Source organism: Thalassotalea loyana (assembly GCF_030161435.1).
Lineage (GTDB): Bacteria > Pseudomonadota > Gammaproteobacteria > Enterobacterales > Alteromonadaceae > Thalassotalea_G > Thalassotalea_G loyana.
Map to the genome: position 1 here is coordinate 1,095,759 of NZ_BSSV01000001.1, position 57,671 is coordinate 1,153,429.

General features: G+C 40.0%; 53 protein-coding genes and 1 other RNA gene (2 of these 54 cut by a window edge). 43 read left to right on the forward strand and 11 right to left on the reverse strand.

Annotation, left to right across the window (positions count from 1 at the left end):
* The 4 genes in view from QQK05_RS04820 to pspF are tightly spaced (each overlapping or abutting the next) and all read right to left on the reverse strand, a layout consistent with a single transcriptional unit that may run on beyond the window.
* Positions 1 to 612, reverse strand: partial view of an ABC transporter permease subunit gene (locus tag QQK05_RS04820; protein ID WP_284296336.1) — the 5' portion only. It extends 282 nt beyond the left edge of the window; only the first 612 of its 894 coding nucleotides appear in the window; it begins with the start codon at positions 610 to 612; its stop codon lies beyond the left edge, outside the window.
* Positions 602 to 1,630: an ABC transporter permease gene (locus QQK05_RS04825; RefSeq protein WP_284296337.1), complete on the reverse strand. Its 1,029-nt coding sequence runs from the start codon at positions 1,628 to 1,630 to the stop codon at positions 602 to 604. Before QQK05_RS04825 ends, QQK05_RS04820 begins: the two co-directional genes overlap by 11 nt.
* Positions 1,630 to 3,276 carry an ABC transporter substrate-binding protein gene (locus tag QQK05_RS04830; RefSeq protein WP_284296338.1) on the reverse strand — a complete coding sequence of 549 codons (1,647 nt, stop codon included), beginning with the start codon at positions 3,274 to 3,276 and terminating at the stop codon, positions 1,630 to 1,632. The genes QQK05_RS04825 and QQK05_RS04830 overlap by 1 nt, the downstream gene beginning before the upstream one ends.
* Positions 3,263 to 4,360, reverse strand: a complete 1,098-nt coding sequence (gene pspF, locus QQK05_RS04835; protein WP_284296339.1) for a phage shock protein operon transcriptional activator — start codon at positions 4,358 to 4,360, stop codon at positions 3,263 to 3,265. Before pspF ends, QQK05_RS04830 begins: the two co-directional genes overlap by 14 nt.
* Before the next feature lie 195 nt (positions 4,361 to 4,555).
* On the opposite strand from pspF, the gene pspA reads away from it, so the two are divergent.
* The 12 genes from pspA (at position 4,556) to ffs (ending at position 15,038) form a co-directional block, all read left to right on the forward strand.
* Positions 4,556 to 5,224: a phage shock protein PspA gene (gene pspA, locus QQK05_RS04840; protein WP_284296340.1), complete on the forward strand. Its 669-nt coding sequence runs from the start codon at positions 4,556 to 4,558 to the stop codon at positions 5,222 to 5,224.
* Between the two features lie 25 nt (positions 5,225 to 5,249).
* Positions 5,250 to 5,483, forward strand: coding sequence for an envelope stress response membrane protein PspB (gene pspB / locus QQK05_RS04845; protein ID WP_284296341.1), 234 nt, complete (start codon positions 5,250 to 5,252; stop codon positions 5,481 to 5,483).
* Positions 5,473 to 5,919 carry an envelope stress response membrane protein PspC gene (pspC, locus tag QQK05_RS04850; protein ID WP_284296342.1) on the forward strand — a complete coding sequence of 149 codons (447 nt, stop codon included), beginning with the start codon at positions 5,473 to 5,475 and terminating at the stop codon, positions 5,917 to 5,919. Before pspB ends, pspC begins: the two co-directional genes overlap by 11 nt.
* A 237-nt stretch (positions 5,920 to 6,156) precedes the next feature.
* Positions 6,157 to 7,605: a YcjX family GTP-binding protein gene (locus QQK05_RS04855; RefSeq protein WP_284296343.1), complete on the forward strand. Its 1,449-nt coding sequence runs from the start codon at positions 6,157 to 6,159 to the stop codon at positions 7,603 to 7,605.
* The gene (locus QQK05_RS04860; RefSeq protein ID WP_284296344.1) at positions 7,602 to 8,639 is read left to right on the forward strand and encodes a YcjF family protein; all 1,038 of its coding nucleotides are present in this window, start codon (positions 7,602 to 7,604) and stop codon (positions 8,637 to 8,639) included. The genes QQK05_RS04855 and QQK05_RS04860 overlap by 4 nt, the downstream gene beginning before the upstream one ends.
* 184 nt (positions 8,640 to 8,823) lie before the next feature.
* Positions 8,824 to 9,636, forward strand: coding sequence for a phenylalanine 4-monooxygenase (gene phhA, locus QQK05_RS04865; RefSeq protein WP_284296345.1), 813 nt, complete (start codon positions 8,824 to 8,826; stop codon positions 9,634 to 9,636).
* A 9-nt stretch (positions 9,637 to 9,645) separates the two neighbouring features.
* Positions 9,646 to 9,984, forward strand: a complete 339-nt coding sequence (locus QQK05_RS04870; RefSeq protein ID WP_284296346.1) for a 4a-hydroxytetrahydrobiopterin dehydratase — start codon at positions 9,646 to 9,648, stop codon at positions 9,982 to 9,984.
* A gap of 110 nt (positions 9,985 to 10,094) precedes the next feature.
* Entirely contained in the window at positions 10,095 to 11,648 is a 1,554-nt protein-coding gene (gene tyrR, locus QQK05_RS04875; RefSeq protein ID WP_284296347.1) for a transcriptional regulator TyrR, read from the forward strand.
* Between the two features lie 169 nt (positions 11,649 to 11,817).
* Positions 11,818 to 12,810, forward strand: coding sequence for a fumarylacetoacetate hydrolase family protein (locus tag QQK05_RS04880; protein WP_284296348.1), 993 nt, complete (start codon positions 11,818 to 11,820; stop codon positions 12,808 to 12,810).
* Positions 12,810 to 13,448 carry a maleylacetoacetate isomerase gene (maiA, locus tag QQK05_RS04885; RefSeq protein WP_284296349.1) on the forward strand — a complete coding sequence of 213 codons (639 nt, stop codon included), beginning with the start codon at positions 12,810 to 12,812 and terminating at the stop codon, positions 13,446 to 13,448. The genes QQK05_RS04880 and maiA overlap by 1 nt, the downstream gene beginning before the upstream one ends.
* A gap of 483 nt (positions 13,449 to 13,931) precedes the next feature.
* A complete protein-coding gene (locus QQK05_RS04890; RefSeq protein WP_284296350.1) occupies positions 13,932 to 14,819 on the forward strand; it encodes a DUF3014 domain-containing protein in 888 nt (295 codons plus the stop codon).
* A 121-nt stretch (positions 14,820 to 14,940) separates the two neighbouring features.
* Positions 14,941 to 15,038: signal recognition particle sRNA small type (gene ffs / locus QQK05_RS04895), an RNA gene on the forward strand.
* A gap of 37 nt (positions 15,039 to 15,075) precedes the next feature.
* Here ffs and QQK05_RS04900 read toward each other — a convergent pair.
* Entirely contained in the window at positions 15,076 to 15,351 is a 276-nt protein-coding gene (locus QQK05_RS04900) for a late competence development ComFB family protein (RefSeq protein WP_284296351.1), read from the reverse strand.
* 169 nt (positions 15,352 to 15,520) lie between these two features.
* Between QQK05_RS04900 and QQK05_RS04905 the strand changes: the two genes are divergently transcribed.
* A complete protein-coding gene (locus tag QQK05_RS04905; protein WP_284296352.1) occupies positions 15,521 to 16,606 on the forward strand; it encodes a tryptophan 2,3-dioxygenase family protein in 1,086 nt (361 codons plus the stop codon).
* Here the strand turns inward: QQK05_RS04905 and QQK05_RS04910 are convergent.
* Together QQK05_RS04910 and QQK05_RS04915 are read right to left on the reverse strand one after the other, a co-directional pair.
* Entirely contained in the window at positions 16,596 to 17,186 is a 591-nt protein-coding gene (locus QQK05_RS04910; protein ID WP_284296353.1) for a primosomal replication protein, read from the reverse strand. The two genes, QQK05_RS04905 and QQK05_RS04910, sit on opposite strands and share 11 nt — an antisense overlap.
* A gap of 5 nt (positions 17,187 to 17,191) precedes the next feature.
* Entirely contained in the window at positions 17,192 to 17,953 is a 762-nt protein-coding gene (locus QQK05_RS04915) for a TSUP family transporter (protein ID WP_284296354.1), read from the reverse strand.
* Between the two features lie 522 nt (positions 17,954 to 18,475).
* On the opposite strand from QQK05_RS04915, the gene QQK05_RS04920 reads away from it, so the two are divergent.
* From QQK05_RS04920 to QQK05_RS04935, 4 genes are all read left to right on the forward strand, one after another.
* Positions 18,476 to 21,340, forward strand: a complete 2,865-nt coding sequence (locus QQK05_RS04920) for a TonB-dependent receptor domain-containing protein (RefSeq protein ID WP_284296355.1) — start codon at positions 18,476 to 18,478, stop codon at positions 21,338 to 21,340.
* Positions 21,341 to 21,502: 162 nt separating this feature from the next.
* Positions 21,503 to 23,332 (forward strand): 2OG-Fe(II) oxygenase family protein, encoded by a 1,830-nt coding sequence (locus QQK05_RS04925; RefSeq protein WP_284296356.1) that lies wholly within the window; start codon positions 21,503 to 21,505, stop codon positions 23,330 to 23,332.
* Complete coding sequence (locus QQK05_RS04930; protein ID WP_284296357.1) at positions 23,329 to 24,219, forward strand: class I SAM-dependent methyltransferase; 891 nt, start codon at positions 23,329 to 23,331, stop codon at positions 24,217 to 24,219. The genes QQK05_RS04925 and QQK05_RS04930 overlap by 4 nt, the downstream gene beginning before the upstream one ends.
* The gene (locus QQK05_RS04935) at positions 24,212 to 25,375 is read left to right on the forward strand and encodes an aspartyl/asparaginyl beta-hydroxylase domain-containing protein (protein ID WP_284296358.1); all 1,164 of its coding nucleotides are present in this window, start codon (positions 24,212 to 24,214) and stop codon (positions 25,373 to 25,375) included. The genes QQK05_RS04930 and QQK05_RS04935 overlap by 8 nt, the downstream gene beginning before the upstream one ends.
* On the opposite strand, the gene QQK05_RS04940 is transcribed toward QQK05_RS04935, so the two are convergent.
* Complete coding sequence (locus QQK05_RS04940; RefSeq protein ID WP_284296359.1) at positions 25,372 to 27,207, reverse strand: tetratricopeptide repeat-containing sulfotransferase family protein; 1,836 nt, start codon at positions 27,205 to 27,207, stop codon at positions 25,372 to 25,374. The two genes, QQK05_RS04935 and QQK05_RS04940, sit on opposite strands and share 4 nt — an antisense overlap.
* Before the next feature lie 107 nt (positions 27,208 to 27,314).
* On the opposite strand from QQK05_RS04940, the gene QQK05_RS04945 reads away from it, so the two are divergent.
* From QQK05_RS04945 to QQK05_RS04980, 8 genes are all read left to right on the forward strand, one after another.
* Positions 27,315 to 28,031: a 2OG-Fe(II) oxygenase gene (locus tag QQK05_RS04945; protein WP_284296360.1), complete on the forward strand. Its 717-nt coding sequence runs from the start codon at positions 27,315 to 27,317 to the stop codon at positions 28,029 to 28,031.
* Positions 28,032 to 28,048: 17 nt separating this feature from the next.
* Complete coding sequence (locus QQK05_RS04950; RefSeq protein WP_284296361.1) at positions 28,049 to 28,738, forward strand: 2OG-Fe(II) oxygenase; 690 nt, start codon at positions 28,049 to 28,051, stop codon at positions 28,736 to 28,738.
* A 368-nt stretch (positions 28,739 to 29,106) separates the two neighbouring features.
* A complete protein-coding gene (locus QQK05_RS04955) occupies positions 29,107 to 29,886 on the forward strand; it encodes a DUF3450 domain-containing protein (RefSeq protein ID WP_284296362.1) in 780 nt (259 codons plus the stop codon).
* A complete protein-coding gene (locus QQK05_RS04960; protein ID WP_284296363.1) occupies positions 29,886 to 31,235 on the forward strand; it encodes a MotA/TolQ/ExbB proton channel family protein in 1,350 nt (449 codons plus the stop codon). Before QQK05_RS04955 ends, QQK05_RS04960 begins: the two co-directional genes overlap by 1 nt.
* A complete protein-coding gene (locus QQK05_RS04965) occupies positions 31,235 to 31,759 on the forward strand; it encodes a MotA/TolQ/ExbB proton channel family protein (RefSeq protein WP_284296364.1) in 525 nt (174 codons plus the stop codon). The genes QQK05_RS04960 and QQK05_RS04965 overlap by 1 nt, the downstream gene beginning before the upstream one ends.
* Positions 31,760 to 31,771: 12 nt before the next feature.
* Positions 31,772 to 32,173, forward strand: coding sequence for an ExbD/TolR family protein (locus tag QQK05_RS04970; RefSeq protein ID WP_284296365.1), 402 nt, complete (start codon positions 31,772 to 31,774; stop codon positions 32,171 to 32,173).
* A gap of 2 nt (positions 32,174 to 32,175) precedes the next feature.
* A complete protein-coding gene (locus QQK05_RS04975; RefSeq protein ID WP_284296367.1) occupies positions 32,176 to 32,793 on the forward strand; it encodes an energy transducer TonB in 618 nt (205 codons plus the stop codon).
* 2 nt (positions 32,794 to 32,795) lie between these two features.
* The gene (locus QQK05_RS04980; RefSeq protein WP_284296368.1) at positions 32,796 to 34,064 is read left to right on the forward strand and encodes a tetratricopeptide repeat protein; all 1,269 of its coding nucleotides are present in this window, start codon (positions 32,796 to 32,798) and stop codon (positions 34,062 to 34,064) included.
* Between the two features lie 63 nt (positions 34,065 to 34,127).
* On the opposite strand, the gene QQK05_RS04985 is transcribed toward QQK05_RS04980, so the two are convergent.
* Complete coding sequence (locus tag QQK05_RS04985; RefSeq protein WP_284296370.1) at positions 34,128 to 35,084, reverse strand: tRNA-dihydrouridine synthase; 957 nt, start codon at positions 35,082 to 35,084, stop codon at positions 34,128 to 34,130.
* Between the two features lie 136 nt (positions 35,085 to 35,220).
* On the opposite strand from QQK05_RS04985, the gene QQK05_RS04990 reads away from it, so the two are divergent.
* From QQK05_RS04990 to QQK05_RS05030, 9 genes are all read left to right on the forward strand, one after another.
* The gene (locus tag QQK05_RS04990) at positions 35,221 to 35,676 is read left to right on the forward strand and encodes an HvfA family oxazolone/thioamide-modified RiPP metallophore (protein ID WP_284296372.1); all 456 of its coding nucleotides are present in this window, start codon (positions 35,221 to 35,223) and stop codon (positions 35,674 to 35,676) included.
* 161 nt (positions 35,677 to 35,837) lie between these two features.
* A complete protein-coding gene (locus QQK05_RS04995; protein ID WP_284296373.1) occupies positions 35,838 to 35,960 on the forward strand; it encodes a hypothetical protein in 123 nt (40 codons plus the stop codon).
* 10 nt (positions 35,961 to 35,970) lie between these two features.
* Positions 35,971 to 36,354 carry a response regulator gene (locus QQK05_RS05000; RefSeq protein ID WP_284296375.1) on the forward strand — a complete coding sequence of 128 codons (384 nt, stop codon included), beginning with the start codon at positions 35,971 to 35,973 and terminating at the stop codon, positions 36,352 to 36,354.
* Positions 36,355 to 36,408: 54 nt separating this feature from the next.
* Entirely contained in the window at positions 36,409 to 36,954 is a 546-nt protein-coding gene (apt, locus tag QQK05_RS05005; RefSeq protein ID WP_284296377.1) for an adenine phosphoribosyltransferase, read from the forward strand.
* Between the two features lie 8 nt (positions 36,955 to 36,962).
* A complete protein-coding gene (gene dnaX / locus QQK05_RS05010; RefSeq protein ID WP_284296378.1) occupies positions 36,963 to 39,134 on the forward strand; it encodes a DNA polymerase III subunit gamma/tau in 2,172 nt (723 codons plus the stop codon).
* Positions 39,135 to 39,190: 56 nt separating this feature from the next.
* On the forward strand, positions 39,191 to 39,517 hold the full coding sequence (locus QQK05_RS05015; RefSeq protein ID WP_193023743.1) for a YbaB/EbfC family nucleoid-associated protein: 327 nt from the start codon (positions 39,191 to 39,193) through the stop codon (positions 39,515 to 39,517).
* A 191-nt stretch (positions 39,518 to 39,708) separates the two neighbouring features.
* Positions 39,709 to 40,392: a translesion DNA synthesis-associated protein ImuA gene (imuA, locus tag QQK05_RS05020; protein WP_284296383.1), complete on the forward strand. Its 684-nt coding sequence runs from the start codon at positions 39,709 to 39,711 to the stop codon at positions 40,390 to 40,392.
* Positions 40,393 to 40,397: 5 nt separating this feature from the next.
* Positions 40,398 to 41,801 carry a Y-family DNA polymerase gene (locus tag QQK05_RS05025; protein ID WP_284296385.1) on the forward strand — a complete coding sequence of 468 codons (1,404 nt, stop codon included), beginning with the start codon at positions 40,398 to 40,400 and terminating at the stop codon, positions 41,799 to 41,801.
* A gap of 9 nt (positions 41,802 to 41,810) precedes the next feature.
* A complete protein-coding gene (locus QQK05_RS05030; RefSeq protein WP_284296386.1) occupies positions 41,811 to 44,891 on the forward strand; it encodes an error-prone DNA polymerase in 3,081 nt (1,026 codons plus the stop codon).
* 20 nt (positions 44,892 to 44,911) lie between these two features.
* Here QQK05_RS05030 and QQK05_RS05035 read toward each other — a convergent pair whose 3' ends face one another.
* Together QQK05_RS05035 and QQK05_RS05040 are read right to left on the reverse strand one after the other, a co-directional pair.
* The gene (locus QQK05_RS05035) at positions 44,912 to 46,720 is read right to left on the reverse strand and encodes a phospholipase D-like domain-containing protein (RefSeq protein WP_284296387.1); all 1,809 of its coding nucleotides are present in this window, start codon (positions 46,718 to 46,720) and stop codon (positions 44,912 to 44,914) included.
* Positions 46,721 to 46,949: 229 nt separating this feature from the next.
* Complete coding sequence (locus tag QQK05_RS05040; protein WP_284296389.1) at positions 46,950 to 47,729, reverse strand: hypothetical protein; 780 nt, start codon at positions 47,727 to 47,729, stop codon at positions 46,950 to 46,952.
* Between the two features lie 389 nt (positions 47,730 to 48,118).
* Between QQK05_RS05040 and QQK05_RS05045 the strand changes: the two genes are divergently transcribed.
* The 9 genes from QQK05_RS05045 to QQK05_RS05085 form a co-directional block, all read left to right on the forward strand.
* Entirely contained in the window at positions 48,119 to 48,457 is a 339-nt protein-coding gene (locus QQK05_RS05045) for a hypothetical protein (protein ID WP_284296390.1), read from the forward strand.
* A 23-nt stretch (positions 48,458 to 48,480) separates the two neighbouring features.
* A complete protein-coding gene (locus QQK05_RS05050) occupies positions 48,481 to 48,786 on the forward strand; it encodes a hypothetical protein (RefSeq protein ID WP_284296391.1) in 306 nt (101 codons plus the stop codon).
* Positions 48,787 to 48,813: 27 nt separating this feature from the next.
* Complete coding sequence (locus tag QQK05_RS05055) at positions 48,814 to 49,272, forward strand: hypothetical protein (RefSeq protein WP_284296393.1); 459 nt, start codon at positions 48,814 to 48,816, stop codon at positions 49,270 to 49,272.
* 15 nt (positions 49,273 to 49,287) lie between these two features.
* Positions 49,288 to 49,854 (forward strand): HdeD family acid-resistance protein, encoded by a 567-nt coding sequence (locus QQK05_RS05060; RefSeq protein WP_284296395.1) that lies wholly within the window; start codon positions 49,288 to 49,290, stop codon positions 49,852 to 49,854.
* A gap of 15 nt (positions 49,855 to 49,869) precedes the next feature.
* Complete coding sequence (locus QQK05_RS05065; protein ID WP_284296396.1) at positions 49,870 to 50,181, forward strand: DUF3302 domain-containing protein; 312 nt, start codon at positions 49,870 to 49,872, stop codon at positions 50,179 to 50,181.
* 3 nt (positions 50,182 to 50,184) lie between these two features.
* Positions 50,185 to 51,123, forward strand: coding sequence for an HlyD family secretion protein (locus QQK05_RS05070; protein ID WP_284296397.1), 939 nt, complete (start codon positions 50,185 to 50,187; stop codon positions 51,121 to 51,123).
* 16 nt (positions 51,124 to 51,139) lie between these two features.
* Positions 51,140 to 52,567: an efflux transporter outer membrane subunit gene (locus tag QQK05_RS05075; RefSeq protein ID WP_284296399.1), complete on the forward strand. Its 1,428-nt coding sequence runs from the start codon at positions 51,140 to 51,142 to the stop codon at positions 52,565 to 52,567.
* Positions 52,568 to 52,838: 271 nt separating this feature from the next.
* Complete coding sequence (locus tag QQK05_RS05080; RefSeq protein WP_284296400.1) at positions 52,839 to 56,069, forward strand: VPS10 domain-containing protein; 3,231 nt, start codon at positions 52,839 to 52,841, stop codon at positions 56,067 to 56,069.
* Positions 56,070 to 56,130: 61 nt separating this feature from the next.
* A protein-coding gene (locus tag QQK05_RS05085; protein ID WP_284296401.1) for a WD40/YVTN/BNR-like repeat-containing protein crosses the window boundary here: on the forward strand, positions 56,131 to 57,671 show its 5' end (the start). It continues 1,693 nt past the right edge of the window; only the first 1,541 of its 3,234 coding nucleotides appear in the window; it begins with the start codon at positions 56,131 to 56,133; the stop codon falls past the right edge of the window.

Here is a 57,671-nt window from a genome sequence, read left to right on the forward strand (position 1 = left end):
AAGTATTCTAAAATTATTTGCACCATCTAACTTAGATGCCAAGACATAGTCTTTCTTATATTCTTCTTTTATTGCGTTACGGGTAACGTGAACAAACTGTGGAATGAGCACCATAACAATTGCCCAAAGGGTATTCTCAATACCTGGGCCAAGTAATGCGACGATGATGATGGCGAGCAAAAGAGATGGAATCGACAAAACTACATCAAGGATATGGTTTAATACACTCGACTTAACGCCTTTGGTTAAGGCTGAAAAAGACCCAATAACGACGCCAATAACTAATGAAAGGACGACGACAACGAAACTGAGACCAAAGGTGAGCGATGCACCATGCAGCAGTCTAGATAAAATATCTCGGCCTAATTGATCGGTTCCTAAAAGGAAACTAACATCGCCATTTTTGTCCCAAGAAGGAGGCATTAATAGACTGTCAATGTGACTTTCAGTCGGCGAATAGGGAGCCAACAATGGAGAGAAAATAGCAATCAAGACAAGTATTAAAAAACTGACAAAAGCGACGTTTACGATAGATTGCTTTCGAAACTCTAGCCAAAACTGAACAACGGGTGATGGAAACTCTTCTTCTTGGTAAATCTTATCACGAGCCATGCTTTTTACCTCGTGCTAGTGGGTTTAACGCTGCATATAAAAAGTCGATAAAAATATGCACAACGAAGATGAAACTTGAAAGAATAAGCAGCCCTACCTGAATCGCCGTATAATCACGCTGATAGATGCTTTCTATCAACCATCTGCCAATCCCCGGCCAACTGAATATAACCTCGGTAATCATCGCTATAGTAATTAAGTTGGCAAATTGAAGACCTATATGTCTCACAATCATGATAAGTGCATTTCGAATAGCATGTGAATAAACAACTTGGCTAAAGCTCAAGCCCTTTGCTTTCGCCGCTCGAATATAAGGTGTCTCAAGTACTTCTAACATTGCTGTTCTAGCTAACCTGATAAACATTGTTGCTGGTGCGAGCGCGATAACGGCTGCAGGTAATATTAAATGACTAGTCGCATCCGAAAAGGCTTGCCACTTATAGGCGCTGTCACTTAGTAATATATCGATAATTAAAATGCCATATTGGCTTTCTATTTCATATACAGGGCTGAGTTGACCTGCCGTCGGGAACCAACCTAACTCGATTGATAAGAATTGTATGGCCATTAAGCCGACCCAGAATACAGGCAAGGAGTAACCAACCATGGCTATCGATAGGATAACGTTGTCCGTATTCTTACGGTGTCTAATTGCACCGATAAACCCAAGTGGAATACCGATAATCATCGCAATAAACAATGCGACTAGACTCAGTTCTATCGTTGCCGGAATCAGACTAATGATAGTGTCTGCAAGTGGTAATCCCGTTACCATGGATACGCCATAGTCACCACTGAATATTTTTCCAACGTAAGTAAAATATTGAGAAACAATACCACTGTCTTTGCCGTAACTAGCAGCCAGTTCTTCAAGACGCTCTTGATTTGCCGTAACTTCACCACTTATATTGATAAGCGAATCGCCTGGGAACATAAATGACAAGCTAAACGACAAAACAGTCAACAGAAAAATGGTAAAAACAAATAGGTTTAATCGACGAAGGGTAAAAATCAGCATTATTTGTCACCCGAATCGTTTTTATGCACTCGGCTCAGGTTAATACCACCAAACGAATCTAGACTTTTGCCGGTAATATAATTTGCTTTTGCTTGATATCGCTTTGAGTGAGCGATAGGCAATAATGGAATTTCTTCTTTAACTATCGCCATTGCTTGTCTGTAGAATGCTTTGCGCTGCACTGGGTTTGTCGTCAATAATGCGTCACTTAAGATATCGTCAAAATCTTGGTTACACCAAAATGCTCGGTTAGATCCTGTTTCTGCAGAAGCACAACTTAATAATGGTGAGAAGAAGTTATCTGGATCTGGGTGATCAGCAGACCAACCAAGTAACACGCTTTGATGTTCACCTCTGGATAACTTACGTAAAAAAGTAACCCACTCATAGCTGACAATATTGACGCGAATGCCAATCTGCTGTAAATCAGATTGAATTAACTTAGCCATGGTTAATGCATCGGGGTTATATGCCCTTTGAACAGGCATAGCCCATACATCAATAGTTAAACCTTCAGTATACCCCGCTTCAATTAATAGTGCTCTCGCCAGGTCAGGATTATAATGATGTTCGGTTAATGATGTGTCATAAGCCCAAGATGTTTGTGGCAATACGGATTTTGCTTGCTCTGCACGCCCGAAGTATACAGCGTCAATAATAGCTTTCTTGTTAACTGCATGAGCGACGGCTTTTCTTACAAGTTTGTTGTCAAAAGGAGGTTTTGCTGTATTAAATCCTAAATATGCTACATTTAGTGAAGTTACAGACTCTAGAGTGACATCTGGAAATTCTTCAATTTTCTTGTGTGCAATTGGGTACGCAACGATATCACACTCGCCTGCCAATAACTTCGCCAAACGACCAGAGTTGTTGGTTGTTATGTCAAACACAACCTGCTTAGCATCATTAGTTTTTTGCCAATAATCCTCATGCTTATAGTAGCGAATAATTGAACCTGTACGATACTCCTGAAACTTATAAGGACCGGTGCCGATAGGCAATTGATCTATTAGCTTTTCGTCACCTGTTTTGCTCAATTGGTCGGCATATTCTTTTGATAGAATGACAGCATAGGTTGACGCCATATGTGCGAGAAATGAAGCATCTTGATAATTTAAACTGATACGTACCGTATGCTCATTTATTTTTTCTATTTTGTTTACTAAACCAGCAAAGTTAACGTTTTGAAAGTATGGAAAAGTGCCTGCCGCGGCTTGGTAATATATATTGTTAGGATCGAGAATACGATTAAAGCTAAATAAAACGTCATCGGCATTTAAGTTACGGGTAGGTGTAAAATAACCCGTTTGGTGGAATTTAATATCTTTACGTAAGTAAAAGGTAACCTTTTTCCCGTCACGAGTGACGTGCCAAGATTTAGCAATTGAAGGAATTATTGAATTATCATCACTATTAAAAGCAATGAGTCGGTTATATAGCTGGTTCGCAACTGCATCTACTGTTGTACCTGAAGTTACTGTCTGAGGGTTGAAGCTTTCAGGGCTCCCTTCAGAGCAATAAATGATACTTTTTTCACGCAACGATTCGTCTTCGTCGTTATTACAACCAGACAGTAAAAGTGTCGTAGCGGCGATAGCCCCAGTTAAACAATATTGAAACTTGAATAACGCTCTAATCTTCTTCATTCATATTACCATCGAGTAAGTTGTATTTTTTCAAATACCCTCGAAGTTGATGATAAGTTAACTCAAGTGCTTCTGCTGTTTTTTTCTGATTAAATTGATTAGCAGCCAACGCTGAGTTAATCAACTGAATTTCATGCTCTTGAGATAGTTTTTTCAATGATACTGGAAACTTATAATCTTGTGGAGCACTTTGTGTAACTTGGGTAACCGGTGCCTCTGGTTGAGTGGTCGGTTGAACGTTTTGTGCCGACTCCTGCGATTGGCTAACTCGGTCATGCGTTTTCACCCGAGAAGTTGGGCGATAAGGCGATTCAAACGGATCAATCACTAACTCATGTACTGGCAAATGAGGATTGTTACAACGGTAAACACTGCGTTCAACAACATTTTTTAATTCACGAATATTACCTGGCCAGTCGTATTCAAGCATCATTTTGCGTGCTTTTTCAGTAAAACCGCTAAATAATTCAAATTCCAGTTCTCGTGCCATATTGATTGCAAAATGTTCGGCTAATACCATAATGTCGTCTGGACGCTCTCTTAGCGGAGGTAGCGTGATTACATCAAAAGCGAGCCTATCGAGTAAATCAGCACGAAACTCACCTTTGTCCGCTAAAGTCGGTAAATCTTCGTTAGTCGCAGCAATTAATCGACAATCTGTTTTCAAGGTTCTTGAACCGCCAACGCGTTCAAATTCGCCGTATTCAACAACGCGTAACAACTTTTCTTGGATGAGACCTGATGTGTTAGCAATTTCATCAAGAAATAACGTTCCAAGATGAGCGCGTTCAAATCGACCTTCATGTCGTTTGTTGGCACCAGTAAAAGCGCCACTCTCGTAACCGAACAGCTCACTTTCTAGTAAATTTTCATTTAATGCAGCACAATTGAGCTTTAAATAGTTTTGCTCCCAACGTTTAGATAGGTAGTGTAAACGGGCTGCAATAAGCTCTTTACCAGTCCCTCGTTCCCCAATGATTAATACAGGTTTGCTCAACGGAGCAATTTGAGAAATTTGCTCTAATACTTCGAGAAAACTATTTGATTGACCAATTAAATTATCTTGTTGTTGAAAACGTGCCATCCTAGAACCTAATTATTGGTTTTTTTAACTAACAGTTAGTCTATTTGATTAATCAGATATAATGAAGAGTTTTTTAAAATAAAGTTAAAATTCTTTTAAAACAGTAATTTAGGGTTGGTTTTTAATGTTGGCGCAGAATCTGTATGTAAGTTGGCAAGCGTAAAATTAACAGATTGAAAAGTAGAGGAAGTCATTATGGGTATTTTTTCACGTTTTACTGACATCATTAATGCTAATATCAATAACTTATTAGATAAAGCAGAAGATCCGGCGAAAATGGTGCGTCTTATTATCCAAGAAATGGAAGACACACTTGTAGAAGTAAGATCTTCATCAGCAAAAACACTTGCTGACAAAAAAGACTTACAACGTCAAATTACAAGATTCCAGCGCGATGCCGAGCAATGGCAAGAAAAAGCTGAGTTAGCGTTAAGCAAAGAAAGAGACGATTTAGCACGTGCAGCGCTAGTTGAAAAGAACAAGTGTAATGAAGCTGCGCAAGCGATGAGTGAAGAGCTAGAACATGTTGATGAGCACATGGCGAAATTGCAAGATGAAATCACACAATTGCAAGAGAAATTAGCTGATGCAAAAGCTCGTCAAAAAGCAATTATTATGCGAGAAAAGACTGCTAGTTCACGCTTGAAAGTGAAAAGCAAGATCGACAGCGATAAAGTGAATGATGCATTAAGCCGATTTGATCGCTATGAGCGCAAAATTGATGATATTGAAGCACAAGTTGAATCTTATGATCTAGGTGCCAAGTCATTAGCTGATGAAATTGCGGATTTAGAGTCAGCCGAACAAGTTGACGATGAATTAGCAGAATTAAAAGCTAAAATGAAAAAGTCTGACAAGTCTTAATTAACACTTACATAAGGAGAACAACATGGAAGAGATCATCATGGCCCCGGTTATCATCTTTATGGTTATAGTGGCACCAATTTGGTTGATACTACATTACCGAAGCAAACGTCAGATGAGCCAGGGATTAAGCGAGGAAGAATATCAGCAGTTACAAGATTTATCTGAAATGGCTGATAGTATGGCAGAACGCATCCATACGCTAGAAGCGATATTAGATGCTGAAACCCCTGAATGGAGAAACAAACATGGCAAGTAAACGCAAAGGTGAACTATTTCGTGACCCTAAAAACGGTAAGATAGCTGGTGTTTGTGCAGGGATTGCAGATTACTTTGGCTGGGAAACTTGGTTAGTGCGTATCTTTGCAGTTTCAGGAGTCTTATTAGGTGCAGGTTGGATTATTCTTATTTACATTGCTGGTTGGTTTATTTTAGATAAGAAGCCGGCTCAGCTTGTAAATAAATTTGAAACAAACAATGCGGCAAATGCAAATACAGTTGAGCAGCCTACAGATGACATTTTAGATGAGTCAATTAAAGTGAAAACTCGTATTTGGCAAGCAGGTGAACCACCAAGACAAGCGTTTTACGATATTCGTAAGAAGTATAGAAAGCTTGAAGGACAGCTGAGAACCATTGAAGAGTATGTTACTTCACCACAATTTACAGTAAGCCGAGAAATCAATAAGCTGTAATTAAAAAAAGCTATAAAAGAAAGCGACTTAGGTCGCTTTCTTTTTTTCTAACCGGGCCTTACCTACTATCTTCGAGGCCAAAAACTAGCTAGTATTGGAGGCATAATTCATTCAGGATTGTTAAGGGTAAATCGAACTTGTGTTTTATTTTCAGCTTCACCAATGAGTCAGAAAGGTGGTAGGTTGATTAGTCAGAAAATCATGTTTGATAACGATTAACAGATCCTAGTTTTGCAAATGAAATTTGAAGTAATGAATAAAGCATCGATAGAAAAAAATTTGTTAAAGCTCAAAGGAAAAGCAGATGAGCTATTGCATCGTTCATTTGACCAACAAGTGAATGTTGCCGTGACCGGTTTAAGTCGTTCAGGTAAAACAGCGTTTATCACCTCTTTGGTTAATCAACTTATTAGTGAGAACCATCAATCTGAGCTTGCATTCTTTAGCCCAATCGCGCAACAAAGGTTTATTGCAGCCAAGCGTGTACCTCAACAGCATAATTTAGTGCCTCGATTTACTTATGACGAAGGAATCGATAGTTTGAGTCATACACCACCGTCTTGGCCTGAGCCAACGAAAACGATTAGTGAGTTGAGACTTGCCGTTCGCTATCAACCCAATAACTCTTTGTTAAAACTAGCGACAGATGTCGTTACCATGTATATCGACTTTACTGATTATCCAGGAGAGTGGTTATTAGATCTGCCGATGTTGAATCAGACTTATGAAGAATGGTCTGAACAAACGATGAGTTTGTTAACAAAAGAGCCTCGATTGTCCGCTGCTAGTGGGTTTATTGATGAAGTAAATGCGCTTGATCCATTTGCTCCTATGGACGAACAAAAACTAGCTGAATTAGCAACTCAGTACACAGACTTGTTACATACCTTTAGAAATGAGCTGGGCTTATCAGTTATCCAGCCTGGCCGATTTATTCTTCCTGGCGATTTAGCCGGTGCGCCTATACTTCAATTCTTTCCTTTTACTCGATTTGACGCAATTGATAAAAATGATTATCAAAATGCCGATAATGAGACAGTCATTGGCACGCTTCGAGCTCGCTTTACTGAATACAAAGCAAATGTCGTGAAAAAGTTTTATAAAAAATATTTTGTAAATTTTGATCGTCAAATTGTCTTGTGTGACAGCTTAACTGCATTAAATCATGGCAAAGCAAGTTTTGATGACTTGCAACTAGCGATTTCAATGATTTTGGAGAGTTTTGATTATGGGAAATCGAGCTTGCTGAAGCGGCTGTTCTCTCCAAAAATAGATAAACTATTATTTGCTGCCACCAAGGCAGATCACGTAACACCAGATCAACACGGTAATCTCGTTAAATTGCTCAATAAGATGGTCTATAAAAAGCGACATGAGTTGCATTATCAGTCGGTAGACGTGAAAACGCTAGCGCTCGCGTCCGTGCGGACAACGGCCGTAGGTAAAAGTAAATACCAAAACAAGGATATTAATGTCCTCAAAGGTAAACGTGCTGACGACGATAAAGTCATTACTGTTTTTCCCGGTAGTGTGCCAAGTGAAATACCTAACCAAGAACATTGGCAAAATAATCAATACAATTTTATTGAGTTTGCCCCATATACGCCGTTACAAGAACATCAAGCTTTACCGCATATCCGAATGGACCAAGCACTTGAGTTTTTGTTAGGAGACAAAATGCGATGAATACTGAAAAAGAGCAGTTTCAACAACAAATACTTTTCGACGAGCAGAGTGTCGAGGCTGGTACTGATAATTTGCCTGAGTCAACGCCTAAAGCTGACACAGTATTTTTTGACAACAACGACTGGCAGGCCACAGAGCAAGATCTTCAAGAAATTGAGCAACAGATTGAGAAAAGAAGCGAAACCAGCTGGGGGATGCGAATTGGTCTCTCGGTGCTTATGTTAATTGTTGGTATCGAGGCTTTTGAATTTTTTAGTACGGGGTTTATTGATTCGCCAATTATCACTGGACTTTATGCCATTTTATTTGGCGTGATTACAGCCACAGTTGGCACTTCGTTTATAAAAGAGTTGACGGGTCTATCTCAGCTCAAGAAACAATTGAAAGTGCAACAGAAAGTAGTTGATATTAATCAAGGCTATCTGGAAGGACAGGCAGTAGATGTTTGTAAAAAGATCGCATCAAAACTCCCTTGTGATATAGCATTGCCATCAGAAGATGCATGGTTAAGCAAGGAGTATAAACACTTATCTGATGCAGAAATCATTCAGTTGTTTAACAAACAGGTGATGAGCGCCGTTGATCAAAAAGCGATGAATGAAATAGCAAAACACTCTAGTGAAACAATGATGATGGTTGCTATTAGTCCTATTGCTTTTATTGATATGTTGATCGTTTTTTGGCGCAACGTGTCCATGGTTGATCGTGTTGCAGGTCTTTATGGAATCAAACTTGGTTATTGGAGTCGTATCAAGTTAATTAGGGAAGTGTTGAAAAACATGATTTTTGCAGGTGCGACAGAGATTATTGCTGATGTGGGGGCTGAGATGATTGGCGCTGACTTACTCAGTAAACTGTCTGGTCGAGCTGCACAAGGTCTTGCGTCTGGCATGTTAACGGCAAGACTTGGTATTCGGACGGTTCACTTGTGTCGCCCATTACCATTTAATCAAGATACGCCAAGCATTAATTCAGTTCGTCAGATCCTTGTCAGTAATTTAAAACAGCTTGTTTTGAATAAAGATAAGTCGTGATAGTTGCCTGTTGTAAAAGTCGGTTGTATTAAATAATTTACAATAATTTTATCTGATTAAAATTTAACCTAGACTATAAGGGTGATCTTATTTGGAGCCTTAGCATAAGATTAAGGGAACTAAAGTGGAACACCACACAAGTTATTAGCTACGAGCTAATACAATAATTATACAAGGTTACAACATGTCAAAGGCGACTAAATATGTTTCTAAAGCTGCCGACGAAAATGGTTTTATCCATTGGACAGATGAAGAAAACAGTATTTGGCAGGCATTAATTAAACGTCAGCTTCCATTAATGGAAGGGCGTGCCTGTGATGAGTTTATTCTCGGATTAGAAAAGTTAAATTTACCGTTAGATCGAGTACCTCAGTTAGCAGAAGTAAACGAAGTGTTACTCGCTACTACAGGTTGGCGATGTGAGCAGGTTCCTGCGTTAATTGGGTTTGAAAAGTTCTTCCAGCTGTTGTCTGAAAAGAAATTCCCGGTTGCGACATTTATCCGCAGTAAAGAAGAATTTGATTACTTACAAGAACCTGACATTTTCCATGAGTTGTTTGGTCATTGCGCAATGCTTACTAATCCTGCATTTGCAAAGTTTACTCAAGCATATGGAGAAATAGGACTAGCAGCGAGCAAAGAAGATAGAGTTTTCCTTGCTCGTCTATATTGGTTTACTGTCGAGTTTGGTTTAATGAAAACTAACGACGGCTTGCGCATATACGGTGGCGGTATTTTATCTTCACCAGGTGAAACAAAGTATGCGTTAGAAGAGGGTACAGCTGAACGTCGCTTCTTAACCAATGAGGAACAGGTTGTTGATGTATTACGTACACCATATCGCATCGATATTATGCAACCAATTTACTTCATGATAGAAAAAATGAGTGATTTAGATGCAATACGCAATCTAGATCTGATGGCGTTAGTAGAACAGGCCAAAGCGTTGGGTTTACATAAACCTAAATTTCCACCAAAAGAAAAAATCGCAAGTTAAGGAAATAGAATGACTTCAACTTTATCGACCCAGCAATGTGAAGCATGTCACGTAGATGCTCCTAAAGTAACAGACGAAGAACTCTCACAATTTATGTCACAATTACCTGACTGGGTACCAGAGGTACGTGATGGTGTAATGATGTTAGAACGCGTTTATAAATTTAAAAACTACAAACTAGCGTGGGCATTTGCTAATAAAGTATCTGAACTTGCAGAAGAAGAGTTTCATCACCCAGCAATTTTGCTTGAGTGGGGCAAGGTTACCGTAACTTGGTGGACTCATGCGATTCGTGGTTTACACAAAAATGACTTTATTTGTGCTGCGAAAACGGACTCACTTTTATAGTTTTGTGAAACTTGAAATGTAATTTTACAAAGCCTCCTTCAAAGGGGGCTTTTTTATTGCGTACAAAATAGTTTACAATAGTGTTTTTGATTGTCTGGGTCTTAAAATAAATGCGCTTAAAAATAACTTGTGAAGATAGATTAGGCATTGCACAGCAAGTGCTTGGAGTCTTTGTCGAACACAATATTAATATAAAAGGGATTGATACTGCGACTGTCGCGGGTCCCATTTTTGTTCACATACCTGATTTAGAATTTTCCGAATTGCAAAGCTTTATGCCTCAACTTCGCTTGATCGAAGGCGTTGTGGATGTTCAAACAACACCTTTTATGCCCTCTGAGTTAGAGCGTAATGAATTGTCTACCCTGGTGAAAACATTCCCGGACCCTTTCATTTCAATTGATGCGCGAGGCAGCATAAGAATTTTAAATGATGTTGCAAAAAATCTACTTAATGCCAAAGAGCAAACAGTGATCGGTGAGGGCGTTGGCCAATTTGTCAAAGGATTTAACTTCGCAAAATGGCTTGAGAGTGATGAAGTTTTAGCGCAAACAAGACGTTTGAAGTTAAGTGACGAAGACTTCGTTGCAGATATATTGCCGATACATGTAGATGACAGTGAAGGAAATTCAGTACTTGCGGGCGCTGTTTTGATTTTAAAGTCGGAAGCACGACTTGGGCAGCAAATGAATGCATTTAAGCAATCAACGGAAAATAGCTTTACCGGTATCCAAGCGACGAGCGGCAGCATGAGAAAAGTTGTACGTGAAGCAAAGCGTATGGCGGTATTGGATTCTACAATGTTGATCAGTGGCGAAACGGGTACAGGTAAAGAGCTATTGGCACGTTCATGTCATCAAGCTAGTGAGCGTAGCGACCATCCTTTCATGACACTTAATTGTGCTGCATTACCAGACGAAGCAGCAGAAACTGAGTTATTTGGTATTGGAGCGTCATCGACGGAACAGGCCAAGAAGGGATTATTTGAGCAAGCTAATGGCGGAACGCTTTTCCTTGATGAAGTTGGAGAAATGTCGGCCAAGCTACAAACGAAGTTACTGCGTGTTATCCAAGATGGCAGCTTTCGTCGAGTAGATGATGAAACTGAAATTAAGGTTGACGTGCGCATCATTAGTTCAACCAATAAAGATCTGCTTAACATGGTCTCTTGTGGCGAGTTTCGTGAAGATTTGTACTATCGAATTAATGTCCTTGGTCTCAATGTACCGTCGTTGAGAGAGCGAAGAAGCGATATTATCCCGCTGGCGGAACATTTCATCGCAAAGGCAAGTTATAACATTGGTCGCTTAAACGTTCGATTGTCTGATGATTGTCGAGAGTTTATTGAACACTATCCATGGCCGGGCAATGTTCGTCAGCTGGAAAATGTATTGATTCGTGCGGTATCTTTAATGGAAGGTGAGCTCGTACAAACGCAATACCTTGAATTACCAGCGTACACGAGAGAATACGGTTACCTCGAGCAGGAGTTTGAGGGAACGCTCGATGGTGCGGTGAAGAATTTTGAAGCCGATTTATTGAGAAAACTTTACCCTGCGTACCCAAGCACACGCCAGTTAGCCAAGAAACTTGGGTTAAGTCATACCGCGATTGCAAACAAGTTACGTGAATATGGCATCAACAAAAAGACGGTGAAAATTTAGCATTATTCCTCGTATTTTCCTCGTCCTTGTATGGGTGTAAAGAATTAATAACACAATTTCTGTGCTTTACACCCAAACGAATCTCTTCGCTGTACTAGTATTTGTTTTAATAAGTCGTAGAATCAGCTTCAACTATTCTCATAAATAAAAAGAATTATTAGGACAGAGCATGAAATTAGCCTCGTTAAAAAATAATACCCGTGATGGTCAATTAGTCGTTGTTAGTAAAGATTTAACAAAAGCTGTTGCTGTACCTGAAATCGCTGCAACGATGCAGGTAGCGATTGATGATTGGGAAAACATTTCTCCTAAGTTAGATACTGTTTATCAAGCATTAAACGCTGGTGATGTTGAAGGTCAGATGAACTTTGAACAGGCATCGTGTGAGTCGCCTTTACCAAGAGCATATCAATGGGCCGACGGTAGTGCTTACGTGAACCACGTTGAATTGGTTCGCAAAGCACGTAATGCTGAAATGCCAGAAACGTTTTGGACGGATCCGTTAATGTATCAAGGTGGTTCTGACTCTTTTATTGGCCCAAGAGATAATATCGAAGTTATTTCTGAAGATTACGGAATTGACTTTGAATCAGAAGTTGCAGTGATTACATCTGATGTGCCAATGGGGGCAACACCTGAGCAAGCACAAGAACACATTAAATTATTGATGCTTGTTAACGATGTATCGTTACGTAACTTAATTCCTGGTGAGTTAGCAAAAGGCTTCGGTTTTTTCTGTAGTAAGCCATCAAGCGCCTTCTCACCGGTTGCCGTGACACCGGACGAATTAGGTAAATCATGGGACGGTAAGAAGTTGCACCTACCATTAACTACACATCTTAATGACGAGTTATTTGGTGAGCCAAACTGTGGCGTTGATATGACATTTGATTTCCCAACAATCGTTGCTCACGCCGCAAAAACTCGCCCGTTAGGTGCTGGCTGTGTTGTTGGTTCTGGGACAATTTCTAACTATGACCGTTCAGCTGGTTCTAGTTGTTTAGCAGAAAAACGTATGCTTGAAATCATCGCTGATGGCAAGCCGTCAACTTCATTCATGAAGTTTGGCGACCGTGTTCGAATTGAAATGTTTAACGACAGTGGTGATTCTATCTTTGGTTCAATTGACCAAGTGGTTGTAGAGTATCCTGGAGCTAAATAATGAAGCTTTATGGCTATTGGCGATCATCAGCGGCATATCGCGTTAGAATTGCACTGAATTTGTTAGGCCTTGACTGTGAGCTACTATCTGTTCATTTAGTTAAAAATGGTGGTGAGCAGCACTTAGAGGAATACAAGCAGAAAAATCCGCATGAATTAGTGCCTTGTCTTATTGACGGAGATGTCTGTTTAAATCAGTCGTTAGCAATTATTGACTACTTGTCAGCGAAAGCGACAAATGTCTCATTGTTACCGGCTGATCTTGTGAAACAGTCTCTAGTCAAAGCGTTTTCTTATGACGTAGCTTGTGAAATTCACCCATTGAACAATCTGCGAGTACAGCAATATTTAGTGAATGAATTAAAGGTATCTGATGAACATAAAATGCAATGGGTTCATGACTGGATGCATACAGGTTTCGCTGCATTAGAAGTAAAGCTTCAATCGCATGCCGGTAAATACTGTTTTGGTGATGAAGTTACATTGGCAGATTTGTGTTTAATTCCTCAAGTCTACAATGCATTGCGCTTTAATGTAGACATGGCTAAATACCCATTGATAATGGCAATATACGAGCAATGTAATACGCATCCTGCCTTTATCGAAGCACAACCTGAGAATCAGGCCGACGCTCAATAGTGACAACCGAGTACGGAAAAATGCCAGCTTTAGCTGGCATTTTTATTTTTCATTGATAAAAAATAATCTGAACTATTTCACAATCAACTAATCTTTTACATAGTAATAACTAAGAATAATTCGTTGTATTAATAAAAATGTAAAACAATATGTGTTCCATTGAATATCATTATGTTAATCAATATATTGTTATACAAAGTGAATAATGATTTGTGCTCTGAGCGAGAACAAAAAAGCATGAACCCAAGGTACTGAGTGAAAAGAATGGTTATTGCCTCGTTGAATGTAGCTATTCAACATAAAAAACGACTAAACTCATACTTTGAGGGTATGTCAAAGACAAGGTAAGGCGGCTGATTTAACCAATGTAGAGATAACTATATTGTTACAAATCTTACGTACTCTCTCCTTTGACATAGCGCTAAGATAGCTAAAGCATTATTTCAATGGGTATTAATAATTCATCCTTTAGTGGTAGGACAAATGAGCGAAACAACAAATACTGAAAACTCAACTCCTTGGCTTGTGATCTCTGTGATTTTAGTAGTGATCATTGCTGGTGTTGGGTATTGGTTATTATCGCAAGAAGAGCAACCAGAAACCGCGACAGTTATTGAGCAACCTGTCGTTGAACCTGAAGTAGAGGTAGTACAGCCTGAGCCAGTAGAAAAGGTCTCACCCGAAGCGTTGCCAGAAATGCCTGATATTATGGATGTGCCTGAAACAGAACTAGAGCCAGTTGAAGAACAAAGCCCTTTACCTCGACTTGATGAAAGTGATGAATACTTAAAGTCTGCATTGCCTGAATTAACTTGGCGCAAGGAATTACTCAAACTCGTTATTACAGATGATTTAATTCGTCGACTTGTTGTGTTTACCGATAATTTTGCACAAGGAACGCTAGCCTATGAACACACGCCATTTGTAGAGCCTAATGTTAGTTTTTCTGCGAAAGAACAACTCAATGAAAATGGTATATCTACGGGGAAGTGGCAGTGGGACGACAGCACAGCGCGTCGTTTTACACTTTACATTGATTTGCTACGCTCAATCGATAGCGAGTCGTTTGCTGAATTATACCTTGAAATGAAACCGTTGATTAATCAAGCATACAGTGAGTTAGGCTATCCTGATCAGGATTTTACGGATGTTCTGCAAGAAGCTATTGTTCGTGTGTTAGATATGGAATTGCCCGAACAAGAAATGACACTCGTTCGCCCAAGTGTAATGTATGAATTTGAGAATGAGACGTTGGAGTCGTTGCCTGAGTCAGATAAGTTACTCTTGAGAATAGGGCGTGAGAACCTATTAGTACTCAAGTCTGTGTTATTAGAGTTTAGTGACAAGATCGCTAAAGCTGAAGCGCAATAGAATTTCGGATATAGGTTTGGTTAAATAATCATCGAACAAACGTTTGATACAAACTATTACTTGCAACACTCATTGGGATTAGTAATAATCCCTCGCGCCTTACGGCACATTATGGTGACCCTTTTGGTTCCCTCGCAATGATACTCTGTGAACTCGGCCAGGTCCGGAAGGAAGCAACCGCAGCAGACGACTCATGTGCCGAGGTGTTAGCTGAGAGGGTCGCCACCCAATCCCTCTCAATATTTAAGCCAGTCAACTAGCTTTCAACACCTTTACCTTGTGAATGCATAAATTCAAGCGCTTTTTTGATAGCGATATCTACTTTGTTTTCCATTTCAAATCGATCTGATGCAGGTAAATAGAAAGCCATATCTACTTCATGGCGAATATAACGTGCTGGTAATTGATTTAACACGACACATGTTAGATCCGCGATAAAATCTTGATCATATTTTTCTTCAACTTTAAGTTGAGAAAATTGCTGAATCACTAATTTTTCATAGTAGTTATGGATATCATCAGAAATCTTCATTCTTATTCCTTATGCTTAATACGCTAACGTCTTGCCAAGTATAGCTTATATTTTCAAACACTTGGCAAGCAATTATTGGTGTTTATTTTAGAATAATCGCAAATTTAGTTAGCATCACCAATAAAAAGTAAGCTATAACTGATGCGGGGAAATTATAACGAAAATAAAAATGAATAAACCTATTGAACCGTGTTATTACGGAGACTACTTAAAACTCGAACAATTTTTGGATGCGCAAAAACCTGTCAGTGGGAAATATGGGGAAGAAGCACATGATGAAACGCTTTTTATCATCGTGCATCAGGCTTATGAATTGTGGTTTAAGCAAATCCTTCATGAGCTGTATTCAGTTATCCATTTATTTAAACAAGAGTCTGTTTCAGAACGTGATTTATCGACGGTGGTTCACCGTTTGAAACGCGTGGTCAAAATACAACATTTAATCAATGACCAAATCGATATAATTGAAACCATGACACCACAAGATTTTTTAGATTTTAGGAATTATCTTGTGCCTGCTTCAGGGTTCCAAAGTATTCAATTTAAAGTATTGGAAATAAGCCTTGGGTTGAAGTCAAAGCAGCGTATTGATTTTGATAAACAGTCTTTTTACAACCGATTAACCGATGAACACCGCAAATTTTTAGAAGAGTTAGAGGGACAGGATAGCTTATTTGAAGTCGTTGAAAAATGGCTAGAGCGCCTGCCTTTTTTAAATTTTGGAAAATTTAATTTTTGGCAACAATATCAAAAAGCGACTAACGAGATGCTTGATCAAGAAAAGCACATTATTGAAAATAATACCTTGTTGTCAGAAATAGAAGTGAGGCACCAACTTAAAGAACATGCTAATACGCGGCTAAACTTTGAGGCCCTATTGGACGAAAAAGAATATCAAAAGGCAATAGAAGCAGGACGCGTAAGATTAAGTCAAAAAGCGACCCTCTCTGCGCTATTTATTTCCATGTATCGTGAAGAGCCTTTGATGAACTTACCCTTTCAATTTATCACGCTATTGACTGAAGTCGACGAAGCACTAACGCTTTGGCGTTATAAGCATATGATGATGGTCCAGCGAATGTTGGGAACGAAAATTGGTACGGGGGGCTCGTCGGGTCATGACTATTTAAAAAGGACAACAGAGAGTAATAGGATCTTTACTGATTTCTATAATTTAGCAACCTTTCTGCTGCCTAAACAAGCGATGCCAGAACTTCCTGAATCAATAAAAAAGGCACTCGGTTTTAGCTATTAGGCTTTTCGATAAGCTCTATTTGCCGTTCCACTTGAGATATTGCCTTTCTGCATCTGCCTAAACGCTGGTGCAAGGCTAATATCTCTTCACTCAGCTTATTATTATCGTTGCTTGCCAGCATGCGTTCGTCAATCATCGCTTTTAAGCGTCTCTCAAACTCGTGATATTCAGCAAGTGTTTGATACAGCTGATGTGAACTGACCATTACTTTCTTTGCCGCTTTTTTCGCAAAATGCTGACGGCGGGCATCAACCTTGATACGTGCTTCATGGTGTATCTCGCTATTAGCGCCTAATGCGGTCGATAGCGCATTAATCTGATGTTCAATTGTCTCTAATATATCGTTAGCTAATCCTTTGCTACCGTGCTCTATCATTACGGCTACAGCATTGAGTTTAGATTCTGTTTCAAGCACGTAAGGTACGTACTTGTTGCTATAAGTTGAAAATAAATCTGCTGAGAATAAGCGACGCTCACTAACGTATTTATGTGCAGCAGTATTATCATTAATTTTGTCTAACCGTATCGCTTTTGCTTTCAAATCATCAATGATTGGCTTTAATCGGTCTGCTAGGGTCATTTGAGTTACCAGGCCTTGTAGGCTAAATATATAGACATAATAATGACCACAGTCAGAAAGATTGGTTTGATAAATTTACTTCCATATTTTATTGCTGAATGTGCGCCAACCCATGAACCTAGCATGATGAACAAGCCCATGGTGATCCCAACGACAAAGTCAACTTGCGCTAAGTAAATGAAGGTGATTAACGAGCAAAAATTACTAACAAAATTAGTTGAACGGGCTAAGCCACTACTAAGCAGAATATTTAGCTTATATAAAGCTGTGCTTGATACTGTCCAAAATGCACCTGTTCCAGGGCCCGCTACACCATCGTAAAACCCGAGCGTTAATCCCTGTAACGTTTGCTTTTTATGTAGTGCTTTATCTTTTCTAGGTAAGTTACCCTCAGAACTAATCATCTGCTTACTGAATAATGTATAAATAGCAATGAGAAAAACGATCAAGGGTAGGAGTTTTTCAAGCCATTGCGTATTGATAAAGCTAACGACGATAGTACCAATAACCGCGCCAATTGCCGTAAACATTATTGATCGCCACCAAAAAATTGGGTCGAAAAGTCGTTTCCGATAAAACGTGATTGACGCAGTTAATGAGCCAAAAGAAGCCGCTAGTTTATTGGTTCCCAGAGCAACATGCGGTGGAAGGCCTGTTGCCAATAATGTTGGGATAGTAAGAAGCCCGCCACCTCCTGCGATAGCGTCAATGAATCCAGCAATAAATCCCACTGCGGACAATAACCCGAGTAGTTCAATATCAATCATACAAGGCAGGTGAATATTAATGTGGCGATACTTTACCACAATGCTAGCTTAATGAAATTAAATAAAATTATAAAAAATTCATCGATTAAAATTAAATTTACGTCACATTTTCTTTACAAAATAACATATGTAAACCACATGTTAATAGGTGTTTATGTGACTATAACTACGATGGTTTACGTAGGTTGGGTCGTGATGTTAGTTGTTGTTTTTATTGGTTATTTATGGCTGGTTTGGACACTTGATTTAGAGGGAGTTAAAGCCAAGTAAATGTCAGTTAAATATGACAACTTATTCATTTTGTTTGTTTTTTATTCTGTAATAGGCCAGAACGGGCGAATTATCCATCGAATTATTGTAAAAATTATTAAGTAAACGTAAAGATCTTGGTTGACCAATCGATTCAAATGCGTTTACTATCCTATGCGACAGATCAGGTCTTACTGACCGATATAAGAAAAAAGACAACATAGTCTTGAATTTAAAACACTAGTATCACGGAAGTGATCCAGGGAGTACATAATGTATCAAAGTAATAAGCTTAGTAGAGCTGTAAAGCTTGCTATTGCGGCTGGTGCAACAGCTACAGCAATGGCAGCACCAACTTACGCATTTGCAGATGAAGCAAACGCTGAAGAAAGCGTAGAGCGTATTCAAGTTACAGGTTCTCGTATCAAGCGCCAAGAACTTACAGCTGTAACACCTATTATCGAAGTTGACGCACAAGAATTCGCAATTTCTGGTAACTTAAATGTTGAGCAAAAGCTTGCTGAATTACCTTCAACGCTTCCAGCGTTTGGTCCTAGCTCAAACAACCCAGGTGACGGTACTGCAACAGTTAACTTACGTGGTTTAGGTACTGCACGTACGTTAGTTATGGTAAACGGTCGTCGTTGGGTTCCTGCTGGTCAAGACGGTGTTGTTGACTTAAACACTATCCCAGCTTCATTAATTGAAAACGTTGAAATCATCACTGGTGGTGCATCTGCGGTATACGGCTCAGACGCATTAGGTGGTGTTGTTAACTTCACAATGAAAGACGATTTCGAAGGCGTTGAATTTTCAACTCTTTACGACGTAACTGATCACAACGACGCTGAAAAGTTCAACCTAGATATGACAATGGGTGGCAACTTCGCAGATGACCGTGGTAACGCTGTACTTTACTTAGGTTACTCAAAGCGTGAAGCTTTATACCAAGGCGACCGTTCTTTCTCTAACGTTGCGTTAACTGAAAGTGGCAACGAATTAGTTCCAGGTGGTTCTTCTGGTGTTCCAGGTACACGTATTTTCGCTGGTAACGTAATCAAAGACGACGGTACTGTTGTAGGTACATTCGGTCCTAACGGTGACGGTCAAGCATGGGTTGAGCCTTCAAGCCGTTTCAACTACGCACCTGATAACTTCTTACAGTTACCTCAAGAGCGTTACTCTGCAAGTGCTTTCTCTCACTTCTACATCAACGATGAGCACCGTATTTACTCAGAAGTTTCTTTCATCCGTAACTACGTTCCTCAAGAATTAGCACCAACTCCAGCATTTACAACTGTTGAAGTTAACCCTAACTCTGCGTTCTTCGATGCAGCAACTCAACAAGCATTCTTAAACGCTACTGTTACAAACAACAACGGTACGCCAGATGATGATTCTGATGACTTCGAAGAGTCTGCATTAAACGCAAACGGCAACTACGATGTATTCATCGGTCGTCGTATGGTAGAGAATGGTTCACGTCAATCTTTAGATACTCGTGACGCATTCCGCATCATGGTTGGTATCGACGGTTACATCAATGACGACTGGTCATACGATGTTTACTACAGCCGCGCGATGTTAGACCAAACTAACTTATTAAACAATGACGTTGCTGCTTCACGTTTCCGTCAAGCTGTTTTAACTAACGACGCAGGTACAGAGTGTCAAGATACTTCAGGTGGTTGTGTACCAATCAATATCTGGGGTGCTGGTAACATTTCTCAAGAAGCGATCGACTTCGTTAACGTTGGTGCTGCTAACGTAACAAGCATCACTCAAGAAGTATTCATGGCTAACGTTGCTGGTACAACGACATGGCAATTACCAAGTGCAGACGAAGCTGTTGGCTTAGTATTTGGTTACGAGAAGCGTCAAGACGAATCTTCTTTCCGTCCAGACGAGTTCTTAGCTGGTGGTGACGTATTAGGTTTCAACGCTGGTGAAGCAACTGTAGGTCAATACTCTTCAGACGAGATCTTCATGGAAATTAACGTTCCATTAGTATCTGGTGCTGAGTGGGCTGAAGACTTAACATTCTGGGGTGCTGCACGTTTCGCAGATTACTCTAACATCGGTAACGTTGAATCATTCGCAACAGCATTAAACTGGACTCCGTCAGACATGATCTCTGCACGTATTGGTTTCCAACAAGCTGTTCGTGCTCCAAACGTATCTGAGTTATTCCAAGGTTCTGCAAACGGCTTCCCAGGTGCGGTGGATCCGTGTTCTGCAGGCGGTTTCGAAGCTGGTGTAACTGACGTAGCACTTTGTGAAGCAACTGGTGTTCCAGCTGGTTTAGTAGGTGTATTCGAGCAAGCTAACTCACAAATCGAAGGTTCTTTCGGTGGTAATGAGAACTTATCTGAAGAGTCTTCAGACACGTTCACAGTGGGTGTTGTTGTTCAACCAATGGAAGGCTTAGACTTCACTATCGATTACTTCTCAATCGAAATTGAAGATGCAATCGCTTCTTACGGTGTTAACAACACATTAGACGTATGTTACAACATCGCTAAAGACATCAATGACGAAACTTGTCAAAACATCCAACGTCGTGCAGACGGTAACGTTTCTTTAGTTAAGTCATTAAACGCTAACATTGGTTTAATCGAAACAGCTGGTGTTGACTTCAACATCACTTACAACACTGATTTCGACAACGGTTCTAGCTTAAACATCCAGTTCCGTTCAACTTGGTTAGACAAGTTCAACACTACACCAATCGCTGCGATTCCAGAAAACGTTAACGAGTGTGCTGGTTACTTCGGTAACACATGTGGTACACCACGTGCTGAGTTCCAATCTAATACTCGTATTAACTGGACTAAAGACGACTTAACATTATCTGCATTAATCCGTCACATTGGTTCAACTGAAGATGACCAAATCATGACTGGTGCTCAAACAGCTGCTGATTTAGTTGTTCCTGAGTTAGACACTAAGTTCTACTTAGACGTATCTGCAAGCTACAACGTTTCAGATGCATTCAAAGTAACTGGTGGTGTTAAGAACATCTTAGATGAAGAACCACAAGCGTTAGGTGATTCACAACAGCAAGCTAACACTTTCCCTGAGTTATACGATGCAATCGGTCCACGTTTATTCGTGAGCGCGACTTACACGTTTAACTAATAGAAAGTTAAATAGTTATCGAAATGGCCAACATTAGTTGGCCATTTTTTTTGCCAAATATTTGATATTTATCATGTCGAAATAGTCTCGAAAGTGTTATTTTAAATCTGATAATTTGTTTCAATCGTGTGAACGATAAGACGCTCTAACAATAAAACTAGAATGACTAACTCGCTACAATACCAAGTAAACCAGCTTGCCAGCTTACTAAATCAAAAAAATTATACTCAAGTAATCGTTGAGGTTGATAAAGCGCTAATTGCTTACCCAAAGGCTGATGTCTTATTTCACCTAAAAGCGCTTGCGCTTAAGAATATAGGTGACTATGAAGCTGCAGTCGTGTGTTTTGATGAGTGTTTGCGTTTGAATTCACGTCAGCCGGAAGTGTTGAATAATCTTGGTAATACCTACAAATTATTGGCTGTATTTGATAGGGCTATAGCATGTTACTCAAATGCGATTAAGCTTAACCGAAATTTTATTGACGCAAGACGAAACATTATTCTTGCATACCAACAAGCAAGCGATTTTGAAACTGCGCTCTCGGTTGCTGATGAGACTTTAGTCGATTTTCCAAATGATGTATCGGTGTTGACATCCAAGGCCAATATTCTCAAAACGTTAGACCGTTACCAAGAAGCCATCCACGGTTATCAGCTCGCACTGCAAATTAAGCCAAACTATACAAATGCATTGCATAACTTAGGATTAGCATATAAGTCAATTGAAGAACACCAATCTGCTATCGCTTGTTTTACTCAGGCCATACAATCATCGCCCAACGTAGCAGAAATTGATTTTAGTCTGGCGAATACTTATTTCGAACTGAACCAATATCAATTGGCAGAACAGTGCTATTGGTCTGCCATCAATAAGAAGCCAAATTATGTTGAAGTACATACAACTCTGAACGAATTTTATTGGCAACTAGGGAAACATCAGGAGTTTTGCCGAAGTTATCAAATGGTGTTAGCCAAGTATCCTAATTTACCAGAACTTACCTCAGCATATGTTTCACAACTATTTTCAGCAGGTGCTGATCAACAAGCTAAAGCGGTGCTTGAACAGACGCCAGATGTATTAAAACACTATCAGCTATTAGCGTTGTCGGCGAAAGTAGCGATTGTGGATGAACGTTACGATGATGTAACAGGTTTATATGGTAAATCTTTAGCGCTTAAATTTGATGTTGATAACGCGCTTGATTACGTTGAGTTCTTAATAAAGCAAGAACGTTATCATGATGCGTTATTGATAATTGAGGATATCGAGAAAGTTGAGCCATATCATCAGTTAAATATTGGATTTAAGTCCTTATGTTGGCGATTGCTCGATGATAAACGTTACGACTGGTTGTGCGACTACCAGCGCTTTGTTAAGCCATTTTTACTTCCTGTGCCAGCAGGTTATAAAGATCTAGACGAGTTTCTTATGGAACTGGAAAAGGCATTGTTGTCGATGCACGATAAAGTACACGAGCCGCTCAAACAAACGTTAAAAAATGGTACGCAAACACCCGGGCGATTACTGCATAAACCCGTGAAAGTGATCCAAGAGCTTAAACAGTCTTTAGAGCAAATTGTAAAACAGTACATCGAAGAGTTGCCAGACGATAATTTACATCCGCTATTAAAACGAAAGTCAAACCAATTTAAATTTAGTGGCTCTTGGTCTGTGAAATTAAAGCCTAATGGATTTCACGTTAATCATGTTCATCCTGACGGATGGCTAAGTTCAGCCTTCTACATCAAAGTCCCTGATTTTAGTGAGCATGAACAAGCAAACGAGCATGCTGGAGCAATTAAATTTGGTGAATCGGGAATAGGGTTGGGGCAACGTGAAGTCGTCGAACGAATAATTCAGCCGAAGGCAGGCCAGCTCGTATTATTCCCATCATATATGTGGCACGGCACCTATGGATTTAGTGGTGACGATGATATTTATCGAATGACATCGCCGTTTGATGTTGTTCCAGTAGTAGGTAAGGTATGAGTAACGCACAGTCGTGGACCCATTATTGGCAGCAAGGCCATGTAGAGAGTTGTATAGATAATCAATCCTCGGATAACAACGAACTGAAGCGTGCCTGGCAAACCTTCAGTGCCTTAATTACGCCTGAGGCATGTGTAGTTGACCTAGCAACGGGCAATGGTAGTGTTCTTAAGAAACTGGCGGAATTTAAACCGCATGCTGAATATGTAGGTGTTGATTATGCCACGGTTGATCCGCAGTGGGCTATTAATGTAAAAAATGTCAATTTTATCAGCGATACCTCGATTGATGCGTTACCGTTCTCAAATGAAAGTGTGGACATAGTTACGAGTCAGTTTGGCTTTGAATATGGGATGAACGCTAACGCTATCAAAGAGTTAATCAGGGTGTTAAAACCTCGGGGTTACTTCCAACTGATAATTCACCATGAACAGAGTGAAATTGTCCTACCAGCAAAACGCAGGCATCACGAAATAGATCTTGTATTAGCTCCAAACTCATTGGTTGAAGCGATAGAGAGATATTTAGGTGGGCTTATTGATGCCCCTGCGCTGGAAAGCACAGGTAAGACATTTTTAGAGAAAAACCAATCTACCTTATCCCAGTCTATCTCTGGTCAGTGTTTTAGTGTCATCAACAAGGCTGTTGAGCTTCAGTCGAATAATGATCTTTCGAGTGCAGTTCAGTTAGTTGCAAGATTAAAGGACAGCTTAGTTAAAGAACTTGCTCGGTTAAGCCATTTGATAACTGTTGCTCAATCAGAACAAAAGATAGATTGGTTGGCGGAGCAGCTTAATAAAGGTCAGATAAAGGTTGAGATAGCGCAGTTGGAAACGAATGAGCAACAAATTTTAGCTTGGGTTGTAAAAGGCCAAAAACATGAGTAAAAACGATACCTTAGATCGCGCAGATAAATATTTTGAGCAAGGTATTTATGATAAAGCGTTAGTGAATTTAAGAAGTTACTGTCAATCGGCGCCAGATGATATTGAACAATGGTTTCGCTTAGCGATAAGTGAAGAACAGCTTGGTACCAAAGAGGGGACAGAAAGTGCTTATCAACACTGTCTAAATCTCAATGTAAATTATGTAAGACTCTACTTATTTGCTGGTATGTTTTTTTTGAATACCCAGCGTCAGCAAAAGGGCTTAGCATTATTATCACTCGGGTTTGATATCGACCCATCAATGATTTATTGGTTCCAAAATGAAACTTTGGATGATCAAGTGCGTGGTAGGTCATATTACGCTGGACTTGCATTGAGGAACCATTTTACAAAATTATCGAGCATTAAGCTTTCAGATAAAGGAAATTGCCGAGGCGCTATTTGGCCTCAAACTCATAATGAACCATGGCAATACAAGAACGCTAATCAAAAACCTCATTTGTTTTATTTGCCAGCGTTGAAAGCACAGCCTTTTTGGCCAAATAGTAACTTTAATTGGACCGATGAATTTTTAAGTCGGTTTGATGAGCTACAGGGTGAGTTTTCTGAAATTATTGAAGATATCGAAGCGTCTGGCGAACCTTATGTCGATAAAAACTTTGCTGATAAAAGTTTTGAGAAACTTGCAGGCTCTAAAAACTGGACGGCGTTGCACTTATTTAAAAATGGTGTAGAAGATACGTCTTTGACGTCTAGAATGCCAATTTTAAATAAACTATTAATGAAGATAGATTTATACGGATTAGATGATAAACCCTACGAAGTATTTTTCTCATTACTTAAAGCCGGCCAACATATCGTACCTCATTATGGTTTATCTAATCATAGTTTGACGGTACATGTTCCCTTTGTTGTGGGAGATTCAGGTAAGCTCACGGTAGACCATATTGCTAGAGAATGGCAAAAAGGAGAATCACTTGTTTTCGATGATTCTTTTGAACACGAAGCCATTAACACATCAAACCAAGACCGTGTTGTATTAATCTTTTCTATATGGCATCCAGACCTAACACAAGATGAGCGAACAGCTATTCAAGCGAGCTTTAATGCAAGACAAGATTGGCTGAATAGTCGCTCTCAGTTGATAAAAAATTAATACTTATCGGACAGCTGCGTATACGTTTGGCTAAAGACTTTCATTTCCTCATTATAGTGGGCTGAAAAGCCGATCTTACTTTTGTTGATAGGCTTTCTCACTTGCGTTTCACTAAACGTATAACTTGCGACATTCTCCTTGTGAAAGTTGAGGTATTCGTCTTTCCAGTTTAAGCCAAGGGCCTCGAACATTGCAGAAAAGGTGTTATTCGGTGTCGAAGCTAAGTCTTGATAGCTGATATCAATGACTTGATCAGGGAAGCTTCTTGACCAATGGTCCATAAGGCTGTTGGCATAGGCAATAGCATGAGCGATATTCACCAAGTCGCATGAGTAATTATGCTGTTGGTTAAAAAACTGAGAATATATAGACAGTGCTAAATCTTGAGGGGCACGTCTCATTTGTATTACTTTAGCATTTGGAAAGGTCGATAAAATCGCACCCACATACCTAAAATTATGAGGCATTTTGTCTACGCTAATTTTTGAAGGTAATTTATTAAATGCCTTGTAAAACTCACCGTGTTTTTTTGCATTGTCTACAAGCCACTGATTTAATGAGTCAGGTGATAAGTTTTCATCATAAAGTTTATTCTCAAACAGCGTTGCAACCGCATTGCTTTCACCACAACTTGAGGCTTCAGCCATTTGACTTAATACACGGTTTACTAATGTTGTTCCTGAGCGTGGCATGCCGACAATAAAGAAGTGCTCGGTTTGCTCACTGTGCAATGGGCAAGGCGGATAATTAATCGACTTGATATGATCAAACGTCTTTATTTGGGTGTTAGGATTGTATACATTATTTTCTGCCTTAAACCGCTCAGCTTGTAACTTATTGGCTTTATCAAATGTATTGAAGGCTGCTTGAAACTGTTCGTCTTTTTGTTGGGCTTTTGCAAGAGTATACAAATTATGTTGTAAGTCATAACTATAGACGCTCGTGTCTTGTGTATAGGCTTTAAGCGACTCGATACATTGTTGATTCTCTTTGTTATCACCTAAGTCTTGAATGACTTGCCATGCAAATTCTGCCTCAGGTTTTAATTGAATGCCTTGGTATGCTGCTTTTAACGCGGCAGGCTTATTATTTTCGAGGCGGCAAACTTTGCACTCAATTTCAAATCGAGTAATAGATTGGTCGTTGAGAGAAATAGCAATGTCTAGATGTCGACGGGCATTTTTTAATTGCTTTGCCATCAAAAACAAATCAGCAAATTTAAGCTGAATCATACTGTTGTTTGGTGCCTGATCAACGATCGCTTGAAAGGCGGTAATAGCCTCATCGTATTTATCTAGTTTCGCTGCGCAAATTGACAACACCTGAAGAACAGCCTGTTCGGTTGGAAATTGTTGATACAGTGATTTAGCAATCGTGTAGCCATCAAGCCACTGTTCTAATTGGATGTATGCGTTACAACGAATTATTCTACCTTGTGGCGTTGATTCAGGGGTGACATTGAGACAAAGTTCGCTTAACCCTAACTGGAATGCGATTTGGCCTAAATGTGTTTTTACCTTGTCATCCGTAGGGGATAGCTTGACAGTATTTGCTAAGGCCACCTTTGCAGCGTCAATGTCTTTATCTGCGATTAATGTAAGCAGGTAGTTAAAATTAATGTCAAATGCCTGCGGCTCAGACATTAATGCTTTCTTAAATAATGACTTAGCATCTTTATAGTTGCCTTGTTGATGACTTAACGTAGCAAGGCCATATAGTGCATCAACATTATCTTCTGAATCGAGAATCTGTTGGTATAAGGCTGATGCTTTTGCTAGCTGACCTTGTTGATGTGCTAATTCAGCTTGAACAAGAATTTGAGACGAAGACATAGATAAGAATACAGACGTTTTGATTAATTTTTTTAGATGATACTATAAGCCAACTATATTATTAACGATTTATGATTTAAATCGCTTTCAACGCTAAAAATAACAATATGACGTCTTTATCTCTTCAACAATCAATGCCTCCGGTTTCACTTATAGAGTCATTCAAAGCAAATGGGTTTGTTAAAGTAAAACAAGCGTTATCGGATGAATCTGCAAGTGTTATTCATCAACATATACAAGCGCAATCGTTGTGGAACCTAGTTTTTGATGCAAATGGAAAACATCAAGACCTTAATAACCAAGAAGTAGCGAATTGGACGGATAAACAAAAGCAAGAGCTCGAAAACATCATTTATCAACAGGCAGAGAATGGATTTCAGTACCACTATGAAACGATTCCGCTTTTTGACATTTATCAGAACAATTTAATGCCTGGCCACTTTTTTAACAGCATCATTGAGTTTTTGAATCAAGAATCAACATTGCGCTATTTTCGCGAGTTACTATCCGCACCTGACATTGCGTTTGCTGATGGTCAGATTACCCGGTTCAGTGCAGGTCATTTTCTCAATGTTCACAATGATGATGTGGAAAAGAAAAACCGAGTGGCAGCATATGTCATAAATTTAACGCCTGAATGGCAAGCAAATTGGGGGGGAGCTTTACATATATTGGACGAGAATAATGCCATTAAACAGAGCTTTTTACCTACTTTTAACGAAATTAATATCTTTAAAATACCCGTTGACCATTACGTTGGTTTTGTAAGTCCATTTGCGACTAAGTCAAGGCTATCAATCACTGGCTGGTTACGTCGAAAATAACAATAAAGAAATACAACATGCAGATAAATATCGAAACTATTGACCCAAAGAGCTTAACTGAAGAATTTGCGACGAAGGGATATGTTCGCATTGATAATTTCCTATCCAATGCTGACGCCGAGCAACTTGCAGACTATTATCAAAATACAGTGGAGTTTACTAACGCGTTTTTCACTGATAACCACAATCGTGAAGCGACGGATAAACAAATTGGCGCATTACCCGTTGAAGAGAGGCGAAGACTGTTTCGCGCAATTCAGCAAAACGCAGCACAAGGTGTAGGCTTTTTATATGGGCGAAAGAAGGTTGAGACGACAGATCAAGATCTAACAGGTCAACTGCTAAGCGCAATGAATGCGGAAAATATCGTCAGTATAATCAGTCAAATTACAAATAAGCCAGAGCTTAAATATGCGGATGGCCAAGCTACCCGTTATCGTGTTGGCGACTTTTTAACAAGGCATATAGATAACTTAGCCGGAGAAACTCGTCAAATTGCGTACGTTGTTGGATTGACAAAACAATGGCACCCTGATTGGGGCGGGCTATTACAATTTTTTGAACCAACAGGTGAACCAACAAACAGTCTTTCGCCAACATTTAATAGCTTAACGTTATTTGATGTTAATAAAGTTCACTCCGTTACGTCTGTAGCGAGTTTTGCACCACAGCAGAGGTTTTCATTAACAGGGTGGTATAGAAAATAAAATTGTATTATAAATAAACACTTGAATAAAAATCGATAGATTACATTTGACTTACTACGAAGTAATTAGTAAAACATATAAACACAAAAATTGGGTTAATGGGAATTTCGGCACGATTTAGTTACTCTAAAATTGAATGTATTGGTTGATAAATAATCATATCAACTGAATATCTAAGCACAAAAAGCTTGAATTTATTTTTTTTATGTAAATTGGGCTATCTTTTTAGATCTCATATTGACACTTTGCGTGTCGTTTGGGACTATTGCGTGGTTTTATTCTAGAGAAACTAAAACTTAAGGCAGATTATTCTATTTGCATTAACAAAATATTTGTTATCAAAACTAAATAACAATTGGTTGGGAACTATGTCCAAATTAAGTAAAAAAAGCCTTATCGCTTCAACGATAGCTGGCGCGTTAGCACTTACAGCGAGCAACTTTGCTGCAGCTGATGCTTTAAAAGATCTTCAAAATGAAGAAGCAAAAATTGTAAAAACTTCAGCGAAATCTCAAAACAAAATCAACAACATTTACGAGCAAACGCAAGAATTACTTGCTGAGTACCGTAACGTTGTAGACCAAGCAGACGTTTTAGAAGGTTATAACGACCACGTACAGCGTATGGTTGACGACCAAAATGCAAACATTGCATCTTTAGAGCGTCAAATCGCTGGTATCGACAAAATCAAACAAGGTGTTGTTCCTTTAATGTACAAGATGATTGATACATTAGAGAAGTTTGTTCAATTGGATGTTCCAGTAAACCTTGAACCACGTATGGAGCGTATCGCAGCTCTACGTGACGTAATGGCTGATTCAAACGTTACTACTTCTGAGCAGTTCCGCTTAGTATTAGAAGCTTACGAAATTGAAGCTGGTTACGGCACAATCTTTGATGCTTACCAAGCTGAGTTAGATTTAGGTGATAAAACTATCACTGCTGATTTCGTTCACATGGGTCGTGTTGCATTAATCGCTCAATCTTTAGACTACAAACAGTCTTGGGTTTGGAACAACGAATCACGTTCATGGGATGAGTTAGGTGAAGAGTACAACAAAGGTATCACTGATACTATCCGTATGGCTCGTCAACAGTTACCTATGGACTTAACTAAATTACCAGTATTCGCAGCAGGAGCACAATAATGAAAAAAGTAATGAATTTCGTATTACTTGCTGCATCTTTGTCAGCAGGTTTCGCATCTGTTTCTCAAGCAAACGAGCTTGACGACTTATTAAAACAAGTTAAAGCGGATCGTATTTCTGAAGCTAAGTTAGACAAAAAGCGTGAATCAGAGTTTTTATCTGCACGTTCTGACAAACAAGCGCTTTTAAACAAAGCTAAAACACGTTTAGCAAACGAGCAAGCTCGTAACACGCGTTTAACTAAAGAATACGCAGCTAACGAAATCACGTTAGCACAAAAAGAAGTTGAATTAGACAACGCACAAGGCACATTAGGTGAAATGTTCGGTGTGAGCCGAGCAGCTGCTGCTGACGCATACGGTACAATCTCTACTTCAATCGTAAGTGCACAATTCCCAGGTCGTGGTGAAGCGTTAGACCGCATCGCAAACGCTAAAGAAATTCCTGCATTAGAAGACTTAGAAGAGTTATGGTTTGCATTACAAACTGAAATGACTGAGTCAGGTAAAGTTGCTAAGTTCTCTGCTGAAGTTGTTCAGTTAGACGGTACTAAAACAACTGAAGATGTTACTCGTATCGGTAACTTCAACATTGTTTCTGCTGGTGGTTTCTTAAACTACAACGATGAAGTTGGTCAAATCCAACCTCTAGCTAAGCAACCAGCTGGTTACATCTCTGCAACAGCAGCTGATTTCTTCAACACATCTTCTGGTTACGCTGGCGTATTCCTAGATCCATCACGTGGCGCTATCTTAGCACTAGAAACTCGTAAGCGTACGCTTATGGAATTCTACCACCAAGGTGACATCGTTGGTTACGGTATTACAGTATTATTAGTAATTGGTTTATTAATCGCATTAGAGCGTATGATCGTGTTAGGCGCTATGACGTCTAAGATCAAAGCTCAAGAGAAAAACCTTGATAACCCTAACGAAAACAACCCACTTGGTCGTTTATTAAAAGTTTACCAAGAAAACAAAGGTGCTGATGCTGAAACATTAGAACTTAAACTTGATGAAGCTATCTTACGTGAAACACCTCGTGTAGACCGTGGTATCAACTTAATCAAGATGTTCGCTGCTATCGCTCCTCTAATGGGTCTATTAGGTACAGTTATCGGTATGATCATGACGTTCCAAACAATTACGTTATTCGGTACTGGTGACCCTAAAATTATGGCGGGTAACATCTCATTAGCACTTGTTACTACTGCATTAGGTCTAATCGCTGCATTACCACTTATCTTAGTTCACTCTATTGTTGCTGGTAAGAGCAAGTCGGTATTACACAAGTTAGACGAACAATCTGCTGGTTTAATTGCTTCAATCGCAGAGAAGGAGTCTAAATAATGCTTTTCCTGATAGAGTTATTAGATTCTGTCAGGGGCTTTATTGCGCAAGGCGGTAATGTTCTTTACATCGTCGCCTTTGCACTCTTTTTGATGTGGATCTTAATGATCGAGAAGTACTGGTATTTAGCCTCTGTTTACCCTAAAAAGCGTGATGACATCATCAAGCGTTGGGACGCACGTACAGATACTACTTCTTGGTATGCACATCGAATCAGAGATAAATGGATCTCCGAAGCGACAGAAGAACTTGAGAGTCGTATGATTACGATTAAAACGTTAGTGGCAATGTGTCCACTAATCGGTCTACTAGGTACTGTAACGGGCATGATTGGCGTATTCGAAGTTATGGCTCAACAAGGTACTGGTAACCCACGTCTAATGGCCGCAGGTATCTCAATGGCAACAATCCCAACTATGGCGGGTATGGTTGCAGCGTTATCTGGCGTGTTCTTTAGCTCAAGATTAGATGCAAAAGTTAACTTAGCAAAAGCTAAGTTAGTTGATAGCTTACCTCACCACTAGAGAGAGATTGGAATGGCACGTAAACGTATTCGTGAAGAGGAAGAAGCAGCGATTGATATGACGCCGATGCTAGACATCGTGTTTATCATGCTTATCTTCTTCATCGTTACCACCTCTTTCGTAAAAGAGGCTGGTATCGAAGTTAATAAACCATCTGCTGTAAACCAAACTAAGCATAAAAATGCTAACGTATTTATTGCTGTGAATGGTGCAGGTGAAGTATGGCTTGATAAGAAAAAAGTTGATATCGAACGTGTTGCTGCAAAACTTGAAAAGTTACTAGCTGAGCAACCAACTGATGTGATCTTTATTCAAGCTGATAAAGAAGCTACTCACAACAATGTTGTTAAAGTGATGGATGCAATCAAGGAAGCTGGTGTAGACCAGATTTCAATTGCAGCAGCTAAGGGGTAATTATGGTTCGCATTTTATTATCAGTTATATTTGGTGCTGCAATTACTTTTGGCTTGTTTTCATTCATGGCGTTCTTAGTACAATCTGGTGATCGTGCTGAAGAAGAAGTTCAAGAAAACATTGTTGTAGAAGTTAACAGCACACCGCCGAAGTCGGCTGCGCAGACTCGTCAAAGGGTTCCGCCACCGCCGCCTCCGCCGCCTAAAGCTCCACCTAAGCCACAAGCTCCGGAGCCGGACACAAGCAATAATAACGCAGGTATGTCTTTTGAAATGCCAGCAATTAATCTTGGCGGCGCGGATACAGGCATGGCAGCACCAGGTGCAGGTTTTGCCCGTGACGGTGATGCAACACCAATCGTTCGTATCGAGCCTAAGTACCCAGTACAAGCAGCTCGTGATGGTAAAGAAGGTTGGGTACGTCTATCATTCACAATCAATGAAATTGGTGGTGTAGAAGACGTAAAAGTTATCGAAGCACAGCCTAAGCGTATTTTTGATAAAGAAGCTAAGCGTGCACTTCGTAAGTGGAAGTACAAACCTAAAGTTGTTGACGGTAAGCCGGAAAAACAATTTGGTTTGACAGTTCAATTAGACTTTAAAATGGATGGAGGTGCGTAATCATGTTTAAGAAGTTATCTACCTCTCTTGTATTAGCCGCATCAGTGGTAGCAGTACAATTACCAATGATTTCTGATGCAACTGCGGCAACTGCTGCGGAAATTGCAGAGAAGAAAAAGAAGCGTCCAACGAACTTAGTTGGTCCAAATATCGGTAAGAAAATCCAAAAAGCATTTGAGTTATATTCTGCTGACGATTTAGATGGTTCGATTGCTATCTTGAAAGAAATCAAAGCGAAGAAAGCTTATGACGTAGCTTATGTAAACCGCTTTTTAGGTATGATGTATGCTTCAAAAGGTGATCATGAGAAACAATCAATTGATTACCTTTCAAAAGCAGCAGAGCCTGATGTACTTAACTGGGCCGACCAAGCGCAAACTTTGAAGACTGTTGCTGACTTAAATATGTCAATTCAGAATTACAAAGAAGCAATTAGCTATTACTACGCTTGGATGGAGTTCAGTGGTGAAGAAGACGCTGATGTTTGGACGAAAGTTGCAAACGCACAGTACTCTTTGAAGCAGCTTGATAAAGTAATCATGCCTGCAGATAAAGCGATTGCACTTTACGGTGATAAGCACAATCAAAACCCTTATGTTTTGAAAGTTACTTCATACTATGAACGTAAAATGTACCCAGAAGCGATTGATGTTCTTGAGACTGTTATTCAGATCTTCCCAGAGAACAAACAATGGTGGACTCAGTTAGGTATGTTCTACTTACTAGTAGAAGATTATCCGAAAGCGCTTTACACGTTAGACTTAGCCTATAAAAAAGGTTACTTGGAAAAAGAAGCTCAAATTAAAACGTTAGCAAACTTATTCCAATCTAACGGCGTACCATTTAAAGCAGCTAAGCTTTTAGAAAAGCACATGAACTCAGGTTTAGTTACTCGCGATGATAAGAACCTTATCGCGTTGGCGAATGCTTACCATGCAGCGCAAGATATTGCGGATGCAGCTAAGATTTACGGCCAAGTAGCTAAAATGACCAATGATGCTAAGCATTACCGTAAGCAAGGTATGTTATTAAAGCAAGACGAGCAATTCAAAACTGCAATTGTTGCTTTAAAGAAAGCGTTAGATTTAGGTGTTAAAGACGTAGGTCGTGTTCAAATGAGCATTGCTGAGTCTCACTTCTACCTAGAAGACTACGCAAATGCTTACAAAGCGATTAAGTTGGCAATGAAAGATCCTAAGACGCGTAAATCAGCGAAGAGCTGGGAAGGCTTCATTAAGGATACTGCGACTCGTAAGGGTGCAGAAATCTAGTTGCTAAACTAAGCGATATAAAAAACCAGCCTTTGGCTGGTTTTTTTATAACTAAAATTAGGGCTACTTTGTGATTAGATAGCGATCTAAGCACTGTAAAATATCGTCTTTTTGATGAAGGTATTTCAATTCATCAAATATCAGCTGTGCAATTGGATATTGTAGTCGAACATATTTGAGCCATTGTTTTAACCGGCTTGATAAGTAGTGCTCCTTCACGCCTTCTGGAACCTGGTGACAGAAATGAATCAATAAGTGAATCAGCTCGTCATTTGTCATTGGTTGTTCATCAAACTTTACAACGTTGGCTAGGTTTGGCGTGGCAAGAGCGCCACGACCCAACATCAGGCGTTTAGTTTTTGAGGTATGGATACATTTTATTGCATCGTCTCGTTGCCATATTTCGCCATTTGCGATGACGGGCGTTGTGATTTGACTCGTTGCTTGACCGATATATTGCCAATGAGCAGGTGCTTTGTATCCTTGCTTTTTTGTTCTTGCATGTATCGCGAGTGTTGACGCTCCCGCTGATTCTACCGCTGACAGGATCTCGTTGAATTGCGCTGTGTCCTCCCAGCCAAGCCTGATTTTAGCGCTAACCTCTAGGTTATCAGGCACGGCTTCTCTACATGCGTTGATTATTTGATAAATGACTTCAGGGGTTTTTAATAGCATAGCGCCCCCTTTACTTTTATTTACCGTAGGTGCGGGACAACCAAAATTAAGATCTACCCCTGGTGAGCCTAATTCAATTGCTCTTAATGCATTTTCAGCAAGCCACTGAGGGTGTTGCCCAAGTAGTTGTACACGTACTGGCGTACCGTTAGGCGTTTTGCCATTGGTTAGAAGTTCTGGGCATATTTTCTTGAATACATGCTTTGGCACTAACCCTTTCACAACTCTGACAAACTCTGTTACACAAAGGTCGTAGTCGTTAATAGAGGTTAATAAATCACGCATTAATGCATCTATAACCCCTTCCATAGGAGCTAATATTATTGGATTTTCTTGCAGTATCATTAAGTTAGAATTAAATTTAAATATGAGTTTCGGAATTTTTTTAATAAAGGCTGAAATTTTATCATACTTACAAAGGTCAATTTAAAGACTATTATTAAAATAGCTATAACCTATAAAGTTCATTAAGGAAATTTCAATGAGTATTTCAAAAAAATCGTTTTTAAGCGTTGTGTTATCTACTTTAGCAATCGCGATGTTATTTACAGCGCCTGCTAAAGCTGAGTCAAACCCATTTGCAGATCAAAGCTTAGTTCAAGTTGAAACACCAGACGGCCACGGCCATGCTAAAGGCAAGTGTGGTGAAGGTAAATGTGGCGAGTCAAAAGGTAAAGCTAAAGGCAAGTGTGGCGAAGGCAAATGTGGTGAGTCAAAAGCTAAAGGCAAATGTGGCGAAGGCAAATGCGGCGAAACAAAAGCTAAAGGCAAGTGTGGCGAAGGCAAATGTGGCGAGTCAAAAGCTAAGTCTATGGCTAAAGGTAAGTGTGGCGAAGGCAAATGCGGTGAGTCAAAAGCTAAAGGCAAATGTGGCGAAGGCAAATGCGGTGAGTCAAAAGCTAAAGGCAAATGTGGTGAAGGTAAGTGTGGCGAATAGTCCATTTACTTTTTAATATTTTGTCTAATTAAAAAAGTGGCTTATGCCACTTTTTTTGATTCTAGATTTAAAAAGTTTATTTGATCTAGATCAAAAAACTGTTCATCTATTAAACATTGCGATAGAATGCGCGCCTGAATTTGCAGTAAGGAAGTAGTACAATGTCGCACAACGAAAATTTCAAAGAACAAAGTTCAAAACGTCACCTAGCTATCGCTATCGTTGCTTTGGTATCTTTCCCATTATTGCCAATGCTTATGGGCTGGTACACGTTTTTAGCTTAATCACCTATTTATGCTAAATGTATTAGTAATTGATGATAAAAAGCTTATCATCGATATGATAGAGCGCTTATTAAGCGCTCATCAAATTAATGTTCTCTCTGCTGGCAACGGTTTAGCTGCGACTGAGCTTCTAAATCAGCAAGCGGTAGATCTGATCATTTGTGATCATTTAATGCCTATTATGAATGGCATTAAATTCGTGGAAAATTATTTCGCGAATAACGACTCCCCTAAGCCGGTCATTTTTATGACCACACAAGATATCAAATCAGTTAGCCAGTTATCTGAATTAAGTCAGGTGACCGATATTTTTGCTAAACCTCTTGATTTAGAGATGCTAGAAAAACGTATTAAAAACATTTTATCGTTAAATACTACGGCTAAAGTGCTATAAAAATACCTCAAAATCTTTTATTCTACGGGTTTTGAAATTTCGACAATCGAACAAATGACTGAAAAGACAATTGCTGTTATTAAGCAAGCTATTCATACAATAGAAAACTATCCTATTGAAGGTGTAATGTTTAGAGACATTACGGGTATTTTAGAAAATGCGGAAGCCTTCAAAGCGACAATAGACCTACTAAAAGAAAAATTTTCTGACCAAGGGTTTACGAAAATTGTTGGTACGGAAGCGCGAGGCTTCTTATTTGGTGCACCTTTAGCAATTGAAATGGGTATTGGTTTTGTGCCTGTACGTAAGCCAGGTAAATTACCACGCGCAACATACGCACAAACCTATGATTTAGAATATGGTCAAGATACGCTTGAGATTCACCAAGATGCATTAGCCGAAGGTGACAAAGTCCTAATTGTTGATGACTTGCTTGCAACCGGTGGTACGATTGAAGCAACGACAAAACTGATTCGTAAATTAGGTGCAAATGCTGATTCAGCAGCTTTTGTTATTTCATTGCCTGAATTAGGTGGTGAAGAAAAACTTTCTCAATTAGATTTAAATGTTTATTCTATTCTTCAATATGAAGGTGAGTAACATTTAGCATGAGTTATCAAGTTTTAGCGAGAAAATGGCGTCCTAAAGATTTTTCCCAATTGATGGGGCAAGAGCACGTTGTTAGTGTTTTATATAATGCTTTAGACCAAGAACGATTGCACCACGCTTATCTTTTTACGGGAACTCGTGGCGTTGGTAAAACAACGATCGCCAGAATTTTCGCTAAAAGCTTGAATTGTGAACAAGGAATCTCTGCAAACCCTTGTGGCCAATGTGAAACCTGTCTAGACATTGATAACGGTCGTTATATCGACCTGTTGGAAATTGACGCTGCGTCAAAAACCAAAGTCGACGATACTCGTGAAATTCTAGATAATGTTCAATATGCGCCATCTCGAGGTCGTTTTAAGGTGTACTTGATTGATGAAGTACATATGCTATCTCGCAATAGCTTTAATGCTTTGCTCAAAACGCTTGAAGAGCCACCAGAACACGTTAAGTTTATTCTTGCGACAACAGATCCTCAAAAGTTACCTATAACGGTATTATCACGTTGCCTTCAGTTTCACCTTAAAGCGTTAACAGTTGAGCAAATTAAGCAACAGTTAAGTAAAGTGCTTGAAGCTGAAAAGGTCGATGTAGAGCCTATGGCATTAACCATGTTGGCTAAGGCTGCTCGTGGTAGTATGCGTGACTGTTTAAGTTTAACTGATCAAGCGATCGCTCAAGGACGCGGTTCAATTAGTTTTGATAACGTTCAAGCAATGCTTGGCGGGGTCGATCATCAGTGGGCGTTTAATATCCTCACGTGTTTGATTAAGCAAGATGGTCAAGCACTCATGGCGTTGTCGCAAGAAATAGCAACTTATGCACCTAACTACAGCCAGGTGCTAGCGCAAGTTATTCAGTTACTCCATCAAATTGCCCTTGCACAAGTTGTTGGGAATCACTTTGATTATACTGATGAGCAGCAAGTACTGTTTGATAAATACTGTCAGTTGATGAGCCCAGAAGATGTCCAGTTATTTTATCAAATCGCTCTACAAGGAAGAAAAGACTTATCCTTGAGTCTCGATGAACAAGCTGGCTTTGATATGGTCTTGTTGCGAATGTTGGCATTTAGACCAATGGCTAGGCCTTCGGCTCAGGTAGTATCACAGCAAGAAAGCTCAGTGGGTGATGTTGATTCTTTAATCACCTTACCGACAAGTGTTGCAACACAAAAAATTGCTGAGCCTGTGTCTGCTAGTGTTACTGAGCAGTCTGAGGTAGCGCCTGAACAAGATTATTCAGTTCATCGTTCTTCTGACGTTGTAGAATCAACACCTGAACATGAATTAGAAGTAGATGACGTTCACACACTGAATGCCGAACAAGATGAAATTTTAGCGCAAGCTACTCAGCAAGGTTTTGATAGTATTGAGCTACAAGTTGAAGTTGCTGAGCAAGTGCGTAGTGATGAGCCGATAGTTAAACCACCTCATATCGATTCGATCGCGCCTGAAAGTGATGCAGCACCTTCTCCATTAGTTGAAGCCCCAGTAATAGTTCCTGATGTTATTGATACTCAAGATGGCATTGTAGAGCAGCCACAGATGATAAGTAGTGAACCACAGGCTAACTTGTCAGAAGTCACGAGTGAAATTTTGGCGACTCGTAATATGTTACGTAGCCGAAAAAAGGGGTTAGAAAAGCCTGAAAAAAAGCTTGGTGACGCCACAGAGCGTCAAACAGTCCCTGCGTTAAATGCTACGGCAGACTTACCCGATGAGTCGGAGCTACCTGAACAGCCATATACGCCTGAGATTATAGACCCTGCAACCATTAAAAAAGCCAACCAAGTTGATAAATGGGCTTTTATGATTGATGCAATGGGGTTGGGTGGCCGTATCAGGCAACTGGCAATCAATGCGATTATTTCTGATAAATCTGATGATGATAATTTATACTTATTACTTGATCAGAATACCAAGCACTTGCAGAGTGAGTCTGCACATGAGCAGTTACAAAGTTTTATTTCACAGTACTTGAAAAAGCCAGTAACCGTTCATATAGAGATTATAGAGCAAACACAGACTGCACCGTTTAATATTCAAACGGATATTAACGAAAAGCGATTAGATTACGCGATAGAGATAATTAAAAGCGATGACGTTGTACATCGTTTAACAACCGAGTTTCAAGCTCAATTAGACGAAGAGTCGATTCAACCTCGTTAGTTGAGTGATAAATTTTACACACAGTGATAACTGTGTTGCTATTTTGGAGAAAGAAAATGATGAAAGGCGGAATGGGCAACTTAATGAAGCAAGCCCAGCAAATGCAAGCAAAAATGCAAAAGGCACAAGAAGAAATCGCTAACATGGAAGTGACTGGTGAAGCTGGTGCTGGCATGGTTAAGGTTACAATGACTGGTAGCCACAGTGTACGTCGTGTTGAAATTGATGAGAGCTTAATGGAAGACGACAAAGACATGGTTGAAGATTTAGTTGCTGCAGCTTTTAATGACGCAGTTCGCCGTGTTGAAGAAGCAAACAAAGAGAAAATGGGCGCACTTACTGGCGGTATGCAAATGCCACCTGGTTTCAAAATGCCGTTCTAAACATTATTTGTTTGAAAAAGCCGACTTTATGTCGGCTTTTTTTATGTCTACTGAATTTTCATCACTTAACTTTGCGATTTAATTCTTAATCATTTCTTATAGATAGTCACTAATCATCATTTTTGATCCTCAATGATCCTTGCGTGATAAAAACACTGAATATATACTGTATGTATATGCAGGTATTTGTCATGAATAATTTAATAGAAACATTACAAAACAAACAATTGGTTTGGCAAGGGAGTGCACAGCAAACTAAAAGAGATGGCCAGTCTACAGGCTATAGCGATTTAGATAAGCAGCTCAATGGTGGTTTACCGTCGTCAGGTGTTATTGAAATTATCTCTGATGTCGCCATTGGTGAGCTTCGTTTACTTTTGCCTTCTATGATTGATAAGGCTGATAGGTTGTTGGTTTTTATTTCTCCCCCAGGCAGTGTTAATGCACATTTGTTTTTAAGCCAAGGTGTTGACTTAAGTAAAGTCGTTGTGATTTATCCTGATGATCAAAAAAACGCATTATGGTCAGCAGAACAGTGCTTGAAAAGTGGTGCATGCGATAGTGTTGTGATGTGGGCATATGAAGCCCTGGAAATCCATCAAATTAAACGCTTGCAACTTGCTAGCGAAAAGGGAGCAAGTCGTCATTTTATTATGCGCAATCAACGATGTGAAAGCTTGTCTTTACCGGTAGATTTGAGCTTAAGCTTGTCACCTACTGAGACGGGATTAAATGTTCAAATTAATAAAAGAAAGTATGGCTGGCCTAGCGAACCATTTGCGCTCAATATGCAAAATAATTGGCCTAAGCTCACCTGCAAAGAACGCATAAATAATATTGTTTTCTTTCCTAATGTTAATGCTAAGGCTGGTTAGTCGCTATGACGTTATGGCTGTATTTACACTTTCCGTCATTACAACTTGATACGCTTTTTCGAGATCAGGAGCTACCCGTTGCGATTGTTGATAGTCAAACGAGCAAAGTTGTACAGTACAATGAAGCAGCAGAACGTGCAGGTATTAAGCAAGGTCAAGGACTGGGAGCAGCTGCTGCTCTGTGTCATCAGTTACAGGTACATCCATATCAAGAAAAGTACGAATGTGAGAAATTAAAGCAGTTAGCGCAATGGCTTTATTTAGTTACCGCAGATATTAGTTTGTTTGAACCTAATGGCTTGCTCGTCAAAGTAAGTAATATGCTTAGTTTATATCCTAATTTGGCAAGTTATTGGCAAGTTGTCGAAAAGCATGTTCAAAAGTTAGATATTAACTACCAATATGCCTCTGCTCATTCTGTTTACGGCGCGCGGTTATTAGCTCAAGCACAGGCAAATAATATTTGTGATGACTCATTAGTCGTGAGTCAGTCTATTGGTGGTTACCCATTACATTTTACTGACCTGGATAGCAAAACAATTACGAGTTTGCAACGCGTAGGTATACACAAAGTGGCCGATATACAGCAATTAACATTAGCTGATATTGGTAAACGCTTTGGTTTAGATCTTGTTACGTATATTGGTAAATTAACTGGGCAATTAAAGCACCCCGTGGAGTATTATCATCCGCCGGAGCAGTTTAAGCATTATCTGGAGTTATTATTTGATATTGCCGATGTTGAATGGCTAAAAAAGCCTTTATTTAAGGTTTATTGCTTACTTGAAACCTTTCTCAGGTTACGAAATAAGCATGCTAGAGAGTTGCTCATTACCTTGCATCTTCGCGATAGCGATGATCAATGTTTCACTGTCGCTGCCGGGCAAGGAGAATACAAATCTGATAAATGGTTAGAGTTAAGTCGGTTAACTTTAGAGTCAATCACGTTAAATGCCGCTGTAACCGGAATAACGGTTCAGGCACAACACTTAGTCAATAGCACTGTTGAAAAAGCGGATTTATTTGCTGGTAAGCAAGGTGAGCTTTCAAGCAATGAACTTATTGCTATATTACAAGCAAAACTAGGCGAGAATAAGGTTCAGGGAATCAAAGCGACTTATGATCATCGGCCTGAGTTGGCCAGCCAAGTATGCACACCATTGCAGGTTAATGACTATAGTACATCAGCACCATATGTTGCTATCCAACCTAGCTTTATTCTTCCTTCACCAGAGCCGTTATTAGAGGAGGTTTCTATCGAGCATGGCCCATCTCGCATCGCTGCTGGTTGGTGGGACAATAATGAAGTCATTCGAGATTACTTTATTGCACGTACACAAGCAGGGCGTTGGCTTTGGATCTTCCGTACGCCAGAGCAACATTGGTTTGTTCATGGTTTATTTAGCTAAGAGGTATCGATGGGATACGCAGAGCTATTTTGTCAAAGTAATTTCTCGTTTTTAACCGGAGCTTCGCACCCTGAAGAGCTTATTCACCAAGCAGAGTTTTTAGGGTATCACGCGTTAGCTATTACTGATGAGTGTTCGGTTGCCGGTGTTGTTCGGGCTCATAGTGCAATTAAAGAGCATCAGTTAGGCATCAAACTGATTGTCGGTAGCATGTTTCGACTTAAAAATGAGCTACAAGTTGTATTGCTGTGTCCATCGCGACAAGCTTATGGCGAACTTTGCAGAATTATCACTAATGCGAGAAGACGAAGCCCTAAAGGTGAATATCAGATAGAGCAATGGGATCTCATGAGTGTTAAACATTGCTTTATTCTTTGGCTTCCTCAACATACGGAAGTTGATAATGAATGGGCAAAGTGGCTCATTAAATATCATGCTAATAGGTTATGGCTCGGTTATCAGCGTCATTTGTTAACTCATGATGATGAGTATCTAGAACACTGTTTAGTATTGTCTAAACGTTATGATATTGAAATATGTGCATGCGGTGGTGTGCTTATGCATAGTGCAACACGTTTACCACTACAACATACACTTACTGCGATAGGGCAGGGTAAACCTGTCTATCAATTAGGCCATGATTTATTAGCTAATAGTGAGCGTTCACTACGCTCAATTGTTAAGTTAGGTAAGCTATTCAAGAAGCAATGGTTAGATACGTCTGTGGATATTGCTAGACGTTGTACCTTTTCACTTGAAGAGCTTAAGTATGAATATCCTGCTGAGCTTGTTCCACAAGGAAAAAGCGCAATGAGTCACTTGAAGGCGCTAGTAGCACAAGGCATTAAGTCTCGTTTTCCTGAAGGTATTAAACCTTCAATCCAAACAACAATTGATAAAGAGTTAAAGCTTATTGAAGAGCTTAACTATCCTTACTACTTTTTAACGATTCATGATGTGGTGATGTTTGCTAAAAGCCAAGGTATTTTGTTTCAAGGGCGTGGCTCTGCAGCAAACTCCGTAGTTTGCTACTGCCTAGAGATTACGTCTGTTGACCCTAGACAAATATCTGTATTGTTTGAACGTTTTATAAGTAAAGAGCGTGATGAGCCACCTGATATTGATGTTGACTTTGAACATGAAAGGCGTGAAGAAGTTATTCAGTATATCTATAAAAAGTATGGTCGAGAGCGTACAGCGATTGCTGCAACAGTTATCCGATACCGCTTAAAAAGTGCAATTAGAGAAGTTGGTAAAGCGTTAGGCATTGAAGAAACTCAGCTTGATTTTTTCATTAAGAACATTAATCGCCGTGATCGAACACTGAACTGGCAAAGCCAAATTGTTGAGCTAGGGCTCGATCCTGAGTCAAAACAAGGCCAACACTTCATCACTCTAGTGCATGATATTTTAGGCTTTCCACGTCATCTATCTCAGCATGTAGGTGGTTTTGTTATTTCTTCAGGCCCTTTATATGAATTAGTTCCTGTGGAGAATGCTTCCATGGCAGAACGTACAGTTATTCAGTGGGATAAAGATGATTTAGAGTCGTTAGGGTTACTTAAAATCGATGTTTTAGCGCTTGGTATGCTAAGTGCTATTCGTAAGTGCTTTGGTTTAATTGAACAACATTACCAACGCTCGTTAACGATAGCTGATATAACCGCTATGCAAGATGATCAAGGGGTATATCAGATGATTCAAAAAGCAGATACTGTCGGTATATTTCAAATAGAGTCTAGGGCACAAATGAGCATGCTACCTCGACTTAGACCTACAACGTATTATGATTTGGTGATTCAGATCGCTATTGTTCGCCCTGGCCCAATTCAAGGGGATATGGTGCATCCATTTCTAAAGAGAAGAAATGGTGAGGAAGCAATTACTTACCCGTCGGAAGAAGTAAAATCAGTACTTGAGCGTACTCTTGGTGTGCCTATTTTCCAAGAGCAAGTGATCAAGCTTGCTATGGTTGCCGCTGGGTTTACTGGTGGCGAGGCTGATCAACTACGTCGAGCAATGGCAACCTGGAAGAAAACCGGCGAACTGATGAAGTTCAAAACTAAATTGATCAAAGGTATGCAATCTCGAGGTTATACCTCAGCATTTGCTGAACGTATCTTTCAGCAAATTTGTGGTTTTGGTGAGTATGGCTTTCCTGAAAGTCATTCGGCATCTTTTGCTGTGCTTGCTTATGTTTCCGCATGGCTTAAATATTATTACCCTGTGACTTTTTATACCGCTCTATTAAACAGTTTACCTATGGGGTTTTATAGTGCATCACAATTAATTCAAGATGCTAAGCGCCATGGTATTAAAGTTTTACCCGTCTGTGTTAATTACTCATTTTATGATCATCATGTCGCAGATGATAAACAAGAAAAAGTGCTAAGACTTGGCTTTCGGATTGTTAAAGGTTTATCTGAACAAGGGATAAAACATTTAATCGCAAACCGTCCTGAGCAGGGGTATTCGCAAATCACACAAATACAAAAGCTTGATATAAACTCTCGTGACATGCAATTACTGGCTAGTGCTGACGCGTTAAGGTTATTGACGGGAAATCGTTATCAAAGTCGTTGGGCCCTCATGGCTCAAGAAAATGATATGCCATTATTTTCACATATCACTGAGGACAAAGAGCCAGAGCAACAATATCTATTTGCCCCCACTGATTACGACACGCTCATTGAGGATTATGCCGCTACTGGTTTAACGCTTAATCAACATCCTATCACGTTACTTGATAATGCTAACAAACTGCCAAAATTTACGCGTATGCAGGCGCTTACATCAGTTAATCATAAGTCTTTTATTACTGTGATTGGTGTTGTAACAGGTAAGCAATCACCTGGAACGGCGTCAGGCGTTACTTTTGTGACGTTAGAAGATGATACTGGCAATATTAATGTGGTGATTTGGTCAGGCACCGCAAGGGCGCAAAAATCTCCGTTTATGTCAGCTAAAATTCTAATGGTAAAGGGCATTTTGGAAAGAGAGGGGGAGGTGACTCACGTTATTGCAGGTCAACTTACCGACTTAACAGATAATTTGGCAAACCTCACAACACAATCACGAGAATTCAAATAAAGTCACGCTAATTCATGAAATTAAAACTGCCATTTTAAGCCCGTACGAATTAAGTCAGTATAAATCTTACGCTGGCGCTTAGTGCTTTTACCTTTAACGCCGCCAATGCCGATTAATGACTTTCTCATTTCAAGCCATTCAGGCGTTCCCCATAGATAAGAGTTTTCTTTTAGCGCTTCAAAAATCACTTCAAGATCTTCCTTTAATTCATCGCCACCAAAAAAGAACCCCATCTCATTGTTATAAAGTCTTGAGCGATAATCCAAGTTAGTCGTGCCGACAAAACCGACTTTATCTGAATAGATAAATTTAGCATGAAGTTTTCCGTAGACACTATTCCCTCCAAGGATTGTCGAGTCTAGCTTACCGGTTTGATAAATCTTAATCCGAGGGTTATCAATTGCGTTTAAATAGGCTTCACTATGAATAAAGTCAGGATTTAACTCACCTTTATCCCAGTCATCTTGCCAAGTTTCGACCATTTCAGGTGTCATTAGAAGACGTGGCGCCATATCCATATCAATCATAGATTGAGCAAAGAAATTATCACTTGTTAAAACAGAGTTTGTGATAATTTCAATGGTTCGTTCAGGATCTTCGTTGAGCCATTGATACAAGCCTTCACGCTCATCCATAATGACTTTACCTGTTGGGGTTTTATATTCGGCGAGAAATAAGTATGGTGAAACTATTCGGATATGTTTCACATTATCGACTTCTTTGTCGTTACGCTTTAATAGCGCAACAATCGAGCTTGGGTTTGAGCTTAGATTCTCAATTCGCTTTTCTACGACATCGGTTGAAATTAGGTTCGCGAGTTCATGAGCAAGCCTTACTTGAGCTGGCTTAAAACCGTTTGTCATATATTCAGGCATGCTTTGGTAGTGTTTATCAAATAGTTCAAAGTCTTTGAGTTTTGATAATGCATTTTGTGCGAGCATTTGTTCAGTGTAATAAGGGAGTAATGCTGTAATGTGCTTATTACCTTTGTTGAGGTATAAAACACTTAAATAAGCTTGCGAAACACTGCCTAATGAACTTAAGTCACTAGGTTTGTAGGTGCCCGTTTTTAAGAGTATTTCTAAATCTTTAAAGGTGTCTTGATTCGTCGTGCCATCATCATTAATGCCATAATAATCAAGCGAAATATTACGGCCGCCTGTCATCACCATCGCTTTATCTGGGAATGCACCATCAACAACTAACATCTTATCGTGTGAACGACGATTAAAATTAACGAATATTTTTGAAAGTGCATTAAAAATAACAATTTGAACTCGTGCTTTACGTGTTGTTAGCTCTCCTTGGCTATTCTTCATATAACCAGCCGAATCTTCGCAATTTTTCAGCGCTTTCAATTCCCCGTGGTTGAGGCTAAACGAACCAATCGAGTCCACCATTAACCTGACATCAACTCCGCGTTTAACTGCGTTACAAAGCGCGCCTAGCATTGCCCTACCAATCAGATCACGGGCGAAAATGTAATAGGTTGCGTCTATTGTGTGCTGAGCGTTATCAATCATCCAAATTTTACTCGCGATTGAGAGCACACCATCGTCCGTTGTTGGGCCAATGATTTTTGCTTGCGCACTATTTACAGGTGTTGAGGAGTCTAATGCAAGTTGTAGTGGATCTAAGCCACTTTCTTCTAACTTACTTTGTGAAAAAATAGTACGAACATAGTAAAGGTCGTCAATTCTTGGATCTGAAACGCCAGCTGGCCCATTACAGAGTTGCGAGGAAGATTGTTGATTACATGAGGGCGAAGTGCTACAGCCTTGTATAATTGAAACCAAAAACAAAACGAGATATGTGGCTAACTTCTTCATTGATAACGCATTCCTTGTCAACTCATGATAGATACGAATGAGTACCTATTGGCTCATATTTATTGAATGTCGATATTTTTACCTTAGCAGTTAACTATTTAACTTGTAAACCTAACTAATGTTTCATCAATTCTTATTGATAAAAACGCCACGATAGTAACCATAAAAAAGCGCAAAACCTTACGTTTTGCGCTTTCTATTGAAAAAACAAAAAACAAAAAACAAAAAACTAAAATTTAAATACAGCACCAAGTACTGGGCCTTTAGTTACTGTATCGTACTCAAAGTGCCCTGGTTCACCTGACGACTGGTCATTTTTATAATCTACCCAAGTAGCTTTATAGCCAACTTTGATGCTTATCGAATCTGTAGCTTTGTATTCAGCACCAGCATAAACAACTGATGTAAAGTCACTTTCCAGACCAAAACCACCAACATCTGCACGTAAATTCAATTTCCAATCTTTGTTAAGGCTGTACCAATAGCGAGCACCGATTACTGCATCAACCCAATCCTCATCATGCTCTGCATTAATATCTCCAGGTAGGTGTTCGCTCGATATACTTGCTGAAATGTCATTATCCCACCAGCGAATACCACCAAAATAGTCAACGATATGATCGCCGTACTCAAACCGCTTAAATGCTAAAGCTTCAAGTACACCTTGACGAACACGCGCACTAACTGTCCCCGTGTTCGCAACATTGGCACTATCTCGAAGATCCATATAGGCATAATCTAAAGCAATACCCCAATGCGTTGCTTTGTTATATGCCTCACCATGAAACATGATGCCGTTATCGAGCGTATCAAGAATATCACTAAACTCGACATGCACAGGAGCCTCGCCAACTCGACCAATCGTAGCATCCCCTTGAATAGCTGTTGCTTGCAAATAGGGTTCGAAAGAAAGCTCCCAGTCCGAGTCTTGTGTGTTTGCCAGCGCAGCTGGTGAAGAAAATAGCGTACTTATTGAAATAGCTAGTGCGGTATGTTTTTTAATCATCATAGGTTCCAAACAGCCTTTTATTTCCCCTTAGTTGAGGAAGAGCGTCACGTTAAAATTCAATGTCGAAAGGATATGGCATGCCCCTAAGTGTGTCTAAAGCATTCGTGTTATTTAACTTGATGAAAGTGTGATGACATTTGAGCAAATGTAACTGGCATTTGTGGTTTTACTGCGCCATTCGAGGATAAATGTAATCGGCTCGATTTCTCGGTTACAACTTCGAACAAACTCCTACACAAAGCCCCTACTATAAATTCCATGTTGATGCAGAATTAATAGGACTTTAAGGAAATGTTAATAACGCAATTTTTACATTTCATTAAAGAGGTACTTAAGAACGTTTAGCTCGTTCGATAGTTAATTCAATCGCCAGCAGATAAGGAAGCAACATGAGTTTATTTAAGCATGATGACAAGCAAGACGCTCGACTTGATGCATTAGAGCAGCACATTCGAGGATTGTCACAATTAGTCCAACAAAGCCAAATGGATATTGCAAGCGTCAATATCACGTTACTTAGTTTACAGCGCCAATTGGCTGAAAAGTTATCGACAAATGAGCTCGATCCATCATTTCAAGTACTTAACGATGAAATCAAAAACACCCGTGCAGATCTTGAGCGTGTAAGTGAAGCCGCTGCTGATGCATGGGAGCCACTGCAGGCAGGCGTAACACAGTCTTTATCTGTACTGCGTGACCAAATCGAACAGTTAAAAGTCAACGAATAATTGAGACGTAAGGAGACTTGCTCATGACTCAAAATGACTCATTAAAGGCGCTTCAACAGCTAAAAGCTGAAGTAGCTGCGCTCAAGGCAGCACAGAAAGCAGCACCGTTATCTGATGGTGACGAGCTAGCGAAGATAAATCCTTCTGCTGACAAAGTTCAAGAAACGTCACCAGCTCAAGACAGTGTTTCTACACCGGCTAAGTTGTCGGAAGAGGAACAACTTGATGAATTAAAAACATTGTTAGCGAAGGAGATAAAAGATCTCCCAACAGTAACAACGTTAGCTGTGTTTTCTTTGGGGTTATTAATGGGGCGTTACTTACGTTAGTAGAGGTTTGATATGAACGAATTAGTGATGAAATTTAAAATATTATTTCGCTCAGAAATGATGTTGCTCAAATCGGAAAGTTCGAGACGCGTAAACATTGCGCTATTAAATGCTATCGCAATCGGAGCATTGCTGATTGCTATTGTGTTTTTCAATGTCGGTTTATTTTTTATGTTTACTGAAACGCCACAATATTCTTCTGCAGCTTTTTGGTTGGTAGGTTTTAACCTGCTTATCGCAGTTATCCCATTTCTAATATCAAAAACGGTTAAACCGAATGCTCAAGAACAAATGATTGAAGATATTCGCAATATGGCAATGAGCGAACTAACGCAAGATATGAGTAAAGTGAATCATGAAGTTGAGCAAGTTGGTAAAAGTATTCAAAACGTAAAAACAAGTCTTTCGGGGTTCCAATCTGGAAGCTTATCGGGCATGGGGCCACTTGTAGGTTTAGCGATAGACCTATTAAAGAAAAAGTCGTAAAGCAAGGACATTATCATGACATTTATTTCTGATAGCGTTAAAGCCTCAGGTCAGTTAGGCACAGGGTTAGGCGTAGGTATTATTATTCTCGGCACTATTGCTTTAGTTGCCCCATTTTTGACGGGCATAGCGACAATGGCAATGTTTGCTGTACTCATTTTAGCCGCAGGCATAACAACATTGGCATACGTATTTAATGCACGCTCTTTTGGTGCAGGAGCCGTACAGTTTTTTGTTGGCGCTTTAATCACATTACTCGGTGGTTATATGCTGGTGCACCCAGCTCAAGGTTTAGAAGCTTTAACCAGCATAGTTATCGCTTACTTTATTGTTGATGGTGCTTTCACAAGTATCGCTAGTGTCCAATTAAGGCCTGTTGCCGGTTGGAAATGGGTGCTTGCAAGCGGAGTTTCTAGTTTTGTTTTAGGCCTTTTGCTATGGCAGCAATGGCCATTATCAGGTGTGTACGCTATTGGCATGCTGATCGGTGTTCGTTTAATTTTCAAAGGTTGGTCTTACGTCATGCTTGGCGCCATAACTAATCAGGTGAGTAATGAGCTGAAGCAGGAGGTGGGCATATAAGCCCCTTAAGGACAAATGATGACAGGATTAGATTATTTCGCTTGGGTTGTATTCGTTACGATAATCGTCGCTGGTATTGCCCTAGTTATTGCATTGTGTAAAGTGCCGGGCAATATCGCAAAACAAAATAACCACCCTCAGGCCGATGCAATTAATGTTGCTGGTTGGTTAGGGTTGCTATTGTCATTTGGTGTTGTTTGGATACTTGCAATCATTTGGGCCAAAACTCAACCCGTTGATGCGGCCCACAGTACTGAAGAGTTGGAAGAAATTAAAGCATCTATCAAATCTTTACAAGCTCAACTAAAAGCGACTAAAGGAGAATGATTTATGCTAGTTTTTTGCACTATTATCTTCGTGCTTTTACTTTTTGTATTAATAAAAGTAAAGGTGTTACCCAATTCCTCAAAAACATGGGGCTTATTGATACCTTTTGAGTTCTTATTAATTTTAGGGTTCTTTATTCCTATGCAGTGGGGGGCACCGGCTGCCGATGTCCGCGCATTAGCGTACACAGTGCCAATTACGCCAAATGTTGCTGGCCAAGTAACTGATGTTCTGATTGAACCAAATGTTGAAATTAAACAAGGCGAACCTTTATTTAAAATTGACCCAACACAATATGAGGCTGCCCTTGAAGGGCTCGAGGCTCAGCTGGTATTAGCGCGTACTCGCTTAAAACAATCCGAGGAGTTAGCAAAACAGGATGCAGGGTCAATCTATGAGTTGCAAGCATATCAAGCGCAGGTTCAAGGATTAGAGGCGCAAATCAAAAACGCAAAATGGAATTTAGAAGAGACAGTAGTCAAAGCGCCAACTGACGGTATGGTAACAAATTTAGCATTACGTCCAGGTCAGCGTGTTTCCAATTTACCCTTATTTAAAGCTATGTCTTTTACTGACACCTCAGAAATTATACTTGGCTCACAGGTATTGCAAAATTTTACGCGTAACATCAAACCAGGTCATCAAGTGGAAGTCACGTTTAAAGCGTTTCCAGGAAAGGTCTTCAGCGGCAAAGTTGAATATATGGTATCTGCCACAGCACAAGGTCAATTTAACAATACAGGCAACGCTATTGCGCCGCAAAGCTCACAAGCGGGTCCATTTTTTGTCAAAGTTAAGCTTGACGATCAAACATTTCAGGAAAGCTTAATACCAGGTGCAATGGGCACTGCGGCGATTTATACCGATAACGTTAAAATGGCACACATCATCCGCAAAGTTATGATTCGAATGGACGCCATAATGAATTACGTGAAACCTTAAGTATTCGGAGTATTTTATGTACGTTAAATACTTGGTAACAGTGCTAGTTATTATCTCTTTGGGTGGTTGTGAAGTTAATCAACCACCAGTTAAAGAAGCCATGATCGAGCAAGTTATGCCTGAAACTAACCAAGAACCGCCAATTAATTATGATGAAGTTGCGAATGCAGCAATCGGTGATGTTAAAGACGGTTGGTTAAAAAATTTCAATGATCCAGCGCTTGAAGCGATTGTCGAAGAAGCTATTCGTCATAATCTTAATTTGCAAGCGGCGGTTACAAAATTAGATGCCGCTGCTGCAATTGCCATTCAAGCTGGCGCCGAACTTAAGCCAGTCATCGGTGTTGGCGGTAATTTGGGTACCGACCAACTGTTTTCATCAAGTGGCTACGAAATTGACAATGATGCTATTGCGTTAAATATGTCATGGGAGTTAGACATATGGGGGCGCATACGCGCACAACAAGCAGCGGGTGAAGCTGCATTTGAAGCAACACAATATCAAGTGATGTGGGCATATCAGTCGATAGCCGCTCAAACAGCAAAAATCTATTACTTGTTGACAGAAGCACAATTGCAATTAGGTTTAGCCAATGAGGCTGTCGCTTTATACGAGAAAACCTATGACATAGTTGCAGTAAAGTATAAGCAAGGCCAGGTGACGCAGCGTGAGGTTTCACTTGCAAGTGCTAACGTCGCATCTGGTAAAGCGACAGTTCGTAAAGCGCAAAGTGCATTGTTGCAAGCGTCGCGTGCTTTGGAAGTTATGCTAGGCAGATATCCAGCAGCAGAAATAGCTGGTGCGCAAAATCTAAACGCAACATTACCGCCAATTCCTGTTGGACTGCCTTCTGAACTGTTAGAGCGTCGCCCCGATATTAAATCTGCCGAGCGAGCGGCAGCAGCACAGTTCTATCAGATTCAGCAAGCAGAAACGGCTCGACTACCTAAAATTTCATTAACCGCAGGTGTTGGCTCAGTCTCCAATGACTTAACCAGCGCAATATCACTTGGTAATGAGTTTTGGTCACTTGGTACTAACTTTGTCGCGCCAATCTTTACCGGTGGAGCGTTAGAGGCACAAGTTAATGTGGAGTCAGCCGAATATCGTCAAGCAATGGCAAATTACGGCTTAACGGCATTGAAAGCCTTTAGTGAAGTTGAACAAGGCTTAGCGAATGAAACATTATTACGTGAGCAACAAGCGTACTTAACGCAAGTGGTATACGACTCGCAAGAAGCGTTGCGTGTGGCTAATGTTCAGTTTGATGTTGGCAAGGTTGATTTATTGTCTGTTATCCAGCAACAAGGTCAGCTAATTGGTGCTAAAGTGAACTTGTTGAATATAAAAGATACCCGTTTGCAGCAGCGGATTGATTTACATTTGGCACTAGGTGGTGATTTTCAAGAGGGACCTAAAGTAGAACCAGCTGAAGTGCAGTAGTCGCAGATATCAATCGACTAAGAAAAAGCCTTTTCATTTCGATGAACAGGCTTTTTAAGTATAGGGAGCTCGACAAGTCGTGATGGCAAAGGTGCATTATTAAATGAATAAAATACGGCGTTACAATCTATCCGACGAAAACCACATTTTATCGATAAAATTATGATTTCCATCCTTCTTTGGCTATATTTGGAACACTAATAAAAATAACACTACGATTACTGTGGTGATTATCAAACTATGCAACTCATGCTTTCCACAGGGAACATATATGTCGATTAAAAAATCATTAATTGCGATGGCGATTGCTGCCTCGGCAATCTCTAGCAGTGCCTTCGCGTCTATTGATACCAGTTTACTAGAAGGACTAAAAGCGCGTAACGTTGGCCCCGCGACAACAAGTGGCCGAATTTCCGACGTTGAAGCAGTTATCTCCAATCCAAATATTATTTATGCGGCAGCTGCGTCTGGTGGTATTTGGAAATCAGTTAATGCTGGATTGAATTGGGAGCCCATCTTTGATGAGCAAGATTATGCCTCAATCGGTGCGTTAGCAATCAATCAATCAATTCCTGATATTGTTTGGGTGGGTACTGGTGAAGGTAATGTTCGTAACTCAGTGTCAATCGGCGGTGGTATATACAAAACCCTTGATGGTGGTAAAAGCTGGAAAAAACTTGGCTTAGAAAAAACTGAGCGTATTAACCGTATCGCATTGCACCCAACAAACCCTGATATTGCATATGCTGCAGCCATGGGTGAGTTATGGGGTGAAAACGAAGAGCGTGGCGTATACAAAACTGTTGATGGCGGTAAAACGTGGCAAAAGATCTTATACGTTAACGAAAAAACGGGTGCCACTGATATTCGTATGGACCCTACCAACCCAAACAAACTCTATGCTTCTATGTGGGAATATCGTCGTTGGCCATATCGATTTGAATCAGGTGGAGCAGGCTCTGGTTTGTTTGTTTCAAATGATGGTGGTGAAACCTGGACAGAAAAAACAGCTGCCGATGGTTTACCTTCAGGTGATTTAGGTCGTATTACCATTGAGATTGCACCAAGCCAACCAAATACGGTTTACGCCTTAGTTGAAGCAGAGCAAAGTGCTTTAATGCGTTCAGATGATGGTGGTGATAGCTGGCGCACTGTTAACAATGACGTTGGTGTTAGTGACCGCCCATTCTATTACGCAGAAATTGAAGTGGATCCAAACGATCCTGATACGATTTATAACATTGCGACGTTTATTCGACGTTCAATTGACGGCGGTAAAACATTTACCATGCTAGATAAAATCAATTGTTGTGCTGCGGGTAACACGATCCACATTGATAATCACTCAGTTTGGATTAACCCTGAGAATTCAAAACATATTATTTTAGGTAACGACGGCGGTGTTCAAATCACCCAAGATAAAGGTGATAGCTGGCGTTTTGTCCAAAATATGCCAATTTCTCAGTTCTATCACGTGCGTGTTGATAATGGCCATCCATACAATATTTATGGTGGTTTACAAGATAATGGCTCATGGCGTGGACCAAGTGAAATTTGGCAAACAGGTGGCATTCGCAATGTTCATTGGCAGGAAATTGGTTTTGGAGATGGTTTTGATGCCATGGCATTCCCTGATGATATTACGCAAGGCTATAGCCAATCACAAGGTGGCTATTTAAGTCGTTGGAACTTAAATACAGGTGAAGAGAAACTTATTCGCCCTAACGCGCCAAGCCCAGATGTTGAATTACGTTTTAATTGGAACGCGGGGTTAGCGCAAGATCCGTTTGACAACGACACGATTTATTACGGTAGTCAATTCGTCCACAAATCAACAGATCGTGGTGAAACATGGCAAGTGATTTCTGATGATTTATCAACGAACAAAAAAGAATGGCAACGTTATAAAGACTCGGGTGGTTTAACACCAGATGTAACGGCGGCGGAAAATTACACGGCAATCATTACGATTGCACCAAGCCCAATAAAACAAGGGGTTATTTGGGTCGGTACCGATGACGGTCGTATTCATGTAACACAAGATGGTGGTAAAACGTGGCAAAGTGTTGAATCTAAGGCTCGTAAAGCGCCTGACAATGCGTTTGTTCCGCATATTCAACCATCAAAACATAAAGCTGATGAAGCGTTTATCGTGTTTGATAATCATCGTAGCGGCGACATGAAGCCTTATATATTTAAAGCGTCTAAATTTGGTAAGAAGTTTACGAATTTAACGACTAAAAATATCAAAGGTTATGCGCTGTCTGTAGTGCAAGATCATGTAGATGAAAACTTACTGTTCTTAGGGACTGAACTTGGTTTATACGCGACAACAGATGGCGGCGACTCTTGGTTTAAATGGACCCAAGGCGTACCAACAGTTTCGGTAATGGATCTAGCTATCCAAGAACGTGAAAATGACTTAGTTGTCGCAACTCATGGCCGTTCTATTTATGTCATCGATGATTACAGTGCGTTGCGTGGTATGAATAATAAAACCTTAGAGCAAGAGCTAGCATTGTTAAGTGTGACAGATGGTCAACAGTATATGGCTAATCGCGCACCTTCAACACGCTTTTGGGGCGATGCTGCGTATGTCGGCGATAACGAAGAATACGGTGTTGTCCTTACAGTAAATGCTGCCGGTGAACATTTACCTCACCCAGATAAAACGCAAGAAAAAGCGCGTTTGGATAAATTAGCCACAGTTAAAAATGCAGATGCTAATGAAAAGTCTAGCGAAGCGACAATCGTTGTTTCTAATGCTCAAGGTGATGTAGTTCGTACGTTTAGAGCGAACTTACACCAAGGTGTTAACCGCATTGTTTGGGGCATGGAGTCTGACGGCGCTAAATCAATGCCTGGTGGTCCAGCAAGTGATATTTTAAGCCCAGGACCTCAAGTGCCACCGGGCGAATATAGCTTAAAAGTAACGATGAATGACCAATCTTTTATCGCAAAAGCGAATGCGTTAATTGATCCGCGTTTTACAGTAAGCGTTGCCGATTTAGAAGAAAACTATAAGCAGCAACATGAAGTTGTTGATATGTTATCTGTTGTTGCGACAGCTGCGCATAAATTAGCTGATAGCAAAAAAGACATTGAGCTAATTCAAACGGTCGCCAATAAAGCATTGAAAGACGTTAAAGAAAATAAAGAAGAGCACGTTGCAAGTAAACTGACTGAAAAAGCAGGTCAGTTACTTAAGCAAATTGGTGAGTTAGACAAAGGCTTGCGCTCATTACCGAATACCAATGGTCTTGTTGATGAAAGCTATAAAGTTACCTCTAAGATCTTTACCGCCTGGGGCTATGTTGGCAGCACTTATGGTAAACCGTCACCAACAGCTGCTTATTTTATTGAAGAAGCGAAGTTAAGCCTTACTGAAAACGTTGAGAAAATTAATCAATTTTTATCAGCAGATTTAGCGGAGTTTAAAGATGACTTCAACAACTCTGGTATCCAGTTACTATCAAATAGCGATGTCATTTCGCTAAATTAATCTTAAGTCGCCCAGTCATGCCTGGGCGACTTTTTATCTGAACATATAAAAGGTCAAAATAATGAAAAAAGTTCTGCCATTTATTGCAACAGCACTTGCCTTAGCTATTTCACCAAATGCAGCTATCGCAAAAGACGGTGCAAATGATGCAAGTATTTATGCAAACATTCCTATGCGTAACTTAGGGCCCGCCGTTACTGGTGGTCGTGTAAGTGATTTTGCCGTTAATCCTGATAATTTTAGCGAATATTATGTTGCAACATCATCAGGTGGTTTGTGGAAAACAACGAACGCAGGTACAACATGGAAGCCTATTTTTGATAATCAAGCGAGTTACTCGCTAGGCGATGTAACTTTAGATCCAAATAACTCGAACGTTGTTTGGGTAGGTACAGGAGAAAATAACTCGCAGCGCTCTGTGGCCTACGGTGACGGTATCTACAAGTCTGTAGATGGCGGTAAAAGCTGGAAAAACATGGGGTTAAAAAACTCTGAACATATTAGTGAGATTTTAGTTGATCCACGCAATTCAGATGTTGTTTACGCAGCTTCACAAGGTCCATTATGGAGTAAGGGCGGTGATCGTGGTTTATTTAAAACTGTTGATGGTGGTAAAACATGGGAAAATGTTTTAAATATCAGTGAGCACACAGGTGTTAGTGATATTGCCTTTGATCCGCAAAACCCAGATGTAATTTATGCAACAAGCTATCAACGTCGTCGTCACGTTTGGACATTAATCAACGGTGGTCCAGAGTCGGCGATTCATAAATCTACTGACGGTGGTAAAACGTGGCAGAAAATCACGAAAGGTTTACCTGGTGGCGATTTAGGTCGTATTGGTATTGACGTTGCGCCAAGCTCGCCAAATATTATTTATGCAATTGTTGAATTGCCAAACGACAAAGGTGGCTTCTACCGCTCTACCGATTACGGTGTAAGCTGGCATAAGCAAAGTAGCTATGTTTCAGGCTCACCTCAGTATTATCAAGAGATTGTAGTCGATCCGAAAAATCCACACCGTGTTTATTCATTAGATACTTATATGATGGTGACGGAAGACGGTGGTAAAAACTTCACACGTGCTGGTGAAGCACACAAGCATGTTGATAATCACGCACTTTGGATCAACCCAAACAATACCAACCATTTAATTGTAGGTAGTGACGGTGGTGTATACGAGTCATTCGATAGAGCGAAAAACTGGCGTTTCTTCGACAATATGCCATTAACTCAGTTCTACAAAGTTACTGTTGATTATGACTTACCGTTTTACAATGTTTTTGGTGGTACGCAAGATAACGCATCGTTAGGTGCACCACACCGTACAACCAATAACTCAGGTATTCGTAATTCTGATTGGTTATATACACAGTTTGGTGACGGCTTCAAAACCGTAATCGACCCAAGCGATCCAAATATCATCTATTCGCAATACCAATACGGTGGCCTAGCGCGTTTTGACAAACGCTCTGGTGAACGTGTTCAAATGCAACCAGTTTCACCAGATGTTAATGAAGCACAACGTTTCAACTGGAATTCGCCACTACTCATCAGTCCACATAACAATGAACGTCTGTACTACGCGTCACAACGTGTATT

Bases quoted from the DNA above. Each gene is read 5' to 3' on its own strand.
- QQK05_RS04870 (WP_284296346.1), top strand. From the start codon at position 9,646: ATGACTTCAACTTTATCGACCCAGCAATGTGAAGCATGTCACGTAGAT.
- QQK05_RS04940 (WP_284296359.1), bottom strand. From the start codon at position 27,207: ATGTCTTCGTCTCAAATTCTTGTTCAAGCTGAATTAGCACATCAACAA.
- QQK05_RS04890 (WP_284296350.1), top strand. From the start codon at position 13,932: ATGAGCGAAACAACAAATACTGAAAACTCAACTCCTTGGCTTGTGATC.
- QQK05_RS04855 (WP_284296343.1), top strand. From the start codon at position 6,157: ATGAAATTTGAAGTAATGAATAAAGCATCGATAGAAAAAAATTTGTTA.
- QQK05_RS04930 (WP_284296357.1), top strand. From the start codon at position 23,329: ATGAGTAACGCACAGTCGTGGACCCATTATTGGCAGCAAGGCCATGTA.
- QQK05_RS04995 (WP_284296373.1), top strand. From the start codon at position 35,838: ATGTCGCACAACGAAAATTTCAAAGAACAAAGTTCAAAACGTCACCTA.
- QQK05_RS05030 (WP_284296386.1), top strand. From the start codon at position 41,811: ATGGGATACGCAGAGCTATTTTGTCAAAGTAATTTCTCGTTTTTAACC.
- QQK05_RS04945 (WP_284296360.1), top strand. From the start codon at position 27,315: ATGACGTCTTTATCTCTTCAACAATCAATGCCTCCGGTTTCACTTATA.
- QQK05_RS04920 (WP_284296355.1), top strand. From the start codon at position 18,476: ATGTATCAAAGTAATAAGCTTAGTAGAGCTGTAAAGCTTGCTATTGCG.
- QQK05_RS05040 (WP_284296389.1), bottom strand. From the start codon at position 47,729: ATGATGATTAAAAAACATACCGCACTAGCTATTTCAATAAGTACGCTA.
- QQK05_RS04990 (WP_284296372.1), top strand. From the start codon at position 35,221: ATGAGTATTTCAAAAAAATCGTTTTTAAGCGTTGTGTTATCTACTTTA.
- QQK05_RS05035 (WP_284296387.1), bottom strand. From the start codon at position 46,720: ATGAAGAAGTTAGCCACATATCTCGTTTTGTTTTTGGTTTCAATTATA.
- apt (WP_284296377.1), top strand. From the start codon at position 36,409: ATGACTGAAAAGACAATTGCTGTTATTAAGCAAGCTATTCATACAATA.
- QQK05_RS05015 (WP_193023743.1), top strand. From the start codon at position 39,191: ATGATGAAAGGCGGAATGGGCAACTTAATGAAGCAAGCCCAGCAAATG.
- tyrR (WP_284296347.1), top strand. From the start codon at position 10,095: ATGCGCTTAAAAATAACTTGTGAAGATAGATTAGGCATTGCACAGCAA.
- phhA (WP_284296345.1), top strand. From the start codon at position 8,824: ATGTCAAAGGCGACTAAATATGTTTCTAAAGCTGCCGACGAAAATGGT.
- QQK05_RS05000 (WP_284296375.1), top strand. From the start codon at position 35,971: ATGCTAAATGTATTAGTAATTGATGATAAAAAGCTTATCATCGATATG.
- QQK05_RS04900 (WP_284296351.1), bottom strand. From the start codon at position 15,351: ATGAAGATTTCTGATGATATCCATAACTACTATGAAAAATTAGTGATT.
- QQK05_RS04860 (WP_284296344.1), top strand. From the start codon at position 7,602: ATGAATACTGAAAAAGAGCAGTTTCAACAACAAATACTTTTCGACGAG.
- QQK05_RS04970 (WP_284296365.1), top strand. From the start codon at position 31,772: ATGGCACGTAAACGTATTCGTGAAGAGGAAGAAGCAGCGATTGATATG.
- QQK05_RS04975 (WP_284296367.1), top strand. From the start codon at position 32,176: ATGGTTCGCATTTTATTATCAGTTATATTTGGTGCTGCAATTACTTTT.
- QQK05_RS04980 (WP_284296368.1), top strand. From the start codon at position 32,796: ATGTTTAAGAAGTTATCTACCTCTCTTGTATTAGCCGCATCAGTGGTA.
- QQK05_RS05050 (WP_284296391.1), top strand. From the start codon at position 48,481: ATGACTCAAAATGACTCATTAAAGGCGCTTCAACAGCTAAAAGCTGAA.
- QQK05_RS04965 (WP_284296364.1), top strand. From the start codon at position 31,235: ATGCTTTTCCTGATAGAGTTATTAGATTCTGTCAGGGGCTTTATTGCG.
- QQK05_RS05075 (WP_284296399.1), top strand. From the start codon at position 51,140: ATGTACGTTAAATACTTGGTAACAGTGCTAGTTATTATCTCTTTGGGT.
- QQK05_RS04830 (WP_284296338.1), bottom strand. From the start codon at position 3,276: ATGAAGAAGATTAGAGCGTTATTCAAGTTTCAATATTGTTTAACTGGG.
- QQK05_RS04985 (WP_284296370.1), bottom strand. From the start codon at position 35,084: ATGATACTGCAAGAAAATCCAATAATATTAGCTCCTATGGAAGGGGTT.
- pspF (WP_284296339.1), bottom strand. From the start codon at position 4,360: ATGGCACGTTTTCAACAACAAGATAATTTAATTGGTCAATCAAATAGT.
- QQK05_RS04910 (WP_284296353.1), bottom strand. From the start codon at position 17,186: ATGACCCTAGCAGACCGATTAAAGCCAATCATTGATGATTTGAAAGCA.
- QQK05_RS05070 (WP_284296397.1), top strand. From the start codon at position 50,185: ATGCTAGTTTTTTGCACTATTATCTTCGTGCTTTTACTTTTTGTATTA.
- QQK05_RS05060 (WP_284296395.1), top strand. From the start codon at position 49,288: ATGACATTTATTTCTGATAGCGTTAAAGCCTCAGGTCAGTTAGGCACA.
- pspC (WP_284296342.1), top strand. From the start codon at position 5,473: ATGGCAAGTAAACGCAAAGGTGAACTATTTCGTGACCCTAAAAACGGT.
- QQK05_RS05065 (WP_284296396.1), top strand. From the start codon at position 49,870: ATGATGACAGGATTAGATTATTTCGCTTGGGTTGTATTCGTTACGATA.
- QQK05_RS05025 (WP_284296385.1), top strand. From the start codon at position 40,398: ATGACGTTATGGCTGTATTTACACTTTCCGTCATTACAACTTGATACG.
- QQK05_RS04935 (WP_284296358.1), top strand. From the start codon at position 24,212: ATGAGTAAAAACGATACCTTAGATCGCGCAGATAAATATTTTGAGCAA.
- QQK05_RS04925 (WP_284296356.1), top strand. From the start codon at position 21,503: ATGACTAACTCGCTACAATACCAAGTAAACCAGCTTGCCAGCTTACTA.
- QQK05_RS04905 (WP_284296352.1), top strand. From the start codon at position 15,521: ATGAATAAACCTATTGAACCGTGTTATTACGGAGACTACTTAAAACTC.
- QQK05_RS04955 (WP_284296362.1), top strand. From the start codon at position 29,107: ATGTCCAAATTAAGTAAAAAAAGCCTTATCGCTTCAACGATAGCTGGC.
- pspB (WP_284296341.1), top strand. From the start codon at position 5,250: ATGGAAGAGATCATCATGGCCCCGGTTATCATCTTTATGGTTATAGTG.
- QQK05_RS04960 (WP_284296363.1), top strand. From the start codon at position 29,886: ATGAAAAAAGTAATGAATTTCGTATTACTTGCTGCATCTTTGTCAGCA.
- QQK05_RS04950 (WP_284296361.1), top strand. From the start codon at position 28,049: ATGCAGATAAATATCGAAACTATTGACCCAAAGAGCTTAACTGAAGAA.
- dnaX (WP_284296378.1), top strand. From the start codon at position 36,963: ATGAGTTATCAAGTTTTAGCGAGAAAATGGCGTCCTAAAGATTTTTCC.
- QQK05_RS05055 (WP_284296393.1), top strand. From the start codon at position 48,814: ATGAAATTTAAAATATTATTTCGCTCAGAAATGATGTTGCTCAAATCG.
- QQK05_RS04915 (WP_284296354.1), bottom strand. From the start codon at position 17,953: ATGATTGATATTGAACTACTCGGGTTATTGTCCGCAGTGGGATTTATT.
- imuA (WP_284296383.1), top strand. From the start codon at position 39,709: ATGAATAATTTAATAGAAACATTACAAAACAAACAATTGGTTTGGCAA.
- QQK05_RS04825 (WP_284296337.1), bottom strand. From the start codon at position 1,630: ATGCTGATTTTTACCCTTCGTCGATTAAACCTATTTGTTTTTACCATT.
- maiA (WP_284296349.1), top strand. From the start codon at position 12,810: ATGAAGCTTTATGGCTATTGGCGATCATCAGCGGCATATCGCGTTAGA.
- pspA (WP_284296340.1), top strand. From the start codon at position 4,556: ATGGGTATTTTTTCACGTTTTACTGACATCATTAATGCTAATATCAAT.
- QQK05_RS05080 (WP_284296400.1), top strand. From the start codon at position 52,839: ATGTCGATTAAAAAATCATTAATTGCGATGGCGATTGCTGCCTCGGCA.
- QQK05_RS05045 (WP_284296390.1), top strand. From the start codon at position 48,119: ATGAGTTTATTTAAGCATGATGACAAGCAAGACGCTCGACTTGATGCA.
- QQK05_RS04880 (WP_284296348.1), top strand. From the start codon at position 11,818: ATGAAATTAGCCTCGTTAAAAAATAATACCCGTGATGGTCAATTAGTC.